The organism is Bradyrhizobium oligotrophicum S58 (genome assembly GCF_000344805.1).
In the GTDB taxonomy this organism is placed as follows: domain Bacteria; phylum Pseudomonadota; class Alphaproteobacteria; order Rhizobiales; family Xanthobacteraceae; genus Bradyrhizobium; species Bradyrhizobium oligotrophicum.
In genome coordinates, this window is sequence record NC_020453.1 from 1 (window position 1) to 56,363 (window position 56,363).

At 65.9% G+C, this 56,363-nt stretch carries 53 protein-coding genes and 1 pseudogene; 40 read left to right on the top strand and 14 right to left on the bottom strand.

From position 1 onward, the window contains the following. The first annotated feature begins 680 nt into the window (after nt 1-680). From S58_RS39270 to S58_RS00060, 12 genes are all read left to right on the top strand, one after another. On the top strand, nt 681-815 hold the full coding sequence (locus S58_RS39270; RefSeq protein WP_277996602.1) for a hypothetical protein: 135 nt from the start codon (nt 681-683) through the stop codon (nt 813-815). Nucleotides 816-995: 180 nt separating this feature from the next. Next, nucleotides 996-2,429: a chromosomal replication initiator protein DnaA gene (gene dnaA / locus S58_RS00010; protein WP_042338450.1), complete on the top strand. Its 1,434-nt coding sequence runs from the start codon at nt 996-998 to the stop codon at nt 2,427-2,429. Nucleotides 2,430-2,724: 295 nt separating this feature from the next. Next, nucleotides 2,725-3,843: a DNA polymerase III subunit beta gene (dnaN, locus tag S58_RS00015; protein ID WP_042338453.1), complete on the top strand. Its 1,119-nt coding sequence runs from the start codon at nt 2,725-2,727 to the stop codon at nt 3,841-3,843. 227 nt (nt 3,844-4,070) lie between these two features. Beyond that, nucleotides 4,071-5,207 carry a DNA replication/repair protein RecF gene (gene recF, locus S58_RS00020; protein WP_015663168.1) on the top strand — a complete coding sequence of 379 codons (1,137 nt, stop codon included), beginning with the start codon at nt 4,071-4,073 and terminating at the stop codon, nt 5,205-5,207. Nucleotides 5,208-5,341: 134 nt separating this feature from the next. Next, on the top strand, nt 5,342-7,495 hold the full coding sequence (locus S58_RS00025) for a hypothetical protein (protein ID WP_015663169.1): 2,154 nt from the start codon (nt 5,342-5,344) through the stop codon (nt 7,493-7,495). A gap of 327 nt (nt 7,496-7,822) precedes the next feature. After that, nucleotides 7,823-10,258, top strand: a complete 2,436-nt coding sequence (gyrB, locus tag S58_RS00030; RefSeq protein WP_015663170.1) for a DNA topoisomerase (ATP-hydrolyzing) subunit B — start codon at nt 7,823-7,825, stop codon at nt 10,256-10,258. Between the two features lie 89 nt (nt 10,259-10,347). Next, entirely contained in the window at nt 10,348-10,602 is a 255-nt protein-coding gene (locus tag S58_RS00035) for a FitA-like ribbon-helix-helix domain-containing protein (protein ID WP_015663171.1), read from the top strand. Then, complete coding sequence (locus tag S58_RS00040; RefSeq protein WP_015663172.1) at nt 10,599-11,021, top strand: type II toxin-antitoxin system VapC family toxin; 423 nt, start codon at nt 10,599-10,601, stop codon at nt 11,019-11,021. Before S58_RS00035 ends, S58_RS00040 begins: the two co-directional genes overlap by 4 nt. A gap of 108 nt (nt 11,022-11,129) precedes the next feature. Beyond that, the gene (gene murA / locus S58_RS00045) at nt 11,130-12,425 is read left to right on the top strand and encodes a UDP-N-acetylglucosamine 1-carboxyvinyltransferase (RefSeq protein ID WP_015663173.1); all 1,296 of its coding nucleotides are present in this window, start codon (nt 11,130-11,132) and stop codon (nt 12,423-12,425) included. A 162-nt stretch (nt 12,426-12,587) separates the two neighbouring features. Then, on the top strand, nt 12,588-13,097 hold the full coding sequence (locus S58_RS00050; RefSeq protein ID WP_015663174.1) for a hypothetical protein: 510 nt from the start codon (nt 12,588-12,590) through the stop codon (nt 13,095-13,097). Between the two features lie 203 nt (nt 13,098-13,300). After that, complete coding sequence (locus S58_RS00055) at nt 13,301-13,780, top strand: DUF2867 domain-containing protein (protein WP_015663175.1); 480 nt, start codon at nt 13,301-13,303, stop codon at nt 13,778-13,780. 805 nt (nt 13,781-14,585) lie between these two features. Then, the gene (locus S58_RS00060) at nt 14,586-15,971 is read left to right on the top strand and encodes an MATE family efflux transporter (protein ID WP_015663176.1); all 1,386 of its coding nucleotides are present in this window, start codon (nt 14,586-14,588) and stop codon (nt 15,969-15,971) included. Between the two features lie 5 nt (nt 15,972-15,976). Here the strand turns inward: S58_RS00060 and S58_RS00065 are convergent, their stop codons facing one another. Beyond that, nucleotides 15,977-17,119: an FUSC family protein gene (locus S58_RS00065; RefSeq protein WP_015663177.1), complete on the bottom strand. Its 1,143-nt coding sequence runs from the start codon at nt 17,117-17,119 to the stop codon at nt 15,977-15,979. 118 nt (nt 17,120-17,237) lie between these two features. Between S58_RS00065 and S58_RS00070 the strand changes: the two genes are divergently transcribed. Continuing rightward, the gene (locus S58_RS00070) at nt 17,238-18,608 is read left to right on the top strand and encodes an MmgE/PrpD family protein (protein ID WP_015663178.1); all 1,371 of its coding nucleotides are present in this window, start codon (nt 17,238-17,240) and stop codon (nt 18,606-18,608) included. Between the two features lie 8 nt (nt 18,609-18,616). Here the strand turns inward: S58_RS00070 and S58_RS00075 are convergent, their stop codons facing one another. Both S58_RS00075 and S58_RS00080 read right to left on the bottom strand, forming a co-directional pair. Next, the gene (locus tag S58_RS00075) at nt 18,617-20,044 is read right to left on the bottom strand and encodes a serine hydrolase domain-containing protein (RefSeq protein WP_015663179.1); all 1,428 of its coding nucleotides are present in this window, start codon (nt 20,042-20,044) and stop codon (nt 18,617-18,619) included. Between the two features lie 141 nt (nt 20,045-20,185). After that, complete coding sequence (locus S58_RS00080; protein WP_015663180.1) at nt 20,186-21,238, bottom strand: helix-turn-helix domain-containing protein; 1,053 nt, start codon at nt 21,236-21,238, stop codon at nt 20,186-20,188. Nucleotides 21,239-21,381: 143 nt separating this feature from the next. Here S58_RS00080 and S58_RS00085 point away from each other — a divergent pair, with 143 nt between their 5' ends. Both S58_RS00085 and S58_RS00090 read left to right on the top strand, forming a co-directional pair. Continuing rightward, a complete protein-coding gene (locus S58_RS00085) occupies nt 21,382-22,299 on the top strand; it encodes a pirin family protein (protein WP_015663181.1) in 918 nt (305 codons plus the stop codon). Between the two features lie 42 nt (nt 22,300-22,341). Then, nucleotides 22,342-23,256 carry a phosphoribosylaminoimidazolesuccinocarboxamide synthase gene (locus tag S58_RS00090; protein WP_015663182.1) on the top strand — a complete coding sequence of 305 codons (915 nt, stop codon included), beginning with the start codon at nt 22,342-22,344 and terminating at the stop codon, nt 23,254-23,256. Nucleotides 23,257-24,122: 866 nt separating this feature from the next. Here S58_RS00090 and S58_RS00095 read toward each other — a convergent pair. Continuing rightward, complete coding sequence (locus S58_RS00095) at nt 24,123-24,515, bottom strand: nuclear transport factor 2 family protein (RefSeq protein WP_015663183.1); 393 nt, start codon at nt 24,513-24,515, stop codon at nt 24,123-24,125. A gap of 136 nt (nt 24,516-24,651) precedes the next feature. On the opposite strand from S58_RS00095, the gene S58_RS00100 reads away from it, so the two are divergent. Next, nucleotides 24,652-25,131, top strand: a complete 480-nt coding sequence (locus tag S58_RS00100) for an Lrp/AsnC family transcriptional regulator (RefSeq protein WP_015663184.1) — start codon at nt 24,652-24,654, stop codon at nt 25,129-25,131. 55 nt (nt 25,132-25,186) lie between these two features. Here the strand turns inward: S58_RS00100 and S58_RS00105 are convergent, their stop codons facing one another. Next, complete coding sequence (locus S58_RS00105; protein ID WP_015663185.1) at nt 25,187-26,107, bottom strand: LysR family transcriptional regulator; 921 nt, start codon at nt 26,105-26,107, stop codon at nt 25,187-25,189. Nucleotides 26,108-26,202: 95 nt separating this feature from the next. On the opposite strand from S58_RS00105, the gene S58_RS00110 reads away from it, so the two are divergent. The 4 genes from S58_RS00110 to S58_RS00125 all read left to right on the top strand — a co-directional run bounded on the left by S58_RS00110 (nt 26,203) and on the right by S58_RS00125 (nt 28,726). Continuing rightward, the gene (locus tag S58_RS00110; RefSeq protein ID WP_015663186.1) at nt 26,203-26,958 is read left to right on the top strand and encodes an SDR family NAD(P)-dependent oxidoreductase; all 756 of its coding nucleotides are present in this window, start codon (nt 26,203-26,205) and stop codon (nt 26,956-26,958) included. Between the two features lie 119 nt (nt 26,959-27,077). After that, the gene (locus tag S58_RS00115; RefSeq protein WP_015663187.1) at nt 27,078-27,518 is read left to right on the top strand and encodes a nuclear transport factor 2 family protein; all 441 of its coding nucleotides are present in this window, start codon (nt 27,078-27,080) and stop codon (nt 27,516-27,518) included. 58 nt (nt 27,519-27,576) lie between these two features. Further along, a complete protein-coding gene (locus S58_RS00120; protein ID WP_015663188.1) occupies nt 27,577-27,951 on the top strand; it encodes a nuclear transport factor 2 family protein in 375 nt (124 codons plus the stop codon). Nucleotides 27,952-28,027: 76 nt separating this feature from the next. Then, on the top strand, nt 28,028-28,726 hold the full coding sequence (locus S58_RS00125) for an alpha/beta fold hydrolase (protein ID WP_015663189.1): 699 nt from the start codon (nt 28,028-28,030) through the stop codon (nt 28,724-28,726). Here the strand turns inward: S58_RS00125 and S58_RS00130 are convergent. Then, nucleotides 28,723-29,400, bottom strand: coding sequence for a nitroreductase (locus S58_RS00130; protein ID WP_015663190.1), 678 nt, complete (start codon nt 29,398-29,400; stop codon nt 28,723-28,725). The two genes, S58_RS00125 and S58_RS00130, sit on opposite strands and share 4 nt — an antisense overlap. Nucleotides 29,401-29,525: 125 nt before the next feature. Beyond that, the gene (locus S58_RS00135) at nt 29,526-30,191 is read right to left on the bottom strand and encodes an HAD hydrolase-like protein (RefSeq protein WP_015663191.1); all 666 of its coding nucleotides are present in this window, start codon (nt 30,189-30,191) and stop codon (nt 29,526-29,528) included. Between the two features lie 167 nt (nt 30,192-30,358). Here S58_RS00135 and S58_RS00140 point away from each other — a divergent pair, with 167 nt between their 5' ends. Beyond that, a complete protein-coding gene (locus S58_RS00140) occupies nt 30,359-31,447 on the top strand; it encodes a mandelate racemase/muconate lactonizing enzyme family protein (RefSeq protein WP_015663192.1) in 1,089 nt (362 codons plus the stop codon). Nucleotides 31,448-31,551: 104 nt separating this feature from the next. Then, the gene (locus tag S58_RS00145) at nt 31,552-31,950 is read left to right on the top strand and encodes a VOC family protein (RefSeq protein ID WP_015663193.1); all 399 of its coding nucleotides are present in this window, start codon (nt 31,552-31,554) and stop codon (nt 31,948-31,950) included. Between the two features lie 33 nt (nt 31,951-31,983). Here S58_RS00145 and S58_RS00150 read toward each other — a convergent pair whose 3' ends face one another. Both S58_RS00150 and S58_RS00155 read right to left on the bottom strand, forming a co-directional pair. Beyond that, complete coding sequence (locus S58_RS00150) at nt 31,984-32,613, bottom strand: glutathione S-transferase family protein (RefSeq protein WP_015663194.1); 630 nt, start codon at nt 32,611-32,613, stop codon at nt 31,984-31,986. A 147-nt stretch (nt 32,614-32,760) separates the two neighbouring features. Next, complete coding sequence (locus S58_RS00155; protein ID WP_015663195.1) at nt 32,761-33,450, bottom strand: phytanoyl-CoA dioxygenase family protein; 690 nt, start codon at nt 33,448-33,450, stop codon at nt 32,761-32,763. A 332-nt stretch (nt 33,451-33,782) separates the two neighbouring features. Here S58_RS00155 and S58_RS00165 point away from each other — a divergent pair, with 332 nt between their 5' ends. Next, nucleotides 33,783-34,385 (top strand): hypothetical protein, encoded by a 603-nt coding sequence (locus tag S58_RS00165; protein ID WP_015663196.1) that lies wholly within the window; start codon nt 33,783-33,785, stop codon nt 34,383-34,385. Nucleotides 34,386-34,398: 13 nt separating this feature from the next. Here the strand turns inward: S58_RS00165 and S58_RS00170 are convergent, their stop codons facing one another. Together S58_RS00170 and S58_RS00175 are read right to left on the bottom strand one after the other, a co-directional pair. Beyond that, entirely contained in the window at nt 34,399-35,895 is a 1,497-nt protein-coding gene (locus tag S58_RS00170; RefSeq protein ID WP_015663197.1) for an NAD-dependent succinate-semialdehyde dehydrogenase, read from the bottom strand. A gap of 165 nt (nt 35,896-36,060) precedes the next feature. Continuing rightward, the gene (locus S58_RS00175) at nt 36,061-36,381 is read right to left on the bottom strand and encodes a hypothetical protein (RefSeq protein WP_042338461.1); all 321 of its coding nucleotides are present in this window, start codon (nt 36,379-36,381) and stop codon (nt 36,061-36,063) included. A gap of 341 nt (nt 36,382-36,722) precedes the next feature. On the opposite strand from S58_RS00175, the gene S58_RS00180 reads away from it, so the two are divergent. After that, complete coding sequence (locus S58_RS00180) at nt 36,723-37,916, top strand: serine hydrolase domain-containing protein (protein WP_015663199.1); 1,194 nt, start codon at nt 36,723-36,725, stop codon at nt 37,914-37,916. A 357-nt stretch (nt 37,917-38,273) separates the two neighbouring features. Here S58_RS00180 and S58_RS00185 read toward each other — a convergent pair whose 3' ends face one another. Continuing rightward, complete coding sequence (locus S58_RS00185) at nt 38,274-39,275, bottom strand: adenosine kinase (RefSeq protein ID WP_015663200.1); 1,002 nt, start codon at nt 39,273-39,275, stop codon at nt 38,274-38,276. Nucleotides 39,276-39,344: 69 nt separating this feature from the next. Here S58_RS00185 and murJ point away from each other — a divergent pair, with 69 nt between their 5' ends. The 4 genes from murJ to S58_RS00205 all read left to right on the top strand — a co-directional run bounded on the left by murJ (nt 39,345) and on the right by S58_RS00205 (nt 43,300). Then, entirely contained in the window at nt 39,345-40,901 is a 1,557-nt protein-coding gene (gene murJ / locus S58_RS00190; RefSeq protein WP_042338462.1) for a murein biosynthesis integral membrane protein MurJ, read from the top strand. Between the two features lie 50 nt (nt 40,902-40,951). Continuing rightward, nucleotides 40,952-42,004 carry a tryptophan--tRNA ligase gene (trpS, locus tag S58_RS00195; protein WP_015663202.1) on the top strand — a complete coding sequence of 351 codons (1,053 nt, stop codon included), beginning with the start codon at nt 40,952-40,954 and terminating at the stop codon, nt 42,002-42,004. Nucleotides 42,005-42,127: 123 nt separating this feature from the next. After that, nucleotides 42,128-42,622 (top strand): universal stress protein, encoded by a 495-nt coding sequence (locus S58_RS00200; RefSeq protein WP_042340460.1) that lies wholly within the window; start codon nt 42,128-42,130, stop codon nt 42,620-42,622. Nucleotides 42,623-42,730: 108 nt separating this feature from the next. Next, the gene (locus tag S58_RS00205) at nt 42,731-43,300 is read left to right on the top strand and encodes a NifU family protein (protein WP_015663204.1); all 570 of its coding nucleotides are present in this window, start codon (nt 42,731-42,733) and stop codon (nt 43,298-43,300) included. A gap of 69 nt (nt 43,301-43,369) precedes the next feature. On the opposite strand, the pseudogene S58_RS00210 reads toward S58_RS00205, so the two are convergent. Beyond that, a pseudogene (locus S58_RS00210) lies at nt 43,370-43,591 on the bottom strand (histidine kinase); the annotation flags it as partial. Nucleotides 43,592-43,828: 237 nt separating this feature from the next. On the opposite strand from S58_RS00210, the gene tsaB reads away from it, so the two are divergent. The 12 genes from tsaB to S58_RS00270 all read left to right on the top strand — a co-directional run bounded on the left by tsaB (nt 43,829) and on the right by S58_RS00270 (nt 54,917). Beyond that, nucleotides 43,829-44,527, top strand: a complete 699-nt coding sequence (gene tsaB / locus S58_RS00215) for a tRNA (adenosine(37)-N6)-threonylcarbamoyltransferase complex dimerization subunit type 1 TsaB (protein WP_015663206.1) — start codon at nt 43,829-43,831, stop codon at nt 44,525-44,527. Beyond that, nucleotides 44,527-45,009 (top strand): ribosomal protein S18-alanine N-acetyltransferase, encoded by a 483-nt coding sequence (rimI, locus tag S58_RS00220; protein ID WP_015663207.1) that lies wholly within the window; start codon nt 44,527-44,529, stop codon nt 45,007-45,009. Before tsaB ends, rimI begins: the two co-directional genes overlap by 1 nt. 43 nt (nt 45,010-45,052) lie before the next feature. Then, nucleotides 45,053-45,505, top strand: coding sequence for a Fur family transcriptional regulator (locus S58_RS00225; RefSeq protein WP_015663208.1), 453 nt, complete (start codon nt 45,053-45,055; stop codon nt 45,503-45,505). Further along, nucleotides 45,498-46,214: an HAD family hydrolase gene (locus tag S58_RS00230; RefSeq protein WP_015663209.1), complete on the top strand. Its 717-nt coding sequence runs from the start codon at nt 45,498-45,500 to the stop codon at nt 46,212-46,214. The genes S58_RS00225 and S58_RS00230 overlap by 8 nt, the downstream gene beginning before the upstream one ends. Before the next feature lie 55 nt (nt 46,215-46,269). Next, a complete protein-coding gene (miaB, locus tag S58_RS00235) occupies nt 46,270-47,679 on the top strand; it encodes a tRNA (N6-isopentenyl adenosine(37)-C2)-methylthiotransferase MiaB (RefSeq protein ID WP_042340461.1) in 1,410 nt (469 codons plus the stop codon). A gap of 4 nt (nt 47,680-47,683) precedes the next feature. After that, nucleotides 47,684-48,721: a PhoH family protein gene (locus S58_RS00240; protein WP_015663211.1), complete on the top strand. Its 1,038-nt coding sequence runs from the start codon at nt 47,684-47,686 to the stop codon at nt 48,719-48,721. Between the two features lie 63 nt (nt 48,722-48,784). Next, a complete protein-coding gene (ybeY, locus tag S58_RS00245) occupies nt 48,785-49,294 on the top strand; it encodes an rRNA maturation RNase YbeY (RefSeq protein ID WP_015663212.1) in 510 nt (169 codons plus the stop codon). A 2-nt stretch (nt 49,295-49,296) separates the two neighbouring features. Then, on the top strand, nt 49,297-50,454 hold the full coding sequence (locus S58_RS00250; RefSeq protein WP_015663213.1) for a hemolysin family protein: 1,158 nt from the start codon (nt 49,297-49,299) through the stop codon (nt 50,452-50,454). An 11-nt stretch (nt 50,455-50,465) separates the two neighbouring features. Continuing rightward, on the top strand, nt 50,466-52,061 hold the full coding sequence (lnt, locus tag S58_RS00255; protein ID WP_173424449.1) for an apolipoprotein N-acyltransferase: 1,596 nt from the start codon (nt 50,466-50,468) through the stop codon (nt 52,059-52,061). A 232-nt stretch (nt 52,062-52,293) separates the two neighbouring features. Continuing rightward, nucleotides 52,294-52,710, top strand: a complete 417-nt coding sequence (locus S58_RS00260; protein ID WP_015663215.1) for a helix-turn-helix domain-containing protein — start codon at nt 52,294-52,296, stop codon at nt 52,708-52,710. A gap of 345 nt (nt 52,711-53,055) precedes the next feature. Beyond that, a complete protein-coding gene (locus S58_RS00265; RefSeq protein ID WP_015663216.1) occupies nt 53,056-54,186 on the top strand; it encodes a M20 family metallopeptidase in 1,131 nt (376 codons plus the stop codon). Then, entirely contained in the window at nt 54,183-54,917 is a 735-nt protein-coding gene (locus S58_RS00270) for a tRNA (guanine(46)-N(7))-methyltransferase TrmB (RefSeq protein WP_015663217.1), read from the top strand. The genes S58_RS00265 and S58_RS00270 overlap by 4 nt, the downstream gene beginning before the upstream one ends. Before the next feature lie 21 nt (nt 54,918-54,938). Here the strand turns inward: S58_RS00270 and S58_RS00275 are convergent, their stop codons facing one another. Further along, on the bottom strand, nt 54,939-56,015 hold the full coding sequence (locus tag S58_RS00275) for a DUF2336 domain-containing protein (RefSeq protein WP_015663218.1): 1,077 nt from the start codon (nt 56,013-56,015) through the stop codon (nt 54,939-54,941). Nucleotides 56,016-56,363: the final 348 nt, after the last annotated feature.

Sequence of the window (56,363 nt, forward strand, 5' to 3'; positions counted from 1 at the left end):
CGAAAAACATCGGCTCGAAAATGACTTAAGCGCATAGTGCGCTCAAGTGATTGGAAAAGTCGCCGCGCTCGGCCCGAACGTAAAAAAATTATGAAGAAATTTTGGGCAGACGATGTTGTTTGTCACATCCGAGATTCCTCGCGATGATTCAAAACGTTGCTTTCTTAACGCGCAACACCTCGTGGCAAGCGGCGCGAAGACTCGTCGCGCGTGCTCCGATCAAATGGATTGCGAGTCCCGGCGCATCGTGTATTTCTTAAATCCACTCGCGGCGCCCACGATCTTGAGACCAGCGCGGTTTTAGAAACGGGGCGGACGTGCAAATCGGCGGCGGTGTGCGCGTTGGCGACGCTTTCAATAGCGATAGCCGGATTGGTACCCATAGCAATATGGGGAACGACTGAACTTTGTCGAAATTTCTCGGGCGTGACATCATCGTTGCGCCGCTTTGAACAAGAGAAATACGACATCGGTCGACCCGGCTCGAGCTTGCGTCGGCTTCGCTCAGCGAGCGGACAAGTTGGACGGGATGTACGGCGTAGCGGCTGAATCTTGGGGTTCAGGCGCGGCTGCATTGGGATGACAACTTGCCGTGAGCAATCGCGGCAGGGCGGGGAGGTTGCATGTTTTACGGACACATTGCGGGCACACACGATAGGCTAGTTCCGGATCACGCACCCTTGGCGGTCGACCTGACAGTCGACTTGTCGGTCAACCTGGCGGTCAACACTGAAGTGATCGACATCTCCAGCCCGGCCATCGCCAGCACGGCAATCGGCCCTCCCGCGTCCATCGCGCATCTGAGTATGCGCTGACCTCGCGGAGAAGCTTCTTCCACCAGCATTGATGGCCCGACGGCGTCCGCGCCGAACGGTGAGCCATGTCTGGAGTTGAGCCTCCGCTCGAGGTCTCGCTGCGGCATACGCGTCCCTCCACGGAGCGTCTGCCTGGCGATCACACGACACCATCACTCAATTCGAAAAGTTGCGACTGCCATGACAAATTCGGAACAGGATCGCTGGTCTCGCGTGAAGGGTCGGCTGCGCTCGACCGTCGGCGAGGACGTCTATACGAGCTGGTTTGCCCGCATGGACCTCGAAGCCGTTCAGGACGAGAGCGTCCATCTGTCGGTGCCAACGCGGTTCCTGAAGAGCTGGATCCAGGCCCATTATGCCGAGCGCGTGTTGTCGTGCTGGCAGGCCGAGATGCCCGAGGTGCATCGGATCGATCTGTCGGTGCGCTCGGCGATGCGATGCGCCGCGCCTGCCAAGGAAGCGCCGGTCGCCGTCGAGGCGCGCCGCACTGAGCGCAGCGACGTCAGGCCGATGAACAACGAGAGCCGCGCTCCGGGCACGGCGTCGCTGGCAACCAGCCATGACGCGCTCGGCGGCTCGCCGCTCGACCCGCGCCTGACCTTCGCGAGCTTCGTCGTCGGCCGCGCCAACACGCTGGCCCATGCGGCTGCGCGCCAGGTCGCCGACGGCCGCCGCGGCGACCCCGTGATGTTCAACCCGCTCTACATCCATGCCGGTGTCGGCCTCGGCAAGACGCACCTGCTGCAGGCCGTGACCTGGGCCGGCAATGCCGGCGGCGAGCGCAAGGTGCTGTATTTGACGGCCGAGAAATTCATGTACGGCTTCGTCGCAGCGTTGAAATCGCAGACCGCACTGGCGTTCAAGGAAGCGTTGCGCGGCATCGACGTGCTGGTGATCGACGACCTGCAGTTCCTGCAGGGCAAATCCACCCAGGCGGAGTTCTGCCACACGCTGAATGCGCTGATCGATGCGGGACGCCAGGTGGTCATCGCAGCCGACCGGCCGCCGTCCGACCTCGAAAGCCTCGACGACCGCGTCCGCTCGCGGCTCGCCGGTGGTCTCGTCGTCGAGATGGCTGCGCTCGGCGAGGATCTGCGCCTCGGCATTCTCAAGTCGCGCGTCGCGGCGGCCCGCGCGCATCATGCGAGCTTCGACGTGCCGGAGCCGGTGCTGGACTATCTCGCCCGCTCCATCACCCATAATGGCCGCGACCTCGAAGGCGCCATCAACCGCCTGCTGGCGCACTCCAAGCTCAACAACCAGCCGGTCACGCTCGACATGGCCGAGCGCGAGGTGCGCGACCTCGTCCGGCCGCAGGAGCCGAAGCGGATCAAGATCGAGGACATCCAGCGCGTCGTCGCGCGGCAATACAATGTCAGCCGCTCCGACCTGTTGTCGTCGCGCCGCACCGCCAATGTCGTCCGCCCGCGCCAGGTCGCGATGTACCTCGCCAAGACCCTGACCCTGCGCTCCCTGCCCGAAATCGGCCGCCGCTTCGGCGGACGCGACCACACCACCGTGCTGCACGCCGTGCGCAAGATCGAGGCGCTGGTCGGCAAGGACATTGCGCTGAACGACGAGGTCGAGTCGCTCAAGCGCCAGTTGCAGGATTGAACTTGTAGCACGGCCCCGGGGAGCGGACAGAAGGTCCGCCCCCAGCCGCGCTTGTTCCGCCCCTCGGACGCTGCCCTCGGAGCGCGCCGCCGGATCGCGGAAACGCCTGCGGAAACATGGGAAATCGCCCCCGCATCCCTTGCACTCGGGCCCCATCCGCGCCACTTTACGCCTCCCCCTCACGCTCCTGGACGCTGGCAAAGCGCCGTTCGGGCGCGAGGTGCCATCGGCCGCGGCGCTGCTCAGCCCGCCGGCATTCCAGGACGAGCTCAGTTGGGAACGGGCGGGTAGTGCAATGAAGGTGACCGTCGAACGCGCGCAGCTCTTGAAGTCGCTGGGCCACGTCCATCGCGTGGTCGAGCGGCGCAACACCATCCCGATCCTGGGCAATGTGCTGGTCCGCGCCGAGAATGCCCGGCTGTCGCTGCGGGCGACCGATCTCGATCTCGAAGTGACGGAAACCCTCGCCGCCGAGACCGCCACCGCGGGCTCCACCACGGTTCCCGCGCACATGTTCTACGACATCGTGCGCAAGCTGCCGGACGGCTCGCAGATCGTGCTGGAGAGTGACGGCGAGCGCGCGGTGCTCGCGATCCGCGCCGGCCGTTCCAAATTCACCCTGCAGACCTTGCCGGAGAGCGACTTCCCGGATCTGGCCGCGGGCGAAATGACGCATGCGTTCGGGGTTCCCGCCAAGGACATCAAGAGCCTGATCGACCGCACCCAGTTCGCGATCTCCACCGAGGAGACGCGTTATTACCTCAACGGCATCTATCTGCATGCCGGCGGCAACGCCAAGCAGCCGACCTTGCGCGCCGTCGCCACCGACGGCCACCGCCTCGCCCAGGTCGACCTGCCGCAGCCGGCCGGCGCCGCCGAGATGCCCGGCGTCATCGTGCCGCGCAAGACCGTCGGCGAGGTGCAGCGGCTGATCGAGGACAATGACAGCGAGATCAGGATCGAGCTGTCGCAGGGCAAGATCCGCTTCACGCTCGGACAGGTGGTGCTGACCTCGAAGCTGATCGACGGCACCTTCCCGGATTATGGCCGCGTCATCCCGCAGAACAACGACAAGGAGCTGGTCGTCGACAAGGCCGACTTCGCCGCCGCCGTCGATCGCGTCTCCACCATCTCCTCGGAGCGCGGCCGCGCCGTGAAGCTGGCGCTCGCCCCCGGCAAGCTGGTGCTGTCGGTGACCAATCCGGACTCCGGCAGCGCGACCGAAGAGCTCGAGGTCGAATACGCCGCCGACGCGCTCGATATCGGCTTCAACTCGCGCTATCTGCTCGACATCGCCGCCCAGATCGAGGGCGAGGTCGCGGTGCTGCGCCTGGCCGATCCGGGCTCGCCGACCCTGATCCAGGACCGCGACAACAGGAACGCCCTGTACGTGCTGATGCCGATGCGAGTGTGAGCTGCAGCGACCATACGTAGGGTGGGCAAAGCAAAGCGTGCCCACCATCTCCAACTAACAGGCGGTGGGCACGGCGCTGCGCGCCTTTGCCTACCCTACGGGCTCTCTCCGTCATTGCGAGGAGCGGAGCGACGAAGCAATCCAGGCCCGGCGGGCCGCCGGTATCGAAGCAGCTCTGGATTGCTTCGCTTCGCTCGCAATGACGGAGCCCAACAGCTACAGCCTCGATGACCCCATCCCGCATCAATCGCCTCGCGCTGACGCATTTTCGCAGCTATCGCGCTGCGAGCGTCAGCGTGCAGGCGGACATGGTGGCGCTGGTGGGGGCCAACGGCGCCGGCAAGACCAATTGCCTGGAGGCCATCTCGTTCTTCGCGCCCGGCCGCGGCCTGCGCCGCGCCACATTGGAGGACGTCGCCGACAATCAGGGCGACGGCTCCTGGGCGGTCTCCGCGGAGGTCGAGGGCGCGTTGGGGCTGACGACCTTCGGCACCGGCATCGAGCCGCCGCGCAGCGATGCCAGCACCATCAGACGCTGCCGCATCGATCGCGAGCCGGTCGGCTCGGCGGCCGCGTTCGGCGACCACATCCGCATGGTGTGGCTGACACCGGCGATGGACGGCCTGTTCATGGGCGCGGCCTCCGAGCGGCGGCGCTTCTTCGACCGCCTGGTGCTGGCGATCGACAGCGAGCATTCGAGCCGCGTCTCGGCGCTGGAGCGGTCCTTGCGCTCGCGCAACCGGCTGCTCGAGGTGCGCAATTTCGACGACCATTGGTGTGATGCGATCGAGCGGGAGACCGCCGAGCTCGCAGTCGCCGTGGCTGCAAGCCGCGGCCAGACCGCGCTCAAGCTCGCTGCGATGCTGCGCCAGCGCGGCGCCGCCTCCGCCTTTCCTTCCGCCGAGATCGCGCTCGACGGCTGGATGGAGAATGCGCTGCTGACGGAGCCTGCGCTCGCCGTCGAGGATCGCTACCGCGCGATGCTGCGCGACAATCGCGCACGCGATGCCGCGGCGGGGCGCACGCTCGATGGTCCGCATCTCACCGATCTCCACGTCATCTACGCGCCGAAGAACATGCCGGCGCGCGACGCCTCGACCGGCGAGCAGAAGGCGCTGCTGATCGGCCTCATCCTCGCGCATGCGACGCTGGTCGCCGAGACCACCGGCATCGTGCCGATGCTGCTGCTCGATGAGATCGTCGCCCATCTCGACCCCGGCCGCCGCACTGCGTTGTTTGCCGAGCTGGGCACGCTCGGTGCCCAGGTATGGCTGACCGGTGCCGATCCCGCGGCGTTTGCCGAGCTGCGCGAGCTCGGCGAGATCTTCGACGTCGAGGCGGGACGTATCAGCGCGCGTCGGTAACTCAGTCCCCTCTTGAACCTTCCGGTTCCCCGCCCCGACTAGTTTGTCGTTGGATCGCATGCTGGTGCCGCCCGCCGCCCGTTGACAGGCAGATGCCAGGGCGCGCGCGTGCCCGAAAATACCGGAGATTCGAGATGTCAGAGCTATGGCAGCAGGCCATCGCCGCGCCGCGACCGCGGCTGTTTGCATGCGGAATGTTGCTGCTCGCCAGTTGCGCCGGGCCTGCGCGCGCCGACGACGCCATCGTCGACGTTCACGCGCTGCCGCGGATGGAGGGCGCGGTGGAGGACACATCGCGTCCTGATCAGTATCGCGTCGTGTATCGCATTCCGACGCCGGTCGCCGCGACCAACGCAGCCACCCAGCAGTTGCTCAGTGCCGACGGCTGGGTGCGCTATGTCAGGCCACTCGATGAGACCAGCACCCTGCTCACCTACAAGAAGGGCAGGCAGGGACTGACGGTGTTCTTCACCGGAAGCGCCGGCCGCCCCGGCTGGTCGGAAGTCACCTACTCGCCGCAACGGATCTACGCCGACCTCGCATTTCCCGACGGTGCCGCCGACATCGTGTTCGACGAGACGCGGCCCTATCTGTCGTGCATCGCGCCGATGGCGCTCGAGGCGACGCAGGCATTCTTCGCCAAAGAAATGGCCGTAACGGGCTGGCAGAAGCTGACGGCGGAAGCCGCCACGCGCTGGCCCAATGCCGATGTGAGCGAGGCCACGCCGGGCGGCGTGCGCGCCTTCTACGGCCGAGACGACAGCGCCGGCGGCCGCCGCCAGACCCCCGTCATGCTGACCCTGACCCGGCGCGACGACGGCCGGACCCATGTCGAGATCCGCGTCGCGCCGTTCGCGCTTCCCGCCGAGCTGGACGCCGATGACGATCGCGCCAGCCTGCCGATGCCGAAGCCGACGAAGTGGTCGCAGAGTCTCGGCGGGGCGAGTTTCCCGAGCCGCCAGGCCAAGGGCGCCGTGATCGCCGAACTACCGGCCGTGCTTGCCTTCTACACGCGCGAGATCCCGGCGCGCGGCTGGCGGATCGAGGCGGCGGGTCCGGGAACGCCGGACGAGGTCGCGCTCAAGGTCGTCGCGCCCGAGGAGACCGGGACCCTGAAGCTGTCCCGCAAGTACGACCTCACCATGGTCGAGCTGTCGATGCGCGCCACCGAAGCTGCGCTGGCCGCCCGCGCCAAGGCGAAGAAGACCGCCGACGACAGATTCATGGCCGATGCCGCCGCGATGGCCAAGCAGGTGATCGCAGCCGACGAGGCGCGCCGCGCCACCCAGGCCGCCACGCCGTCGGATACGCCGGTGAAGACGCTGGCCGACAATCCGGCGCCGATCCCGCTGCCGGAGACCGCCGAGGCGGTGCAGTTCGACGGCAGCGAGGGCCGGCTGGAGTTCAAGTCCACCTCGACCGTGAAGGCGCTCACCAGCTTCTACCGCGCGACCTTGAAGCCGGCCGGCTGGAGGGAGGCGCCGACCGTGATCGACAATCCGACCATGGCGCGGCTGGAGTTCTCCGCCAAAGGCAAGTCGGTCGCGTTCACGATCATGCAGATGGGGCCCAAGGTGAACGTGACGGCGGACGGCACCGGCCTGCTCGCCGCCACCAGGCCTGCGGCCGGCGCAAAGGCCGTGGCCGAGCCGGCGGCGGACGCGGCGCCGCTCGAAGCCGATCCGGACTCGGCGCTGCCCGTTCCGAAGCAGCGCAGCGCGACCTCGATGTCGAAATCCAAGGCGCCCGGCATGGACACGCCGCTGCGGCTCGAGCTGGAGGCCAGCGTGCCGGCCGAGCTGAGCGCCGTCATGGCGTTCTACCGCACCGAGCTGATCAAGCTCGGCTGGCGGGAGACATCCGACGGCGCGCAGCAAGGACCCGAGCGGGCCCGGCTCGCCTTCGCGTCTCCACAAGGGCCTGCGGTGCTGACGCTCGGCCGCGCCAAAGGCGAGACCTCGGTCAATCTGGTGCAGAAGAACGCGGACGCCGCGGCCAAGGCCGAGATCCTGCCGAAGCCCGGCCAGGCCAAGCTCATGCTCGGCAATGTCGGCGAGGCCGACGTCGTGCTGACGATCAACAAGCAGACGGTCAGGATCGCAGCCGGCACCGGCAGCCCGACGACGCCCAAGGGCCCGCTGCTCGATCTGCCGCCCGGCAAGTACCGCTACGAGGTGAAGATCGCGGGCCGCCGGCCGACGATCGATACCATCGTGCTCGGCGCCGGCGACGTCTGGGGCCTGATGGTGGGCCCGACCGGCCAGGCGCTGCCGCTGCCGCTGTACTGACCTCTGGAAGCGCCGTAGCGCCGGCGTTCTCGAGAGCAAACGCACATCCGAGGCCGCCCGCGACGGGCGGCCGATGGCGTTCAGCGCTCTCCGAATGGAGCTTTGCAGGCCCCTTTCGAGCGACCGCCGAAGCGCCTCCGAATCGCACTTTCGCGGCCTCCGAAAGAGGCCCTCGAACGGCTTGAAAAACCGTTAAAAAAACCTATCTCTTCAATATCTTAGGATGTGCCACTTTGCGCTAGGCGCGTGACGTCTTTCATGGCACAAATGGTTCTCTCAGCATCCCCTGCGCGGCACCGCCCTTCGGGATCCTTTCAAAGGCCTCACATGACCGAACCCGCCCGGCAAACCATCGCCGACAACGAGCCTGCCCCCGCGAACGAATACGGCGCAGAATCGATCCGGGTGTTGAAGGGCCTAGATGCCGTGCGCAAGCGCCCGGGCATGTATATCGGCGACACCGACGACGGCTCCGGCCTGCACCACATGGTCTACGAAGTCGTCGACAACGCGATCGACGAGGCGCTCGCCGGTCACGCCACGGCGGTCGAGGTGATGCTCAATCCGGACAACTCTGTCACCGTGCGCGACGACGGCCGCGGCATCCCGGTCGACATCCACAAGGGCGAAGGCGTGTCCGCAGCCGAGGTCATCATGACCCAGCTGCACGCCGGCGGAAAGTTCGACCAGAACTCCTACAAGGTTTCGGGCGGCCTGCACGGCGTCGGCGTCTCCGTCGTCAACGCGCTGTCGAGCAAGCTGCAGCTGCGCGTCTGGCGCGACGACAAGGAGCATCTCATCGAGTTCGCCCATGGCGACGCGGTGGCACCGCTGAAGGTCGTCGGCGAGGCCCAGGGCAAGCGCGGCACCGAGGTGACGTTCCTCGCCTCCCCGGACACCTTCAAGAACATCGAATATGACTATGCCACGCTCGAGCATCGGCTGCGCGAGCTCGCCTTCCTCAATTCCGGCGTCAACATCGTGCTGTCGGACATGCGTCACGCGGTCGAGAAACGCGAGGAGATGCGTTACGACGGCGGCGTCGAGGAGTTCGTCAAATATCTCGACCGCAACAAGAAGGCGATCGTGCCCGCGCCGATCATGGTGCGCGCGGAGGCCAACGGCATCACCGTCGAGGCGGCGCTGTGGTGGAACGACAGCTATCATGAGAACGTGCTGTGCTTCACCAACAACATTCCGCAGCGTGACGGCGGCACCCATCTCGCCGGCTTCCGCGGCGCGCTGACGCGCCAGGTCAACGGCTATGCCGAGTCGCACGCCAAGAAGGAAAAGATCGCACTGACCGGCGACGACTGCCGCGAGGGTCTCACCGCGGTTCTTTCCGTGAAGGTGCCGGATCCGAAGTTCTCGTCCCAGACCAAGGACAAGCTGGTGTCCTCGGAAGTGCGCCCCGTGGTCGAGAACGTGCTGAACGAGGCGCTCGCCGCCTGGTTCGAGGAGCACCCGGGCGAGGCCAAGACCATCGTCGGCAAGGTGATCCAGGCCGCGGCCGCGCGCGAGGCCGCGCGCAAGGCGCGTGAGCTGACCCGCAAGAGCCCGCTCAGCGTCTCGTCGCTGCCGGGCAAGCTCGCCGACTGCCAGGAAAAGGATCCGGCCAAGTCCGAATTGTTCATCGTCGAGGGTGACTCCGCAGGCGGCAGCGCCAAGCAGGGCCGCAACCGCGAGTTCCAGGCGGTGCTGCCGCTGCGCGGCAAGATCCTCAATGTCGAGCGCGTGCGCCCGGACAAGATGCTGTCGAGCGAGCAGATCGGCACCCTGATCACCGCGCTCGGCACCGGCATCAGCGACGAATTCGCGATCGACAAGCTGCGCTATCACAAGATCATCGTGATGACCGACGCCGACGTCGACGGCGCCCACATCCGCACCCTGCTGCTGACGTTCTTCTACCGCCAGATGCGCGAGATCATCGACCGCGGCCATCTCTACATCGCGCAGCCGCCGCTCTACAAAGTCACGCGTGGCAAGTCCGAGCAGTACCTGAAGGACGAGCGCGCGCTGGAGGACTATCTGATCGGCACCGGGCTCGACGACTGCGTGTTCAAGAGCGCCGAGGGCGAGGAGCGCAAGGGCCGCGACCTGCTCGGACTGGTCGAGGAGGCCCGCATCGTCCGCAACGTGCTGCGCAATCTGCACAGCCGCTACGACCGCAAGGTGATCGAGCAGGCCGCGATTGCGGGCGTGCTGCGGCCGGAGATCACCCGTGACATCGCGACCGCGGACGCCGCGGCCGAATATATTGCCAAGCGGCTCGACGTGCTGGCGGACGAGGTCGAGCGCGGCTGGGTCGGTCATTTCGTCGAGGGCCAGGGCTTCACCTTCGAGCGCACCGTGCGCGGCGTGAAGGACGTGGCCGTGCTCGACGACGCGCTGCTCGCCTCGGCCGACGCCCGCAAGCTCGACGACTATGCGGCGCGCCTGCAGGAGGCCTATGCCAAGCCCGGCGTCCTGCGCCGGGGCGAGGTCCCGACTGTCATTCACGGCCCGATCGACCTGTTCGAGGCGGTGACCGATGCCGGCCGCAAGGGCATCGCGATGCAGCGCTACAAAGGTCTCGGCGAGATGAACCCGCAGCAGCTCTGGGAGACCACGCTCGACACCGACGCGCGTACGCTTCTCCAGGTGAGGATCAAGGAGGTCGACGAGGCCGACGACATCTTCACCAAGCTGATGGGCGACGTCGTCGAGCCGCGCCGCGAATTCATCCAGGACAACTCGCTGTCGGCCAACGTGGACGTGTAGTCTTCTCTGAGCCGGGAGAAATGCTGCACCTAGACAATGATATCATTTTATGATAGTGATATCACTCCTTCTGTTGGGAACTTGCGGTCATGCCGGCGGTGACCATTCGCAACCTGTCCGACGAGACGCATCGAGCCTTGAAAGCGCGGGCGGCTCAGCACAATCGCAGCACAGAGGCGGAAATTCGCGCCATCCTCGAAGCCGCTGTCCAACCCGAGGGACGTGTGCGTCTCGGCACCGCATTGGCTGACATGAGCCGGAACATCGGACTCACCAATGCCGATGTCGAAGCCCTCGAACAGCATCGCACGAGCAAGCCCGCGGAACCGTTGCGCTTCAAATGATCCTGCTCGACACCAATGTCGTGTCGGAATCCATGAAGCCGGAGCCTTCACCCCAAGTGAAGGCATGGCTCGACCAGCAGATCGCGGAAACGCTCTATCTGTCGAGCGTGACAATTGCCGAGTTGATGTTCGGCATTGGCGCGCTTCCGAGCGGACGGCGCAAGGACCGGCTGACTTCCGCGCTCAATGGAGTCTTGGAGCTGTTCGGAACCAGAATCCTGTCTTTCGATACCAGCTCTGCCCGTCACTATGCTGAGCTCGCCGTCAAGGCCCGCGCCGCCGGCAAGGGGTTTCCGACGCCCGGTGGTTATATCGCAGCGATTGCCGCCAGCCATAGATTCACCGTTGCATCCCGCGATAGGAGCGCATTCACGGCTGCGGGTCTTGCGGTCGTCGATCCCTGGACCGTCGCGTCCTGAGCAGTGCCGCAGTGGCCTGCCCGCGCCTTCCGTGATAATTCCTGGGCGGACTGATGTGCCGCGTTCGCTGGCCCCAGCGTATCACCCCTCAAAACGGACCTTTCGCGCATGGCGCCCATTCAATACATCGTCGAGGGTGGTCACCGGCTCAAGGGCGCGATCGAGCCGTCCGGCAACAAGAACGCGGCGCTGCCGATCATCGCCGCCGCGCTGCTGACCGAGCATCCGGTGACGCTCGACAACGTACCGCGCATCCGCGACACCGAGACCCTGGTCGAGCTGATCCGCTCGGTCGGCGCCTCGGCCGAATGGCGCGGCCGCAACCGGCTCGCGATTCACGCCAAGGAGATCCGCGCCGCCGATCTCGATCCGGATCTGTGCATTCGCATCCGCGCCTCGATCCTGCTGGCCGGGCCCCTGCTCGCCCGCTGCGGCGAAGTGGCGCTGCCGCCGCCGGGCGGCGACGTGATTGGCCGCCGCCGCCTCGACACGCATTTCCTGGCCTTCGAGCAGCTCGGCGCCACCGTGACGGCGACCGACAAGATCGAGCTGCGCGCCTCCGGCCTGAAGGGCGCAGACGTCTTCCTCGACGAGCCCAGCGTCACCGCAACCGAGAACGCGCTGGTCGCGGCGGTCGCAGCCCACGGCACGACTTACCTGCGCAACGCGGCCTCGGAGCCGCACGTGCAGGACCTCGCGCATTTCCTGGTCGCGCTCGGCGCCAACATCGAGGGCATCGGCACCAACACCATGGTGATCCACGGCGCCAGCACGTTGGGCCAGGCGAGCTATTCGATCCAGCCCGATCACATCGAGGTCGGCTCGCTGATCGGGCTCGCCGCCGTGACACGCTCGCCCCTGCGCATCGTGCGTGCCGGCACCGAGCATCTGCGCTCGATCCGCATGGGCTTCGAGCGGCTCGGCATCGTCTGCGAGGTCGCCGGCGACGACTTGATCGTTCCGTCCGAGCAGACACTGAGGATCAAGGATGATTTCGGCGGCCACGTGCCGAAGCTGGAGGACCAGCCGTGGCCGGCCTTCCCCGCCGACCTGATGTCGATCGCGATCGTCACCGCCACGCAATGCGAGGGCGTGGTCCTGATGTTCGAGAAGATGTTCGAGTCGCGGATGTTCTTCGTCGACAAGCTGATCTCGATGGGCGCGCGCATCGTGCTGTGCGACCCGCACCGCGCCATCGTCGCCGGCCCCAGCCGGCTGCGCGGCGCCCGCGTGGTGTCTCCCGACATCCGCGCCGGCATGGCCATGCTGCTCGCCGCGCTCTGCGCCGAGGGCACATCAAAGATCGACAACGCCGACCAGATCGAACGCGGCTACGAACGCATCGACGAACGGCTGAATGCGTTGGGCGCCAAGATCACCCGCGTGCCGGAGCGCGGACGGTAGACATGGTCGGTCCGGCTATTCCCCCCGGCGTCATTGCGAGCACAGCGAAGCAATCCGGGAGCGTCGATGGGACTCTGGATTGCTTCGCTGCGCTCGCAATGACGAACTGATAAATCGTACGGTGGCACGGCGCGAGCGGCATAGCGTACGAATTGAGATGGGATGGCGCGCCTTTGCCCACCCTACGCAGTCAACGCCAGCGGCGCAAAGCAAATGGGGTTGATACGCAGATGGCTCTCCGGCCTCGTGCGCAGGCCATTGGAGCTGGACGACGTCTTCTTCGGGCGCCTCGTCTCGATGGGATCTTACTGGGAAGCGAGGCGGCCGTTTTCGCCCACACGAACCGAAATCGAGCTCTTCATCGATGCGCCCGGCGAACGGCAGCCTCCCAATCAACGACAGCGCGAATTCTTCGCGTGGGTCGAGCGCGACTACGCCGACATCATCAGGAATGTCGATCAGGTCGCGCGCCCCATCCGTGAACGGTGGTTCCGAAAGCCGACCGAAGGCCCCTTCGAGGCGGAGTTCATCCTGAGCAGCTTTTCGATTCCGCTTCCGAGGGACGGCGCAGCCGGGTGGGAGATGTCTTTCGACTCGCGGACCGATCCTAATCACATCTTGGTCGTGGAGCTTCGTGGCGCAGAAGCCCTCGTCGCCCGCATGGATGGGTGACACCTCGCAACGATGGCCGAGAAAACCTCAGGATCGGCAAAGGCACGCCGGCACCGTCCCGACTGATGCACGATGGTTCTCGCGTCGCGCCCATCGCGCTGCGCGCGACGGCCAACGGCGGACACGCGCTGGCTTCGCGGACGCGCGCGTGCGATGATGCTTCGCAGGATGGGGACATCCATGACATGTGAGGCTCACTGCTCATGATCATCAGCGAGATCACTCCCGACGTCGACCGCAACAAATGGCTCGCTGGCGCGGACTTTGCCGATGCCTTCCGCATCACGATCGACGGCCCGGCCGTCGATGCCCGCACGGCGGCCGAGCGCATGCTTGGTCACGCGCCCTGGTGGATGACCGCGCTGCTGACGCTCCGGAATCTGCTGGTCAGGCCTTTCGGGCTGAAGACATCGGGCGCGGACGCACGAGACCCGCGTCCCCTGATCGGAGTCTTTCCGATCATCGACGAAACGCCGCCACGGATCGTGCTCGGCTTTGACGACAAGCATCTCGACTTCCGGGTCCTCGTCGACGCCTCGTCCCATGGCAGAACATCGCAGGTCACAGCAACAACCCTGGTGCAGACCCACAATGCGCTCGGCCGCGTCTATCTCACCGTCATCACGCCGTTTCATCGCCTCGTCGTCAAGGCGATGCTCCGGCAGATCGCGGCGGCCGCCTGATCACGCCCAAGCCTTTCGCTCTCCCCTCACGCGGTCACTGCACGCGCAGCGAAGCAATCCGGCGCTCCGCCGCGGAGACGATGGCGCGTGCTTCGCTGCGCTCGCGTTGAACCGCGGATCTATCTGGGCCCGGCCATCTTTTCGGGCTGATGTTTTTCCGAACTTTTCGCTTGCTTTTATTCCGAAAGTCAGAAATACTGCCGCCATCCCGTCCTCATGAGAGGGGCGCTTCGCGGTCGTCACGGACGTTGAGGGCGGGGATGCGGTGGGCGCGGCGCTCACAGCGTGCACTCGGTTCACCGAGGCTGGCGCGTGGACGAATGAGCTGCCGCGTACGGCGAAAGCGTATGGTCCTGACCTCCCGACGCTGAGGTCAAGCCGGCGGGGATGATGATCCGCAGGCGACGGGGGCAAGAAAGCCCGGTCCCCGGGGAGAGTACGTATAAGTCGTTCCAACCATCGCGCGGGGAATGCCGGGATGTCTCGGCTGAACCTGTGGTTCCTGCCGCCAGCATTTTTTTCAGCTGGCGGGCCATGGGTGCGGCCAGCGCCCGGCATTCCCCGCGCCCTCTCTATTCCATGAGGGCCACGACGATGCATCCCTCGGGCGCGCCTGCGCCGCGAGAATGCGAGCCGATGCCGGCAATCGTTCAACATGGCTGAGAGCTGATGACGATCGTCGTCATCGCGATCGGACGCATCGGCGACACCGCTGCGCTGCGCCGATCGTGGTGCGCGCAGCGCGACTGCCTCGATGAGGGGGCGTGATGTGCACGACGCAACGAGGACTGCTATAGCCTCGCTCATGACCTCCACAGCCGGAACCAACCACGCGCCGCGGCCGGTGACGCCGACGCCTCCCCTCGCGCTCGAGCTCTGGGACACGATCCGGCTCGCCGCGCCGATGGCGCTGACGCAGCTGTCGCAGATCGCGATGATGTCGACCGACCTCGCCTTCATCGGCCGGCTCGGCGGCGATGCCGTGGCGGCGGCCGCGTTGGCCGGCACAGTCTACTTCGTCGGCTCGACCTTCGGCATGGGCCTGATGTCCGCGGTGGCGCCGCTGGCCGCGCAGGCGTTCGGCGCCGCGGATGCTGCACTGGTGCGGCGCGCGCTCCGCGTTGGATTGTGGGCCGGTCTCCTCATCGCGCTGCCGATCATGCTGATCGCACTGAACGGCGAGACCATCCTGCTCGCGCTGGGACAGGCCCCGGGCGTGGCGCATCTCGCGCAACACTATCTGTCCGGCCTCGCCTGGGGCATCGCGCCGATGCTGTGGTTCCTGGCGCTGCGCAGCTTCATGGGCGCGGTCAACCGCCCCGAGCCGGTGCTCTGGATCACACTGATCGCGATCCCGCTCAACGCGCTGCTGGTCTATCCGCTGCTGTACGGCCATTGGGGGTTTCCGCGGCTGGGCCTGACCGGCGTCGGCCTCGCGACCTCGCTGGTCAATGCCGGCACGTTCCTCGCCGGGTTCGGGATCGCGACGTTCCGTCCACCATTTCGCGACTATCGGGTGCTGGCGCAGCTGGGACACGTCGACTGGCGATTGATGCGGCAGCTCCTCATCCTCGGCGCGCCGATCTCGCTGTCGTTCCTGCTCGAATACGGTCTGTTCTCGGCAGCCGCAATCCTGATGGGACTGATCAGCACGCCCGCGCTCGCCGCGCATCAGATCGCACTGCAGATCACGGCGATCCTGTTCATGGTGCCGTTCGGAATCAGCATGGCCGCGACCGTGCGCGTCGGCCACGCCGCCGGACGCAGTGACGCGACCGGCATTCGCCGCGCCGGCCTGATGGCGATGCTGCTCGGGCTCATCCTCGCGGTGCTGTTCACGCTCGGCATCGTCATTGCGCGCCACGACATCGTACAGCTGTTTCTCGGCGCCGGCATTTCCGACGCCGAAGCGACGGCGGCACTCGCCGCCACGCTGCTGCTCGTCGGCACCACTTTCTTCATCACCGACGCGCTGCAGACCATCGCGGTTGGCGCACTGCGCGGCATCAAGGACACACGGGTGCCGCTGCTGCTCGCCGTGCTCGGCTACTGGCTGATCGGCTTTCCCGCCTCTTATGTGCTCGGCCTGCACACCGCGCTCGGCGCGGTCGGGATCTGGATCGGCCTGTCGATCGGCACCACCATCTACGCCGCGCTTCTGGTGGTGCGCTTTCTGCGGCTGACCCGATGAAGAGCTCAGGCACCGGCCGTATCGGACGACTCTCCCGGCCCCGGCCGATGCGCCTTGCCGGGCGACGCACCGGCCCATTCGGCGACGACGCGCTCGAGATCGATCAGGTTCTGCCGCATCTGCTCGAGCGAGAAGCCGAGCGCGAAGAAGCGTTCGGCGGCGTCGCCCGGCAGGCCCCGCGTGAGGCCGTCGCTGCGGACAGTGGCGACCTCCTCGGCATAGGCTTTGACCGCAACATGGATCGGCCAGATCGGCGGCGGGCCGGAGCCGTTGCGAATGGCCGCGGCGCAGCCGCGCAGGTAGCTCGCGATCGCGTCGCTGACTCGCGTCACCGGTCCCGACAGACGCGCCTGCAGCTCGGAAGGCAGCGGCACCACGGAGGCACGGCCGATCATCACGACGTCGTGGCGCAGGCGCAGGATCGTCCGCAGCAGCGGTCCAGTGTCGGCGCCGGACGACAGCCGCGCCGAGCGCTCGCGCTCGGCCTCCGCACCGGTCGCGTTCAGCTCGGTCAGTGCGGTGCCGATGCCGTCCTGGATCCGATGCAGCGCGTCGTTGTCGCGGCCGCGCGACAGGCCCGCCAGGAGCTCGGTCATCGCCGCGGCGATCAGTTCGAGCAGGCGCCCCGCCGCGCTGCGCATCTGCACATGCGCGCGCGACGGCAGCACGATGAACGACACGGCAAGCCCGGTGAGCGCGCCAACTGCGACCTCGAACACGCGGTCGATCGCCGAGCCCAGCGGATCGAGATGACCCATGGTCGGCACCAGCAGCACGATGACCGCCGTCACCGTGGCCGCGTTCAAGCTGGGATTGAGGGCGGCGACGAAGGCGAGCGGCGTCACCGCCAGGATCAGCATGCCGAGCAGCTGCAGCTCGCCCGAATGCGGAATGAACACCGTGATGGCGCCGCCATAGATCGCGCCGCCGATGGTGCCGAACATGTAGTCGCGCGTCGCCTTCAGGGAGCGCCCGACGCTGCCTTGGGTCACGATCAGCGAGGTCAGCACCGCCCACAACGGCAGCTTCAGCTGGAGGGCCGTCGCGATGGCGAAGGCGAGCGTTGCAGCCACCGTGCCGCGGACCGCCAGCGACATCTGCGCCTTGCGGCCGCGCATCCGGCCGAACAGCTTCTTGAGCGACTCCATCGATCTCTCACCTCGAAAGCACCATCGCGGCCAGCATGGCAGCCTCCCACCGGGCCAGGCCGGCTTGAAAGGCGGAATCAGTCTGCCTACGCTGTTGTCAACAATGCGAGGAAACACGATGGCCCAGGAAACCGCAACGCTCGCCGCCTATGTCGCCGGGCTGAAATATGACGATATCCCGCCCGAGGTGCTCGACCGCGCCAAGGTGCTGACCCTCGACTTTCTCGGCAGCGCGATCCGCGCCCGGCGCGAAGCGGAATCGACGCCGTCGGTGGTGAAGATGCTGGCGGCGCTGAAGCTGGATTCGGCGGGCGAGGCGACCGTGTTCGGCGATTCCCGCACGTGGACGCCGGCGGTAGCGGCGCTGCTCAACGGCACCATGGGGCATTCGCTCGACTTCGACGATACCCACGCCGATTCCTCGCTGCATCCGAGTGCGCCGGTGGTGCCGGCCGCTTTCGCCATCGGCGAAATGGTCGGCGCCTCCGGCCGCGACGTGCTGACCGCTGTTGTCGCCGGCTACGAGGTGTGCTGCCGGCTCGGCAATGCGCTCGACCCGACCTCGCATTATGCCCGCGGTTTCCACCCGACCGCGACCGCCGGCACCTATGGCGCGGCGGCCGCCGCCGGAAAACTGTTCGGCCTGTCGGAGCAGCAGCTGATCTACGCCTTCGGCGTCTCCGGCAGCCAGGCCGCGGGCTCGCTGCAATTCCTGGTCAACGGCGCCTGGAACAAACGCTATCAGGTCGGGGCGTCCGCCATGAACGGCGTGATCGCGGCGACGCTCGCGAAGAACGATTTCGTCGGCGCGATCGAATCCGTCGAGGGCAAGCACGGCCTGCTGGTCGGCTACACCGACACGCCGCATCGGGACAAGGCGGTGGCGGGACTCGGCACCACCTATGAGACGATGAAGATCGGCGTGAAGCCGTATCCGAGCTGTCGCTACACGCATGCGGCGATCGACGCCATCGTGGCGCTGCGCCGGGAGCACAATCTGACGCCGGACCAGGTCAAGCGCGTCGAGATCGGCCTGCATCGCAACGGCATCACCTTGACCGGCGACGCCGCCACCAAGCGCCATCCGACCTCGATCGTCGGCGGCCAGTTCTCGATGTTCTTCACCGGCGCGCTGGCGCTCGACCAGGGCCGCTTCGGCTGGGACGACTACGTCAGGCTCGGCGACAAGGCGATCAATGCGCTCGCCGACAAGTTCGATGTCGTCCAGGACGACAAGCTGGAGGTGGGCCGCAGCCATCCGTTCGGCGCGCGCGTCACCATCACCACCGAAGACGGCGTGCATGAGCGGCTGCACGACGATCCCTCGGGCGAGCCGACCTCGTTCCCCTCGGCGCAGGCCATGAGCGACAAGTTCATCACCCTGGCGCGGCCGGTGCTGAGCAGCCGCGCGCAAGACTTTGCCGACGCGATCCTGTCGCTGGAGCGGTTCGAGCGTGTTGAACAGGCGACGGCCTTGGGGAGAGCATAGCGGATGCATCACTCGGAGCTGAGGGCCTCGATCTTTCCATGCGTCGCCCCCACGACGTCGCTGACGAGCTGCGCCACGCCATCGGCCTCCGGCGGCCAGTTCACGGTGCGGCCGAAGCGCGCGATGACGAGGCGCTCGGAGGGAATGACGATGACATACTGGCCGAGCGTGCCCTTGGCGAAGAAGGCGTCGCGTGGCCAACCGTGGGAGATGCGGTAATTGGCACCAAAGCTGTCGCCGCGATTGGTCCAGAAGCCGGCGCCGAGGCCGACGAAGGCGTTTGGTGTCGGCGTGGCGACGTAGTCCACCCAGCCGGCAGGCAGGATGCGCCGGCCGGCAATGACGCCGTCGTCGAGATAGAGCTGGCCGAGCCGGGCCCAGTCGCGTGCCGGCGCCAGCATCTGGCTGGATCCCTCGGGCGTTCCGGCGGCGTCGAACTCGAGGGTGACGTTACGCATGCCGAGCGGATCGAACAGCTCGCGATGCGCAAAGCGAAGGACATTCGCCGCACTGCCGCCGGCGGCGTCGCGGACGAGATGAGAGAGGATGATGGTGTTCCCGTCGTGATAGTTCGAGACTGTCCCAGGCGTGGTTTCGAGCGGCATGGATTCGGCGAAAGCCGCGCGATCGCGTTCGATGAATTTCATCCTGTTGACCGGCTCGAGCGCCGACAACAACGAGGCCTGCAGCGAGCTGCCGAGCGCGAGCCCCGCGGTGTGGCGCAGCAGCTGATCGATGGTGATGGCGTAGCGCGGATCGCTGTCGCTCTGCCACGCAGCGACCGGCGCAGGCGTGTGCAGTGACAGCCTGCCCTGGCGGACGAGAATGCCGATCAGTGTCGCGGTCGTCGACTTGGTCGCGGAGAAGCCGAGCAATGGCGTGTCGATGGAAATCCCTTCGGCATAGCGCTCGGCGATGACCTTGCCATCCTTCATCACCAGGATTGCATGGGTGCGCCGGAACGGCGGCGCCTCCGGCTCGGCAAAGGCGCGATCGAGCGCCGCGGCGAGCGCTGGCGTGGCCGGCGCAACGACGCGCGGCGGGGCGATGTCGGGCAGCAGGGCCGGCTGCGCCTGAGACGGCCGGACCGCCGGCCAATCCTCGCCCTCGCCATGCTCCATGTGGCAGCCGAGCTTGTCGCGATACACGGCACGGCTGCGGCCGAGCCCGAGCAGGGTGACGGTGACGTCCTTGGCCGCGCGATCCACCCGGACATCCATCGCCCAGCTCAGCAGGCCCGCGCCGGGCATCGCAGCCTGGGTCTCCGTCAGCACGCGGTCCGGGTCGAGCCCGGAGACGAAGGTCTCCGAGCACAGCACGCTGGCAATGAAGCCGGTGGCTACCTTCGGCACGTCGCGGGCGCGGGCGACGCCAAAGGCCAGGACGGTCAGCGCGGTGGTGGTGATGGAAACGAGCAGCAGGCGGCGGCGGGTCATGGGAAGCTCCGGCAGGGGGACCTGCCGGACCACACCGCGCGGACAGGCTCGCCGCTCGCCGATTTCGAAACGCGCACCAGCCCGAAGTCGCAGCGCCCTCGCCGATTTCGAAATTCCCCCGTGATTTCAATCTTCAGAACGTCACGCGGCGGACAACCTCAGCCGCCGGTACTCGGTCGGCGTCACCCCCGTCTCGGCCTTGAAGGCGCGGTTGAACGGGCCGAGCGACTGGAAGCCGGCGTCCATCGCGATGGTGATGACCGGCACCTCGGCCTGGGCGGGATCGGCGAGCGCGGCCTTGGCCTCCTCGATGCGGTGGTTGTTCAGGAAGGTATTGAAGTTGCGGTAGCCGAGTTCGCCATTGATCAGCCGCCGCAGCCGGTATTCCGGAATGGAGAGGCGGCTCGCCAGCATGCCGATGGTGACGTTCTCCTGGCGGTAGACCCGCTCGTCCGCCATCAGCCGCATCAGCGCCTCGACCAGCTTGCGATCCGCAGCCGGGGGTATGGCGACTTCGGGCACGACGGCTTGCGGTGGCTCGGGCGCGAATACGTCAACCGCCCCGACCCGAAGCAGCATCAGCGCGACGGTGCCGACGACGGCCAGGAACATCGCCGCGTTGATCACATTGGCGAGCCCCGATGCGCCGCTGCCGCTGGAGGCGATCTGCAGCAGCGCATTGACGCCGCCATAGGCCATCGCCGCGATTACAACGAAGGCGCGGACGTGCCGCCGCCCTTCGACCAGGTCCGCCGACCAGGAGCGGATCGTCTGCGCCAGAGTGAGGCCGAGGAAGCCGAGCGCCAGCAGATTGTTCGCAACGATCACGAGCCGCGCATGGCCCGCAGGCGCCAGCACGAGACAGCTGATCAGGCTGAAGCCGAACACCGCAAGCCAGATCAGGCCATGCGGCAGGCGGAGCACAAAGCCGTCGTCGAACAGTGCGCGGCAGAACAGCCAGAGCACAACGATATCTGCGGTCCCCAGCGCAATCAGCGGCGCCAACGCGAGCGACGGCGCGGCCGTGCCACCGATGTTGAAGGTCGCCGCATGCGCCGCCGAGCCGAGCGCCAGCGCGATCGCGAGCCGGCCGACCCGTTGCCTGCCAAGGTCGCGCCACAGCGATACGGCGAGCACCGCAAGCAGTGCGATGGCGGCGGCGCGGAGCGCGAGATCGAGGCTTTCGAGCGGCATCGTCACAGGTCCATTGTCAGCGGCGGAACTCTAGGCCGGAGCGCGGCTCCGTTCAAATCGCCCGGCCAACGCCGCGACCTCGTGCCCTGCCATCGCCTGATCAAAGCTGCTAGACTTGGGCGACCACATTTCAGGAGCGTCCCATGAGCTGGCAGCCATCGATCGATCCCGAGTTCGGCGATCCCGCGTCCTGCGATGCGCTGGAGCACGTGATCGTGCCGCGCACCCGCGATCTCGGCGACGGCTTTTCCGTGCGACGCGCGCTGCCGCATGGCCAGCGGCAGATGGTCGGCCCGTTCATCTTCTTCGATCATTTCGGGCCGGTGCAGTTCGTCTCCGGCAAGGGCATGGACGTACGGCCGCATCCGCATATCGGGCTTGCCACCGTCACCTACCTGTTCGACGGCGCCATCATGCATCGCGACAGCGAGGGCAATGTGCGGGAGATCCAGCCCGGCGCGATGAACCTGATGACCGCGGGCCGGGGCATCGCGCATTCCGAGCGCACGCCCGACCTGCAGCGACAGAACGGCCAGAAGATGCTGGGCCTGCAGAGCTGGATCGCGCTGCCTGTCGAATCCGAGGAGATCGCGCCGAGCTTCCAGCATTATGCCGCCGACGCGCTGCCGACCGTCAGCGACACCGGCTTCTCCGCGCGCATCATCGCCGGCAAGGCGTTCGGCGCGGCCTCGCCGGTGACGATGGTGTCGCCCTGGTTCTATGTCGAGGTGACGGCGCAGGCCGGCACGGTGGTGCCGCTCGATCCCGATCACGAGGAGCGCGCCATCTACATCGTCGACGGCGAGGTCGAGATCGCGCGCGAGCGCCACGAGGGGCCGCGGCTCCTGATCTTCCGTCCCGGCGACGCCATCAGCGTGCGCGCGGTGAAGCCGACGCGGATGATGTTCCTTGGCGGCGACGCGCTGGAAGGCCCGCGCCACGTCTGGTGGAATTTCGTCTCGTCCAGCAAGGAGCGCATCGAGCAGGCCAAGCAGGACTGGAAAACCGGCCGTTTCGCCGCCGTTCCGCAGGAGCACGAGTTCATTCCGCTGCCGGAATAGGCTATTGGGGGCGCAACGCCCCAGTTTCGAAGGCCCGATACGATGACCACGCTTCTCGCCAGCAATCTGCCGCTCCCGAAAATCGGCCGCGGCAAGGTCCGCGACATCTATGCCGTCGGCGACGACCGCGTGCTGCTGCTGACCACCGACCGCATCTCCGCCTTCGACGTCGTGATGAACGAGACCATCCCGATGAAGGGCGCGGTGCTGACGCAGATCTCGGCGTACTGGTTCAACGCGCTCGAAGGCGTCGTGCATCACCACATGATCTCGGCCGACACCGACGAGATCATCGCCGCGGTGCCGGAGTTGCAGCCGCATCGCGACGAGATTTTGGGACGTGCCATGCTGTGCAAGCGCACCACCGTGTTTCCGATCGAATGCGTGATCCGCGGCTACCTCTCCGGCTCGGCCTGGAAGGAATATGCCGCGAGCGGGACACTCGCCGGCGAGACGCTGCCGGCAGGCCTGGTCGAGAGCGAGAAGCTCGATCCCGCGATCTTCAGCCCGGCGACCAAGGCCGAGTCCGGCCATGACGAGAACATCACCATCGCCCGGATGCGCGAGGTGGTCGGCGACGACACCGCGTACACGCTGGAGAGCATGACGCGCGCGATCTATACGCTCGGCGAGACGCTCGCGCGCGAGCAGGGCATCATCATCGCCGACACCAAGTTCGAGTTCGGCCGCGACAAGGACGGAAACATCATCCTGATCGACGAGGTGATGACGCCGGACAGCTCGCGCTTCTGGGCGGTCGATGCCTATCAGCCGGGCCGGCCGCAGCCGAGCTTCGACAAGCAGCCGCTGCGCGACTATCTCGACACAGAGCGCAAGGCCGGCCGCTGGAACGGCGAGGCCCCGCCGCCGCCCCTGCCGCAGAGCGTGGTGGATGCGACGAGCCAGCGCTATCTCGAGGCGTTCCGGCGTGTGACGGGGCGTGAGCTGAAGATCTGAGTAGCTAAACTCACTCACTATCGCCGAGACTGAGGACAGCTGCAGACCTCGTGGGTTGTGATACGAACTTTCGCTGCGCCGGCAGTCGCTCCCTCGCCCCGTTCTTACGGGGCCGCGACGAGCTTCGCTCGCGCTGAGAGGGCTGGGGTGAGGGGCAGACGCACGGGAAGTGTTCGTGGAGAGACCTGTACCCCCCTCACCCGGATTGCATCTAACGATGCAATCCGACCTCTCCCCGCAAGCGGGGCGAGGTAAGCACCGAGCAAGCTGCGAGGTGCCTGCTCACCTTGGTCGAAATTGCACATTTCATGCGGGCTCATTAGAACTCATCGGCGATCAGACGCACAACACCGTTCTCGCGGCCTGATGGCCCGAGCTTTGCTGATCGATCTCGCCCTTGCAAATGCCGAGGGCGCAGGGAAGGCCGGACCTCGACTGAGGCCCGTGGCCCGCCTGCGAACAAAATGCAGGCGGCAGGTACCACAGGTCAGCCGGATGACCCGGCCCTCCCTGCGCGATAGTCTTAACGGCTGCTCCGCGCTCTCCCCGGGGACCGGGCTTGTTTGCCCCCGTCGCCAGCGCGACACGTCATGTCACGCCAACTTGGCGCCAGCATCGGGGCGCCAGGACCACACGGCTTGACCGTCCGCGAGCTGCCAATCGTCCAGCGCAAAAGCACCTGACAGGCTCGCGGCTACCGCTCCCCGCCTCAACGTATCGTGACGACGCGTACGCCCCTCTGCATGAGGACGGGATGCAGGGATAAAACCATGATTTCGGAAAATTAGCAAGCAGAAACTTCACAGCTGAATAGCCCGACGGGCAGTTTGCAGACAGGCTGATATGCGGCGAGGCCGGGAGAGCGATCAGCCACCGTCGGCAAAGCGCCGCTCGACATGGAACGACTTGGCCGTCACCAGCCACTCACCGTCAATCAGGTGAAAACAGAGATAATCGAGATAGAGGATCAGATCGATCCTGACGCGTACCTTGGCGAGCGCTTGAGACGGTGAGGCAAAGTCGATCAACAGAATTTCCTGTTGGCGCGGCGCCGCTTTCGACTGCGGAGACGGATTGGTCGCGAGCAGATGGCGATACTCGGCCGCGGTCAGCATCCGCAGGCCTTGATCGCGCAGGCCGTGCAGTTGAGCGGTCGGCGCGAACACGCGGTCGAACCGGTCGATATCGGAATCGAACATCAAGTCGAAATATCGCTCGACGGCAGCAAGCAATGTCTGGTGCGCGGCCATGTCGGTCATATCCAGGATCTCCGGGTCGGGTGTTGATATCACCGCATCTTCGCCCCGGACCGGCACGCATGTCCTTGCGAACCGTGCTATCGTTCCGGCCCGCTACGCACTAAACCCGCTGTTCTCGGTTGCGATTGTCAGAGATATGCCAAAAGCCAAGCTGGATGCGATCGACCAACGGATCATCGGAGAGCTGCAGGCCGATGCGCGGCTCAGCAATGTCGAGTTGGCCGACCGGGTCGGCCTGTCACCTTCACCCTGTCTTCGTCGTGTGAAGCGGCTGGAGCAGGAGGGCATCATCCAGGGTTATCGCGCCGTCCTGAATCGCGACGGCGTCGGCCTCGGCTTTTCGGCGTTCCTCGCGATCAAGATCGAAGGGCATGCGAACGAGCACGCCGTGGCCTTCGAGGACACCGTGTGCGCCATGCCGGAGGTCCTCGCCTGCCATCTGGTCTCAGGCGATTCGGACTACCTGCTCGAAGTGGTGACTGCCGATTTGGAGCACTACCGCCAGTTCCTGGTCGAACGGCTGCTGAACCTGCCGATCGTCCGCGAGGTCAAGAGCAACATCGCGATCCAGACACGGAAGGCCGCGGCCGCGTTGCCGTTGACGCACGCTCCCTGATCCCGCCGGCGGAAGCAGGAAACTGCGCGGTACCGGCGCAGCCGTGCTGCCACAGCTACGCGCGATGATCGCGCGGGCGAGACAGGTGCTTCGCCAGGAACTCACCCAGGACCTCAACCCGCGCAGGCCGCGCGCGGACCGTCGGCGTCATGAAATACAATCCGCCACCGGGGAGCCGCCAATCAGGCAGCAGAATTTCGAGCCGGCGCTCGGCAAGGTGGGGCTCCGCGACGAAGCACGGCAGCTCGGCGATGCCTATGCCGTCCAGCAGGGCCGGGAGCAGCGCATCGATGTTGGTCACTGACAGCGGGCCGGTCGGCGTCACCGCGGCTTCGCTGCCGTCCTTGTGCGTGAGATGCCAGGTGCTGGTCCGCGCACGATAGGCGTAGCCGAGACAATGGTGGACGTTCAGCTCTGCCGGGGACTGCGGTCGTCCGTAGCGGGCGATGTAGGCCGGCGAGGCGACGAGGAAGCGGCTGAGCGGGCGCAGCTGTCTTGCGACCAGCGAAGAATCCGGCAGCGCCGCGATCCGCAGCGCGGCGTCGAAGCCGTCGCCGATCAGGTCGACGGTGGCGTCACTGAGATGCAGGTTGAGCGTGATCTCGGGATATTCACGCACGAAGGCGGGAAGCAGCGGACTGACCTCGCGCAAGCCGAACGACATCGGCACCGCGAGATTGATCGTGCCGCGCGGCCGGCTCGACAATTCGCGCGCGGCGCTTTCGGCCTCCTCGGCTTCCAGCAGCATGCGCGCGCCGCGCTCCGCCAGCCGGCGGCCGAAGTCGGTCAGCGCCACCTTGCGCGATGTCCTGTTGAACACCCTCGCACCAAGCCGGTCCTCGAGACGGCTGATGCCCCGCGAGACTGTCGCCACAGACAGGTTCAGCGCGCGCGCGGCGCCGGCGAAGGAGCGCTCCTCGGCAACCCTGGCCAGCAGCGCGAGCCCTTCGAAGTCGGGCAATCTGGAGGACGACATCGACAATTCCGCAATGATGAATTTCGATCATTGCTATACTGAAATATCGCAGCGTGCGCCATCTTCTGTTCATCAACGCAACAGGAGAGATCACCATGTCCCAGAAGCTCAACGGAAAGATCGCCGTCGTCACCGGCGGCACCAGTGGAATCGGACTGGCAACGGCCAAGCGCTTCGCCGCCGAGGGCGCCCAGGTCTACGTCACCGGCCGCCGCAAGCCGGAACTCGAGGCCGCCGTCACCGCGATCGGGAAAGGCGCGAGAGGTGTTCAGAGCGATGCCGCGAAGCTCGCCGACCTCGATCTGCTCTATCAGCAGGTCAAGCAGGAGGCCGGCCGCATCGACGTGCTGTTCGTCAACGCTGGCGGCGGGTCGATGCTGCCGCTCGGCCAGATCACCGAGCAGCAGTATGACGAGACGTTCGACCGCAACGTGAAGGGCGTCCTGTTCACCGTACAGAAGGCGCTGCCGCTGCTCCGGGACGGCGCCTCGGTGATCCTGACCGGTTCGACCGCCGGAACCGAGGGCACGCCCGCGTTCAGCGTCTACGGCGCCTCGAAGGCCGCGGTCCGCGCGTTTGCACGCAACTGGATTCTCGACCTCAAGGACCGGCGCATTCGCGTGAACACGCTTAGTCCCGGCGCCACCAAGACGCCGGGCCTGGTCGAACTCGCCGGACCCGACGCCGCTCAGCAACAGGGGCTGCTCGACTATCTCGCCTCGCGCATTCCTCTCGGCCGAGTCGGCGATCCCGACGAGATCGCAAAGGCCGCCGTGTTTCTCGCCTCGGACGACGCAAGCTTCGTCAACGGCACCGAGCTGTTCGTGGATGGCGGGCAGGCCCAGATCTGAAACCGCCGTGGCGCGGGCCCCCGGCCCGACCTTTCGATTGCTCTCCACGCCCTGCACGTCGCAATCCTCGCGAGCTCTCGCTCTCGAGAGCTCCTCCGTCCAACTCATGCGAGACAGAAATGACCGAGAACGAACGCATCATCCGCAAGCTCTACGAGGTCGCCGAGATCCAGGACTCGCGCGCCTTCACCGCAATGTTCGCTGAGGACGGCTATTTCTGGGATGTGTCGGCCGGCAAGCGCTATTCAGGCGCCGACATCGGCAAGACCGTCGATATCTACGCGGAAGCATTTCCGGACATGCACCGCGCGCTCGATCTGATCTACGTCGCGGGTGACGTGGTGGTGGTCGAACTTTCGCTCAACGGCACGCACAAGGGGGCGCTGGCGCTGCCCCTCGGCACCATCCCTGCCACAGGGCGTGAGATTCACGCGCCGTGCTGTGACGTCTTCCATCTCGAGAATGGCAAGGTGAAATCGTTTCACTGCTATACCGCCGCCACCATCATGATGGGCCAGCTCGGCCTGTTGGACAGTCTTCAGGGTGCGGCGGGCCAATAACGCACCACGACGACCAAACGGCCCGTGCGGCAGGCACAAAAAATCAAAGGACCGGGACATGTCGGATGCAGTCACAGACTACGACCATCTTCTTCGATCGAACCTCAACCGTGTCTTCAACGAACGCGATCCGGCCAAGCGGGAGGCGGCAATCGCCGAGCTGTTCGTCGAAACACCCGTGATGTTCGAGCCAACCGACATCGTTCAGGGACGGGACGCGATTTCGCAGGTCGCAGGACAGCTTCTTCAGAAGTTCGGAGCTGATTTCGCTTTCGTGCCGATCGCGACGGCGGTCGGGCACCATGGCCTGGCACGTCTCGCCTGGCAGGCGGGCCCGAGAGGTGGCCCTGTCGCGGTGACCGGCGCCGACGTTGCCGAGATCGTCGATGGCCGCATCGCGCGGCTTTGGGTGCTGCTCGATCCTCCAACATAGGCGGTCAAACTTCCGCATATGTCGTCCAAAGGGGACGGTAAGCGCTCGGTCTCACGCGGCGTGCTAAGCTAACCGCATGAGCCAATCCGCGAAGACCTCTATTGTCCTCTTGCCCGGCATGGACGGAACGGGAGAGCTGCTGCGACCTTTGGCCGAACGGTTATCGGCGTATGGTCCCGTTCGCATCATTGCCTACCCGGCCGATCGCGACCTCGACTATAACCAGCTCACGGCGTTCGTTCGAGAACGACTGCCGGCAGATCGGTTCGTCATTCTGGGCGAATCATTTTCCGGACCGATCGCGATCGAGATCGCAGCGTCGAGCAGGCAGGTCGCAGGACTCATCCTTGCCTCCAGCTTCGCGCGCCATCGGCTGCCGAAATGGCTGTCCCGGTTCACGTGGCTGCTCGACCCGAGATGGGTACCGACGAAGCTCATCATTGCGGTCCTCATGGGCTCTGCAGCAACTCCGTCGCTCCGGCGACAATTGCGAGACGTCTTGGATTGCCTGCCGCATGCCGTCCTTCGAGCGCGGGCAGGAAATGCGCTTCGGGTCGACAAGCGCGACCGCCTGCGCGCGACTACATGCCCGATGCTTTGCTTGCATGGGACCTCGGATTGGCTGATCCTGCAGAAGCAGATTGCCGCAATCCTTGCCGCCAGACCGGACTGCGAGCTGCACCGGATGAATGCTCCGCACATGCTGCTCGCAACCCATGCCGACGCCGCGGCGGCCGTGATCGGCGATTTCTGCAAACGCCTGGAAGGCGCCTAGTCCTCGAACCCCACGAACACCGTCGCTTCCTTCACCGGCTTGCGCTCCGACACCACGGCGTTGGCCGGGAAATCGTGATCGGGCCAGCCGAGCGCGATGCTCTTCATGATGACCTGATCGTCGGCGATGCCGGCGTGCTCTCGGACCACGGGCGACTGCATGATGCCCTGGCTGTTGATCACGGCGCCCAGCCCGCGCGACCAGGCGGCGTTGACGAGCGCGGTGGTGACGGCGCCGCAATCGAACGGCGTGTCGTCGCTGCCGTCGAGCGCGCGATCATAGGTCACGATGATGCAGACCGGCGCATCGAACTGGCGAAAGCCGCGCAGCACCCAGTCCTGGCGCTTGTCCTTGTCGTCGCGCGCGATGCCCATCGCGGAGAACAATTGCTTGGCGACGCCGATCTGGCGCTCGCGATGCGCGCCATCGAACGGCTGGCCGATGCGAAACTCGCGCGACTGCGGCACGCCCGCGAGCATCCTCTCGGTGTTGCCGGCACGGATGCGATTGAGCGGCTCGCCGGTGATGACGTAGAAATTCCAAGGCTGGGTGTTCATCGACGACGGCGCGCGCATCGCCAGAGCGAGGATTTCCTCGATCAGCGCCCGCGGCACCGGATCGGGCTTGTAGCCGCGGATGCTGCGGCGGCCGAGGATGACGTCGTCGAACTTCATGTGTGTGGTATTCCCGGGATGATGGCTCAGTTAGCCGGGATATTCGCGGCTTTCCGGTTCCGGTGCAAGATTGACGACGCAAACGGCGAGGCGCTGCAAGTCCCGTGGGCCCGACAGGCGCCGAGCTATCGCTTCAGCATCGACAGAACCGTGCGCGCGAGGTCCGCAGGCCGTGCCACCAACTGATCTGCGCCGGTCGTTTCGAGCTCGTCCCGACTGCCATAGCCCCAGAGCACGCCGAGGCTGCGCATCCTGACGGCCTGGGCGCCGACAATGTCGTGGCGACGGTCGCCGACCATGATCGCGTCGGGCGCAGCGATATTCCGCTCGGTGAGAATATGCGCGAGCAGCTCCGGCTTGTGGTCCAGCTCACCAGACGGCACCGAGCCGTGGATCGCGTCGAAATACGGCGCCAGCTGCAGATGCTCCAGAATGCGCCGCGCGAACACCTCGCGCTTCGATGTCGCCAGATAGATTCGTAACCCGGCACCGTGCATCTCCCGCAGCGCGTCGCTGATGCCCGGATAGAGCTCGCTGCCGAACAGGCCGCTGTCACCATAGTGCTGGCGATAAGCGGCGACGGCTTCGTCAACGCGGTCGTCGCCATAGGCCCGCAACAGCACCCGCAACATGTCCTGCAGCGGCGGCCCGATCACGCTGCGGATGTCGAGCGCGTCGTCCGGCGCGTGCCCGAGCGCACGCAAGGTCGCCAACGTGCTCGCGGCGATGCCGGGCTGCGAATCGATCAGGGTGCCGTCGAGGTCGAGCAGGACTGAATGAGTTGGAGCCATGTCCGACCATAGCGATGAGCACAAGGGGCGTAAACGCCCGCTATGTCCTGCGCCCACATGCGCATCAGTTCCGTCGCTCAGACGGCATCAGGCCGACGTCATGAGCAATTGCCCGGTGCTCGCCATCAGCCTAACCTGTACAAAAATCCGGGGAAGGAACCACGCCGATGGCGCTGATCGCGACGATCGAAACCGGTCTCTATCGCATTCCGCTCGGCATCACGCTGTCTGACAGCACGCATGGCGAGATGACGGCGTTCGAGCTGATCACCTGCCGCGTCCGCGATGCAGATGGCGCCGAGGGCATCGGCTACACCTACACGGTCGGCCGCAACGGCGGCGCGGTCGCGGACGTTCTCAAGCGTGAGATCCCGGACCTGGTCGCGGGCCGCGAGGCCGACGACACCGAGGCGATCTGGCATCGGGTCTGGTGGGGCCTGCATTATGGCGGACGCGGCGGGCCCGTCGTGCTCGCATTGTCGGCGCTCGACATTGCGCTGTGGGACCTGAAGGCGCAGCGCGCCGAGCTGCCGCTGTTCCGCCTGCTCGGCGGCTTCGATGCCCGCGTGCCCTGCTACGCTGGCGGCATCGACCTCGATCTTTCTGTCGACGCGCTGTTGCAGCAGACCGACGACAATCTTGCCAAGGGTTTTCGCGCCATCAAGATGAAGGTCGGCCGCCCCGATCTCGGCGCCGACGTCGCGCGTGTCCGGGCGATGCGCAAGCATCTCGGCGACGGCTTTCCGCTGATGGCGGACGCCAACATGAAGTGGACGGTCGAGGAGGCCATCCGCGCCGCCCGCGCGTTGCAGCCGTTCGATCTCACCTGGCTCGAGGAGCCGACCATTCCCGACGACGTTGCGGGACATGCCCGCATTCTCAGCGCCGGCGGCGTGCCGATCGCGGCCGGCGAGAATCTGCGCTCGCTGTGGGATTTCAAGGCCTACATCGCCGCGGGCGCGGTGTCCTATCCCGAGCCGGATGTCACCAATTGCGGCGGCGTCACCTCGTTCATGAAGATCGCGCGGCTGGCGGAGGCATTCAACCTGCCCGTCACCAGCCACGGCGCGCATGACATCACCGTGCACATGCTCGCCGCCTGCCCCAACCGCTCGTTTCTCGAAGCGCATGGCTTCGGGCTCGACAATTATATCGAGCACCCGCTCGTGCTGGAGGACGGCCTGGCGCTGGCCGCAACGCGGCCCGGCCACGGCATCAATTTCGATTGGGAGGGGCTGGCAGGGCTCACGGCATGACGGCGGCGTTGCCAAGCCGGTGATCGCTGCTGACACACCCTTGTCAGCAGCCCTGCCGTACGGGTGAGGTGACCGATCGCACCAACCGCAAGGAAACAATGCTCATGAAGTTCGCATCGACCCGCCTCGTGGCCGCCGACATCAAGGCCCTGGTCAGCTTCTACGAAAAGGTCACCGAGCAGAAGGCGGATTGGCTGGCGCCGGCATTCGCGGAGATCGTCACGTCGCGCGCAACGCTTGCGATCGGCAGCGCCGACACCGTGGCGCTGTTCAAGGAGGGCAGCGCGGAGCCCGGCGCCAACCGCAGCGCCATTCTGGAGTTCGAGGTCAATGACGTGGATGGCGATTTCGCGCGGCTGAAGGACGAGGTCGAGGTGGTGCACCCACCGAAGACGATGCCCTGGGGCAATCGCGCCGCTCAGTTCCGAGACCCCGAAGGGACGATCGTGAGTCTGTATACGCCGGTCAGCGACGCCGCCAAGCAGCGCTTCGGATCACGCTAAGGAGACTTGTCGCGCAACCCGCCGCGCATCTGGCTAGGCCTTCGCGCTCGGACGGCTTGAAACGGCGTTGTACCATCGCCTGAGATGATGGAGATGATCCGGCGGATCGAGCTTGGCGCGGGCCGCAAAATCGACTGCCACCATGGCGCTGATGTCGGCGATGCTGAAATCGGTGCCGCAGACGAAGGCTTGATCGGCCAGCCGCGCATCCAGCCATGCGAAGTAATGCGCGACACGCAGACGGCCGCGCTCCGCCAGCGCCGGGATCTGGTCGAGCGGCAGCGGACCCGGCAATGCCCGACGCTCCAGTCCTGGGAGGCTGTTGCGAAAGGCTTCCTGGATGGCGTAGATGCCATCCCATTCGATCCGCCGCAGCCAGCATTCGATGAGCGCCCGCTCTTCCGCGTCCCGGCCCATCAGATGCGGGATGGGATGCAGTTCCTCGAGATAGCGGCAGATCGCGATGACGTCGGTGATGGCGGCGCCACTGTCGAGCACCAGCACCGGAACGGTGCACTGCGGATTCAGCGCGCGAAACTCCGGCTTGAACTGCTCGCCGGCGCGCAGATCGAGCTGCACGGTTGGAATGGCGAGGCCTTTCTCGGCAAGGAAGATCCGCACGCGACGCGGGCTTGGAGCGGTTGCGGCATCGTACAACTTCATGAGCGTTCTCTCTGTCTGACGAGGCAAAGGCGCGTGACGTCGGAACGAGTAGGCGCGGTTAGTTCTGCTGCGTCACGACCAACGTCATTCGACGTTCCAGGCCTGCGGCCTTGCCGCGGAATGACGGTGGTTGTGACGCTGCGGGGGTCAGTCAGCCCCGAAAATCTCGTCCTGATCCATGCGCACTGCGCGCAATTCGCGCGTCTTGCGCCAGTCCTCCTGCTGCGCCGAGATGGCGTAGGTGATCAGCAGCGAGCGGCGGCGTGCGCCGCTGCGATTGCGCGTGGCGCCATGCAGCAGATTGACGTCGAACAGCAGGACGTCGCCAGCCTCGCCCGCCGTGACGAACGCCGATGACGACGCCTGCACACCATCCGCGGCGCGACGATGCGTGCCCGGCGCCACCTGCGTGGCGCCGTTGTCCGGGCCGAAGCGATCGAGAAAGGCCAGCGCCGACACCGCGTCGGTGCGCCAGAGCTCGACGCTGTCGCGATGCAGCGGCTGCGCGCCGCCATCCGCGCGCGGCTCGCGCCCTTCGACCTGGCCGAGGAAGAACGGCGCTTGCAGGATATGATGGACGGCGGCGAGCAACATCGGCAGGCGGCTGACCTGCTGCACCGTCGGATCGAGATCGACCATCGCGTGACGCCAGTCGCGGCCACGCGGAACGGGCCATTGCTCCGACGGCACCGTGCCGGCCTCGAACGCCGCACGCAGCGGCCCGATCCACGCCGCCGGGATCGCGCCTCGCAGCAGCAGATAGCCGTCCTCATCGAGTCGCCGCGCATCTGCTTCGGGCAACCGGCCGACGCGGGTGCGCGTTGGTGCCGCAGTCATGGTTGGGCTCGTAGATTCGAGGGTGAGTCTTACGTCATGACATGGTCGACGATCGAGCGCCGCTCTGCAAGCGGCTCGCTCGCATCAATATTGCCGGAGCCTCTTGCCCTTGCGGTCAGGGATCGTGGCCGGGAGCGACCAGCGGCGCCGAGCGATCGAGCCTCGGCAACCGGACCATTTGCGATGCTGAGGCGATCGGTCGCGGCGCGCCGCGGTGCGACCAGGCCAACGATTAATCGATCGTTAACTCTGCCCGCTTACGTCTTTGCTGAAACAGTCTGTAACGATCTGAAACATCACGACAAGAGCGTTCGAGCTCTTTTGGAGTGCACATGGCGGTCGTGCAAAGCACCAACCAGATCTCTCCCGCGATGGAGCGGGTCTATCACCAGAGCAATCTGCTCGGTGAATGGAAGGGCTCGTGGACGGCAAACAATCAGGCCGTGAGCTTCAAGGTCGTGAACATCCGCGGCGCGGCGGCCACGGTCGAATACACGCATAACGGCCGGACCGAGCGCGGCATCGGCCAGGTCAACGGCTCGACCATCGACTTCGGGGCGGTCACACTCGGCACCAAGAACGGCAAGAGCGCCGTGCTGCTGTTCTCGGCTGGCGGCGGCAAGGCCACGGCGATGCTCGAGAAGCAGGCCCCTCCGGCCAGTGAGAGCAACCTGGTCGGTAGCTGGGCCGGCTATTCCGGCGAGAACGGCATGAGCGCGAGCTTTCGCGTGCTGTCCGTCAACGGCAAGGAAGCGCAGGTCAGCGTGATGGCCAACGGCATCACGCGCCAGGGCACCGGGATCGTCTACAAGAACGTCATCATGTTCGAGCAGACGCAGATCTCGACCGACGACGGCAAGAGCGGGAAAGTCATCTACCAGGTCGGCAACAAGTCCTACATGGTGCCGGTGGACAAGCTGCCCAAGACGGCCTGAAGACGGCCTGCCCCTACACCCCCGCCATCATCACATATTTGATCTCGAGATATTCCTCGATGCCATGATGCGAGCCCTCGCGTCCGAGGCCGCTCTCCTTGACGCCGCCGAACGGCGCGACCTCCGTCGTGATCAGGCCGGTGTTGACGCCCACCATCCCCGATTCCAGCGCCTCGGCGACGCGCCAAACGCGGCCGAGATCGCGGGCGTAGAAGTAGGATGCAAGACCGAACGGCGAGGCGTTGCACATCGCGATGATTTCGGCCTCATCCTGGAAACGGATCACCGGCGCGAGCGGGCCGAACGTCTCCTCATGCGCGACCAGCGCGTCGGCCTTCACGTCGGACAGCACGGTCGGCTCGAAGAAGGTGCGGCCGAGCGCATGGCGCTTGCCGCCGGTGACGATCCTGGCGCCGCCCTTGATGGCATCGGCAATGTGCCGCTCGACCTTCTCGACCGCTTCCTCGTTGATCAGCGGCCCCTGCGTGACGCCGGCCTCGGTACCGTCGCCGATCTTCATCGCCGCGACCTTGGCGGCGAGCTTGTGCACGAACTGATCGTAGATGCCGTCCTGCGCATAGAGGCGGTTGGCGCAGACGCAGGTCTGGCCCATGTTGCGATATTTCGACACCATCGCGCCCTCGACGGCCGCATCGATATCGGCATCGTCGAACACCACGAACGGCGCGTTGCCGCCGAGCTCGAGCCCGAGCTTCTTCACCGTGCCGGCCGACTGGCGATAGAGGATCTTGCCGACCTCGGTCGAACCGGTGAAGCCGACGAAGCGCACCGACGGATGCTCGCACAGCACCTTGCCGATCGCAGGCGCATCGCCAGTGATGATGTTGAGCACGCCCTTCGGGATGCCGGCGCGCTCGGCGAGCACGGCGAGCGCCAGTGCCGACAGCGGCGTCTCGTTGGCCGGCTTCAGCACCACAGTGCAGCCGGCGGCCAGCGCCGGCGACACCTTGCGGGTGATCATCGAGTTCGGGAAATTCCACGGCGTGATCGCACCGCAGACGCCGATCGGCTGTTTCAGCGCCAGCAGGCGCGCATCGGGCTTCTGTGTCGGGATGGTCTCGCCATAGACGCGACGCGCCTCCTCGGCGAAGAACTCGATATAGGCGGCGCCGATGTCGACCTCGCCGAGCGCCTCGCTGAGCGGCTTGCCCTGTTCCGAGGTCAGGATCAGCGCGAGGTCCTCGCGGTTGGCCGTGATCAGCTCGAACCATTTGCGCAGAATGTTGGAGCGCTGCTTGGCGGTCAGCTTGGCCCAGGCCGGAAAGGCGCGCGCGGCGGCCTCGACGGCTTGCGTGGTCTCCGCGGCGCCGAGTTGCGCGATCTTGGCGAGTTCGGCGCCGGTTGCGGGATTGTTGACCGGCAGCACCGGCGTACCGACCCAGGCGCCCTCGATGTAGCACTGCTCGCGCAGCAGCGCGGCGTCCTTCAGGCGTTCGCGCAAGGCGGTGGTCGCGGATGGCGTGGAGCGGGCAGCGGCGGTCGGTGTCATCGGCAACTCCTCGAGAGCGAGCGGTATTTCGCTTCGAATATAGCCACGACACGGCAGCGGCGCACGGCTCGTGCGGCTCACGAACGGTAGATTCGACCGGGTGATGCGTACCTTTACAGCACCAAATGCCGTGCGGAGAGCGACGGCGCCGCGCCGGGCGTGGCGTCAGGCCGCGCCGCTCATATAGGTCTCGCGACGGCCGATCATGCGCTCCGCCGCCGCCTTGGCGTCGGCCTTGGTCGAGGTTGCGCAGGTGCGGTATTCGAGATCCGGCAAGCTGGCGGGATCGCGGCGCCCGAACCACGATTTGTGGCCGACGGGCAGAAGCGCCAGCGCCTGCGCCACGTTATCGACAGCTCCGAACGAATACAGCGCGCCGGTCGCAGCGATGCGGACCTCGTAGATCCCCGGAGTGATCGGTGCCTCGATATTGTCACCGCGGCCCGGCCGCGGATACCGTTTCCACTCGCTCCACGTCGAAATCATATCGCCCCCAACGGCGGACAGTGCCGCCAAAAACACGTCTTCGGCCGGAAAAAGCCGGTTGTTGAACCCTTTAAGGCAGAAATGGTTGCAACTCACAACAGTCGCAAGCCCGTGGCGGGAACATGGCGGCCATGTGCGGGACCTGCGGCTCCATGGAACTAATCATGATTCTCTGAGGATTTTGAAGGGCTGTGACTTCGCGTGCGCCGTTCTCCCCCACTGCGTCGTTCGCATCGCATCATCACGACATCGCGACCGGTGCGGCAGCCTGCGGTCCTTGCCGGTCGCGCAGGCTCGGAGAACAATCCTGTACCGTCAACAAGAACGGAACGGAGGAGACCATGCAGAACAAGTCGGACATTGATCACGGGCTGCGGCAGAAGGCAGAGGCCGGCGACATTCCCGGCGTCGTCGCGGTCGCGGCGGACAGCAACGGCGTCATCTACGAAGGCGCGTTCGGCAAGCGCGACCTCGGCCGTGCCGACCCGATGACATCAGACAGCGTGTTCTGGATCGCCTCGATGACCAAGGCGATCACCTGCGCCGCCGGCATGCAGCTGGTCGAGCAGGGCCGGTTGTCGCTGGATGCCCCGATCGGAACCGTGTTGCCCGACCTCGCCGCGCCCAAGGTGCTCGACGGCTTCGATGCGAACGGCGAGCCGATCCTGCGGCCGGCGAAGACCGCGATCACCTTGCGCCATCTGATGACCCACACCGCCGGCTTCTGCTACGACATGTGGAACGGCGACATGGCGAGCTACGTGCAGAAGGCCGGCACGCCCGGCATCATCACCTGCAAGAACGACGCGCTCACGCTGCCGCTCGCCTCCGATCCCGGCACGCGCTGGGAATATGGCATCAACATCGATTTCGTCGGCAAGGCGGTCGAGGCCGCCAGCGGGATGAAGCTGGACGCCTATCTGCGCGACCATCTGTTCGCGCCGCTCGGCATGGACGACACCGGCTTCAAGCTCGGCCCGTCGCAGCGCGAACGTCTGGTCGGCATGCATGCCCGCGGCGAGGATGGCACCCTGGCGCCGATCCCGTTCGAACTCGAGCAGGAGCCTGAATTCCACATGGGCGGCGGCGGGCTCTATGGCACGGCCGGCGACTACATCCGCTTCACCCGGATGATCCTCAACAATGGCCGCGGCAACGGCAACCAGGTGCTTAAGCCCGAGACGGTCGCTTCGATGCGCGACAACCACATCGGAGAACTCGAGATGACGAAGATGGCCGCGGCGGTGCCCGGCGTGACCAACGACGTCGATCTCTATCCCGACATCGTCAAGAAATGGGGCCTCAGCTTCATGATCACGACGGCGCAGACGGCCGAAGGCCGCAGCGCCGGCAGCCTCGCCTGGGCCGGCCTCGCCAACACCTATTATTGGATCGACCCCGCGCGCGACGTCACCGGCGTGATCCTGATGCAGCTGCTGCCGTTCGCCGACCCGCTGTGCCTGGAGACATTTGCCGGATTCGAGCGCGGCGTCTATGCCGGGCTGGATGCAGCCGGCGGGCAGAAGGCGGCGTAGTGAAGTGAGACGGCGCGGAGGCGGATGATCGGTGAGACCGCTGCCTCCGCGCAGCGCTTTTGTCCCAACTAATAAGTTTTCTGCCCTGAATGAAGGCGCCAACAATCAGCTCGAGTATTTGGCAGATAGGAATATTTGGCAGAAAGAGACGAGCCGTTGCCGCACGAACGGCGCGCCCCCTCGCCCCGTTCTTACGAGGCCGCGACGAGCTTCGTTCGCGCTGAGAGGCAGACGCACGGGTGGTGCTGATAGTGAGTCCTGTACCCCCTCATCGGATCGCATCTAACGATGCGATCCGACCTCTCCCCCGCAAGCGGGGAGAGGTAAGAGACACCGAGCAAGCCGCGAGATGCGGGCTTACACCTTCAACCCGTTCTGCGCTGCCAGGTCCTTCAGCGACACCTGCGGCCTGGCGCCGATGTGCTGGATCACCTCGGCGGCGGCGAGGCCGCCGAGGCGGCCGGCGATCTCGTAGCCGGTCTTGCGCACCAGGCCGAACAGGAAGCCGGCAGCGAACAGGTCGCCCGCGCCCGTCGTGTCGACCAGCGTCTCGATCGGATGCGCCGGCACCGCGATCACGCCGTCGTTCGACACCACCATGCAGCCCTTGTCGCTGCGGGTGACGATGCCGAGCGTGGCGTCCTCGCGCAGCTGCTTCAGCGCGCCGTCGAAATCGGAGGTCTGATACAGCGAATGCAGCTCGGCCTCGTTGGCGAACACGACGTCGGCGGTGCCGCCGCGCAACAGGTCGAGAAATTCCTCGCGATAGCGGTCGACGCAGAACGAATCCGACAAGGTCAGCGCGACCTCGCGGCCCGCATCATGGGCGATCGTCGCCGCCTTCACAAACGCGTCCTTGGCGTCCTTCGGGTCCCACAGATAACCTTCGAGATAGACGATGCGCGCGGCTGCAATCTGCGCGGGATCGATGTCGGCTGAGGTGAGGTTCTGCGCCGCGCCGAGATAGGTGTTCATGGTGCGCTCGCCGTCGGGCGTCACCAGAATGTAGCAGCAGCCTGTGGCCGGACCATCGGCGGCAGCCGCGGTGTCGAAGGCGACGCCCGCCGCGCGGATGTCATGCGTGTACATCCGGCCGATCTGGTCATCCCTGACCTTGCCCACATAGGCAGCACGCGCGCCGAGGCTCGCGAGGCCGACGATAGTATTGGCCCCAGAACCGCCCGACATCTCGGTGGCCGGGCCCATGTCGCGGTAAATCGCGGCGGCGCGCGCCTCCTCGATCAGCGCCATGCTACCCTTGGTCATGCCGTGCCTGGCGAGAAAGGCTTCATCGGCCTGCACCAACACGTCGAAAATCGCGTTGCCGATGCCGAGAACATCGTATTTCGCGTCAGTCATCCACTGGCCCCGTTTACGGCGTTTGCAAACGCTGCGGCCTATCACAAGCAGCGCTGCTATAGAAGCCTCATGATCCGATCATTCGTGACCGTGTTGTCAGGAACACTAGCCTCGCGCCTGCTCGGCTTCGGCAGAGACGCGCTGATCGCCGCGCTGCTCGGCGCCGGGCCGGTTGCGGACGCGTTTCTCGCCGCGTTTCAGCTCGTCAACGTGGTCCGGCGCCTGCTGACGGAAGGCGCGCTCAATGCAGCGCTGGTGCCGGCCTGGTTGCGGATATACCAGCAGGCCGGCGCAACAAAGGCGGCAGCTTTTGCCGGCCGCGTGCTCGGCACCGTCAGCACCGGCGTGTTTGCAGCCACTTTCGCGCTGGCCCTGCTGATGCCGTTCGCGATGACGGTGCTCGCACCCGGCTTCGCCGGTGAAGAGACGCTCACCTTGGCAGTCACCGACGCTCGGCTGATGCTGCCCTATCTCGCCTTCGCCGGTCCCTCGACCGTGCTGCTTGCACTCTCCAGTGCACAAGGCCGCTTCGCCCTGGCGGCCTTCGCACCGCTGCTCTTCAACGTCGCGATGATCGCCACGACCGTGGTGTTGCTGACGCGACATCAGGATCCGTCGGAGGCTGCCATGCTGCTTGCGGCGACGATCGGCCTTGCGGGGCTGCTGCAGCTCGCGATGCTCGCGCAGCGCCGGCGGGGCCGCAATCCGGCCTCGCCCGTGCGCGTCGTCGTCGATGCCGAGATGCGCGGCTTCTTCGCCAAGGCGCTGCCGGGCATGATCGCGAGCGCGGGCCCGCAACTGCTCGCGGTCGGCGGCGCCATCATCGCCTCGACCACGCCCTCGGCGGTGTCATGGCTCTATTTCGCCAATCGTCTGATCGAACTACCTCTCGGCCTCGTCGGCGTCGCGATGGGCACGGTGCTGGTGCCGGAGCTGGCGCGCGCCCTGCATGCCGGCAATGAGGATGCGCTGTCGGAGGTTCAATCGCGCGGTCTCGAGCTGACGATGGGCCTCGCCCTGCCGGCGACGCTCGGACTGATGATTCTGAACGAGCCGATCGTTCGTTTGCTGTTCGAACACGGCGCGTTCAACGCGGAGGACACAGCCGCGACGGCGCGGGTGCTGACCTGGCTTGCCGCCGCACTGCCGGCGCAGGTGCTGACCAAGGCGCTGCAACCCGCATTCTTCGCCCGCGAGGACACGCAGACGCCGTTGCGCGCGACCCTGATCGGATTCAGCGCGGCGGTCGCGCTGTCGTTCCTGCTCGGCCACGCCTTCGGCGCCGGCGGGATTGCCGCTGGACTTGCGCTCGGGGCCTGGGCCAATGCCGCGGTCCTGCTCCGGCGCGGCGCCGCGCGCTTCGGCTTCAACCTTCAGCCGGCGTCGCGACGCCGGCTGCCGCGCATCGCGCTCGCTGCAGCCGTGATGGCCGCCTTGCTCTGGAGCGCTTCAACGCGGATCCCTGGTACCTTCGACGGTCACGGCCTTGGCGCGGCCATGCTGCTGGCGCTGATCGCGGTCGCCGTCATCCTTTATACCGTGCTTCTTCTCGCCCTCGGCGCCATCAGCTGGGGTGAGACGGTCCGTGCGCTCCGGCAAAGGCCTGCCCGCGACTTGCACCTTTGAGGCGCTCGTGCCAAACGACGCAGCAAATCCATCATCTGGAACAAGCGACCATGGCCTTCGTGGAACGAGTTTTCTCGGGCGTCCAGCCGACCGGCAACCTGCATCTCGGCAATTATCTCGGCGCGATCGTCAACTTCGTGAAGATGCAGGAGACGCACAACTGCATCTATTGCGTCGTCGACATGCACGCGATCACCATGCCGATCGACGTCTGGGGCGGCCCCGCCGAACTCGCGCGCAACACCCGCGAGGTCACGGCTGCGTTCATTGCGGCCGGCATCGATCCGAAGAAGCACATCGTGTTCAACCAGAGCCAGGTCTCCGGCCATGCCGAGCTGGCGTGGATCTTCAACTGCGTCGCGCGCATCGGCTGGCTGAACCGGATGACCCAGTTCAAGGAGAAGGCCGGCAAGGACCGCGAGAATGCATCGGTCGGTCTCTACGACTACCCGGTGCTGATGGCCGCCGACATCCTGCTCTACCGCGCCACCCATGTTCCGGTCGGCGAGGATCAGAAGCAGCATCTCGAGCTTTCGCGCGACATCGCCCAGAAGTTCAACAATGATTACGGCGACTCGATCCGCAGCCACGGCTTCGGCGACGGCCTGTTCTTCCCGCTGCCGGAACCCTTCATCACCGGTCCGGCGACGCGCGTGATGTCGCTGCGCGACGGCACCAAGAAGATGTCGAAGTCCGATGCCTCGGACTACTCGCGCATCAACCTGACGGACGATGCCGATACGATCGCGCAGAAGGTCCGCAAGGCCAAGACCGATCCGGAGCCACTGCCGACCGAGGAGAAGGGGCTGGACGCACGTCCCGAGGCCGACAACCTCGTCGGCATCTATGCCGCGCTGTCGGATCGCAGCAAGGCCGACGTGCTCCGGGATTTCGGCGGCGGCCAGTTCTCCAGCTTCAAGAACGCGCTGGTCGAGCTGTGCGTCACCAAGCTCGGGCCGATCGCAGCCGAGATGAAGCGCCTGACAGCCGATCCCGGCTATGTCGAATCCGTCCTGGTCGACGGCGCCGACCGCGCCCAGGCCATCGCCGCGGAGACGATGAAGACCGCCAAGGACATTGTCGGCTTCATCCGCAAGCCCTGACGGGACGGCGCGGCTCGCGCGGCGCGTCGCCTAAGGCAATTGGAACCGGCGGCCCTCTCCCCAACGGAGATGGGCTGTGGCAGCATCGTTTTGTTCGACTTGCAGCAACAGGCGGGACACGCGATGGCGGTGCAGCGGCAGAGCTACCAGTCCGGCCATGCGCCAAAATGCCTGGTCGTGGTCGACGACAGCGAGGAATGGGACCGCGCGATCCGCTATGCCGGGCGCTGGGCGCTCCGCGCCAGCGGCCGCATCGTGATGCTGCACGTCATCGAGACCGAGGATCAGAACCAGCAATGGCTGGGGGTCGCGGATCTGATGCGCGCGGAGGCGCAGGAGCAGGCGAATGCCGAGCTCGACCAGGCCGCGGTGCTGCTGGCCGCGATCGGCGTCACCGCCCCGGAACGGGTCATCCGCGAGGGCGAGCCGACGGCGCAGATCCTGGCGACCATCGAGCACGACAGCGATATCGCGCTCCTGGTGCTCGCAGCCCATTCCGGCCCCGAGGGCCCAGGGCCGCTGGTGACCCATGTCACCAAGACGATCGGCGCCTTCCCGATCCCGCTGGTAATCGTCCCGGGCGACCTCAGGGATGCCGATATCGACGCTCTTTCATAGGTTTAGGCGGGAAACGCCGGCCCTTCCCTCTTGATCGTGCGCGCGCCCTTGCCATCTGCTAAGAGAAGCTCACAGGCCGGCCTTGAACCGGCTCTGCCGGAGAAAACCATGTTCATCCAGACCGAAGCCACCCCCAATCCCGCCACCCTGAAATTCATTCCCGGACGCGTCGTACTGCCCACCGGCACGATGGAGTTCGGCAGCCGCGACGCCGCCGCGCGCTCCCCGCTCGCCGAGCGCCTGTTCGCCGTCGACGGCGTCACGGGCGTGTTCTACGGGGCCGATTTCATCACCGTGACCAAGAGCGACGGTGAATGGCAGCACCTCAAGCCGGCGATCCTCGGCGCGATCATGGAGCACTACATGTCGGGCGCGCCGCTGCTCGCCGATGGCAGCGCCGCCAATGACGAGTCCGCCGACGAGGACGACGAGTTCTACGACGAGGCCGACACCGAGACGGTCGGCATGATCAAGGACCTGATCGAGACGCGCGTCCGCCCGGCGGTGGCCAATGACGGCGGCGACATCACCTTCCGCGGCTTCAAGGAAGGCATCGTCTATCTGAACATGAAGGGCGCCTGCTCCGGCTGCCCGTCGTCGACCGCGACCCTGCAGCACGGCATCCAGAACCTGCTGAAGCACTTCGTGCCCGAAGTGGTCGAAGTCCGGCCGATGTAAGAAGTGGAGAGCGGCGAGTAGCGAATAAGTGCATTCGCTTCTCGCAACTCCTTGTTTTCCGTTCGCCCTCTACGCCGCCTTCCCAATAGAAGCCGCCTCCGCTGCCGCTTGGCGCATGCTCCCCGAGATCTCGCTGGTCACGGCGCTCTGCTCGCCGACGGCCTGCGCCGTCGATGACACGTAGTCATTGACGCTCTCGATGGCGGTCTTGATGGCATCGAGGGCGCCGACGACGTCGGATGAGATGCCATTGAGATTGCCGATCTCGCTGCCGATGCGATCGGTGGCCTGATGAGACGGGGGTGGCGATCCGCCGACGGACGGCGCGCACATCCCTGAAAATAGCGAGCGGATAATTCCCACAGGCGCGGAAAGATCTGCTTAAATAGCCGCTAATTCAGTAGCTTAGCGTGTCAGTAGTTGCGCCTTGATGCGTTTTTCCCGATGAGGATGTAAGAAGGTGGTCACTGACTTTATCAAGGTACCACAATAGGTATTTGGCGCTCTCTTCAATGCGAACCTGACCGGATGCTGATACTCGCCATCGATACTGCCCTCGACCATTGCGCCGCCGCCGTTCTGGACACTGATTCGGCCACGATGCGTGCGCACGAAACGCTGCCGATGAAGCGCGGTCATGCAGAAGCTTTGATGCCGCTCCTGGCGCGGGTCATGCAGCAATCCGGCGCCGGCTTCCCCGATCTCGACCGGATCGCGGTGACGACCGGTCCTGGAAGTTTTACCGGATTGAGGGTCGGGCTTTCTGCCGCGCGCGGGATCGCGCTGGCGGCGCACAAGCCGGTCGTCGGCGTCACCACGCTCTCCGCCTATGCGGCTCCGGTCGTCAGCGAGGACGGCGCAAGTCCGGTCATCTCGGCGATCGATGCGCGGCATGATCAGGTCTACTATCAGGTCGTGAGCGGCAGCGGCGACGAGCTGGTCGCGCCGCGGGTCGCCCTCGTCGACGACATGCTGACCGTCGCGCGCTTCGGCGCTCCGCATCTGGTCGGCAATGCCGCGTCCATCCTCGCCGCGCGATGGCCCGCGGATGCGGCCGCTCCGGTGGCCGTCGACACGCAGGCCGGTCCCGACATCGCCTGGGTCGCTTGGCTCGGAGCTGCCGCCGACCCGGCCCATGCGCCGGCGCGCCCCTTCTATCTGCGCGCGCCCGACGTGAAGCCGCCGGCCAACCCGGCGCGCGAGCCGGCGCAGACGGCCGCCCGCTGATGAACATGTTCTTCCGGTGGTTCGGCCGCCACAAGCCCTCGATCGAGGCCGCCTCGCCGCGTGACGCCGGACGGCTCGCCCAGATCCACGCCGCCTCGTTTCACCGCGGCTGGGGCGAGGGCGAATTCGAAGCGATGTTGACCGAGCGCAACACGATGATCCATCGCCTGCGGCTCGGGCGGAAGCTGGTCGGCTTCATCGTCTCGCGAATCGGGGCGGACGAGGCCGAAATTTTGTCGGTTGCGCTTGACCCAAATCAGCGCGGACGCGGATTTTCTCGTGATCTGTTGCTGCAGCATCTCGGGCATCTGGCAGGCCGCGGGGTCCGGACGGTGTTTCTCGAGGTCGAGGAAAACAACCAGCCGGCCCGGCGACTCTATGAACGTGCCGGATTTGCGACCGTCGGCCGTCGGGAACGCTATTACCTTCAGCCGGGTGGGGAACAGTTGAATGCGCTTCTGATGCGCCGGGACTTGTCGTAACATGCGCTTGGTGGCAGAAAGCGCATCCTTGAGGCGAGACACAATGACCTCCTTGAAAACCACGCCTGCGCTCAACTCCTCCGGGATTGAAGCGCGTTGCGCCGCCACCGGCATGCGCATGACCGAGCAACGCCGGGTGATCGCCCGCGTGCTCGCGGAAGCCTGCGACCATCCCGACGTCGAAGAACTGTATCGGCGCTGCGTCGCGGTCGACGACAAGATCTCGATCTCCACCGTCTATCGGACGGTGAAGCTGTTCGAGGATGCCGGCATCATCGAGCGCCACGATTTCCGTGAAGGCCGCGCCCGCTACGAGCAGATGCGCGACAGCCACCATGATCACCTGATCAACCTGCGCGACGGCAAGGTGATCGAGTTCACCTCCGAGGAAATCGAGAAGCTGCAGGCGGAGATCGCCCGCAAGCTCGGCTACAAGCTGGTCGACCACCGGCTCGAGCTGTATTGCGTGCCTCTCGACGAAGAGTCGAATGGCTGACGCAGCGGCTTCGAACCTCGATCTCGTCATTTTCGATTGCGACGGCGTGCTGGTCGACAGTGAGGTGATCTCCTGTCAGGCTCATGCCGACGTGCTCAGCCTGTGCGGCTATCCGATCACGGCGGATCAGGTGTTCGAGCGCTTCCTCGGCCGCTCCTCGAAACAGGCGACGCTGGAGGTCGAGGCCGAGCTTGGCTGCAGCCTGCCCGCCGATTTCAACGCCAGGCTGCAAGAGCGCCTGTTCCGCGCGTTCGAGCAGGACCTGCACCCGGTCGCCGGCATCACCGATACGCTCGACGCGATCGACGTGCCGGTCTGCGTCGCTTCCTCCGGCTCGCACCAGCGCATGCGCGTCAGCCTCGGCGCCACCCGCCTCTACGACCGGCTCTCCCCGCACATCTTCTCATCCTCCCAGGTGGAGAACGGCAAGCCTGCTCCGGATCTGTTCCTGTTCGCGGCGGCACAGATGAAGGCGCGTCCTGCGGCCTGCGTCGTGGTCGAGGACAGCCTTGCCGGTATCCGGGGCGGAGTCGCCGCCGGTATGACCGTGCTCGGGTTCCACGGTGGCAGTCATTGCCGAACGGGCCATGCGGACAACCTGCGGGCAGCCGGCGCCACGCTGGTTTTCGACGATATGCGGCAATTGCCGGCCATTCTGAGCCGGCTGGGCCAGAAAACGGGCTCGCTCGCTGGATTTTCAGCCGCCTAGCCTATATCTGAGCCCCGCGCCGAATGGGCGCGCCCCCGACCGTATGCAAGGGTTCATGACGCCGCCGCGCAAGCTGCACATCAAGTCCTATGGCTGCCAGATGAATGTCTACGATGCCCAGCGCATGGTGGACACGCTGGGGGCTGAGGGCTTCGTCGAGACCACTGAGGCCGGCGACGCCGATCTCGTGATCCTCAACACCTGCCACATCCGCGAGAAGGCCTCTGAAAAGGTCTATTCGGAGCTCGGGCGGCTGCGGGTGGCGAAGGAGGACGCCGCGAGGGCGGGCCGCGCGATACAGATCGCCGTGGCCGGCTGCGTGGCCCAGGCGGAGGGCGCCGAGATCATCGCCCGCGCCCCCACCGTCGACGTCGTGGTCGGGCCGCAGAGCTACCACCATCTCCCGGAGCTGCTGGCCCGCGCCGGACGCGGCGAGCCGGCGATCGAGACCGAATTCCCGGCCGAGGACAAGTTCAGCTTGCTGGCCAAGCCGAGCCGCGACGCCATTCGCGCCCGCGGCGTGTCGGCCTTCGTCACCGTGCAGGAGGGTTGCGACAAGTTCTGCACCTTCTGCGTGGTGCCGTATACGCGCGGCAGCGAGATGTCGCGGCCAGTGGAACGCATTGTCGACGATGTCAGGCAGCTGACCGACAACGGCGTCCGCGAGATCACGCTGATCGGCCAGAACGTCAACGCCTATCATGGCGACGGCCCTGACGGCCGCCCCTGGACGCTGGGACGGCTGCTCTATCGGATCGCCGAAATCCCGGGCGTGGCGCGGATCCGCTATTCGACCAGCCACCCCAACGACGTCGACGACAGCCTGATTGCGGCGCATCGCGATCTCCGAGCGGTGATGCCGTTCGTCCATCTGCCGGTGCAGTCCGGTTCCGACCGCATCCTCGGCCTGATGAACCGTAAACACGGCGCGTCCGATTATCTGAAAGTCGTCGACCGTTTCCGTGCAGTGCGCCCGGATATTGCATTCTCTTCGGACTTCATCGTCGGGTTCCCGGGCGAGACCGAGGAAGATTTTCGTGCCACCCTCGCGCTGATCGATCAAATCGGCTACGCTGCGGCGTATTCGTTCAAGTATTCGCCGCGCCCCGGCACGCCGGCGGCGGACCTGCAGGAGATGGTGTCGGCCCCCGAGATGGACGAGCGATTGGAGCGGCTCCAGGCCTTGATCGACAGTCAGCAATCCGCCTTCAACAAGGCCGCGATCGGCACCGTCGTCGACGTGCTGTTCGAGCGCGCAGCCCGCAAGCCGGGCCAGCTGGTCGGACGAACCGCCTATCTGCAGCCGGCGCATGTCATGGCGTCGCACGATATCGTCGGACAGGTGCTCCCGGTGCGGATCGACAGTCTCGAACGCTACAGCCTGCTCGGCGAGCTCGTCACGGCGCCGGCAGCCAACTCTCGCGCGCCCATCTCCCCCGCGCCCTTCCTGTCCATCGGAGGCTGAGCACTTGCCCAAGAGCGCTTCGGATTCCTCTTCCCTCGCTCCCAGCCGCAAGTTCGACCGCGACATGGCCATGCCCCCCGAGACCCAGGTCGTCATCGATTTCGACGACAACCGTGCCGCTTCCGCCCTGGTCGGCCCCTACGGCCAGAACCTGGCGCTGGTCGAGCGCAGGCTCGGCATCGTCGTCGATTCCCGCGGCAACCACATCACCATCAGCGGCTCCCGCGACGGCTGCGACGCGGCGCGGCGGGTGCTGGAATCGCTTTATGCCCAGGCAGTGAAAGGCCAGGATCTGGCCCAGGGCGACGTCGAAGGCGCGATCCGCGCCGTGGTCGCGCAAGGCTCGTTGTTCGAATTCGACGCCAAGAATGCCAAGAACGCATTCGAGAGCATCAACCTGCGCAAGCGCCCGGTGCGCGCCCGCACCGCCGCGCAGGATTCCTACATCCGCGCGCTGAAGCGCCATGAGCTGGTGTTCGGCATCGGCCCGGCCGGCACCGGCAAGACCTGGCTCGCGGTTGCGCAAGCCGCGCAACTGTTCGAGCGCAAGGAAGTCGATCGCATCATCCTGTCGCGCCCGGCGGTGGAGGCCGGCGAGCGGCTCGGCTTCCTGCCAGGCGATCTCAGGGAGAAGGTCGATCCCTATCTGCGCCCGATCTACGACGCGCTGTACGATCTGATGGATGCGCGCGTCGTCGAGCGCGCGCTGCAGGCCGGCGAGATCGAGATCGCGCCGCTCGCCTTCATGCGCGGGCGGACGCTCACCAACGCCGCGATCATTCTCGATGAGGCGCAGAACACGACATCGATGCAGATGAAGATGTTCCTGACCCGTCTCGGCGAGAACAGCCGCATGATCATCACCGGCGATCCGTCGCAGGTCGACCTGCCCAACGGCCAGACGTCGGGCCTCGCCGAGGCTGCGCGCCTGCTCGACGGCATCGATGGTATCGCACAGGTCCGATTCACCGGCGAGGATGTCATTCGCCACGAATTGGTGGCGCGCATCGTTGCGGCCTATGAGGGCCCTAAGGCCCGCTGACCTCAAAGCAAGCTCGCCGATCGGCGCGTGATTTCAGCGCCATCCGCACAGAACTCGATCAGGATGCCACAAAGTCCCATTCCAACCACCGAGGTGATCGTCGCCGCCGACTGCTGGCAGGACCAGCCCGACGCCGAGGACGTCATACATCGCGCCATCGCCGCCGCCGCCGAGATGGTCGACGCCGATGTCGGCGACGCCGAGATCGCGGTCATGCTGACGGACGACCAGGGCATCCGCACCTTGAACAGCAATTGGCGCGGCATCGACAAGGCGACCAACGTGCTGTCGTTTCCGGCGCTGCAGCCGACCGGCCCGCGCGGCGACGACGACGCGCCGCGCATGCTCGGCGATATCGCCATCGCCTATGAGACGATGCGGCGCGAGGCCGACGAAGAGCAGAAGCCGTTCGATCACCATCTCAGCCATCTCACGGTGCACGGCTTCCTGCACCTGATCGGCTACGACCATGAGACCGACGACGAGGCCGAGGAGATGGAAGCGCTCGAGCGCGAGATCCTGGCCCATCTCGGCATCGCCGATCCCTATGCCGACCGGGAGCGGATGAATTGATCATGGCCGATTCCGAGCCCATCCACGACAATCCGCGCAACACGCGCAACCTGCCGGCCGTGGTGCCGCCCTCCGAACTCGGCCGCTCGCCGAGCGAGAGCTGGCTATTGCGCGCGCTGCGCAATCTGTTCGGCTGGAAGGGCGGCGGATCGGTGCGCGACGATCTGCAGGTCGTGCTCGACGCCTCCACGCCGGACGACATCGGCTTCTCCGCGGTCGAGCGCACGCTGTTGCGCAACATCCTCGACCTGCACGAGCGGCGGATCGCCGATGTGATGGTGCATCGCGCTGACATCGTCGCTGTCAGGCGCGACATCACGCTCGGCGAACTGATGAGCCTGTTCGAGAGTGCCTCGCATTCGCGGCTCGTCGTCTACAACGATACGCTCGACGACCCCGAAGGCATGGTGCACATCCGCGACCTGCTCGCCTACACGACCGCACAGGCGCGCGTGTCCGATGAGGTGAAGGCGCGGCGCAAGAAGCCGCTGCCGGCCGGTCTCGACCTCAAGGCGGTCGATCTGTCGATGCCGCTGTTCGAGGCCAACATCATCCGCAAGCTGCTCTACGTGCCGCCATCGATGCGCGCGATCGACCTGTTGGCGCAGATGCAGGCCTCGCGCATCCATCTGGCTCTGGTGGTCGACGAATATGGCGGCACCGACGGGCTGGTTTCGATGGAGGACATCGTCGAGCAGATCGTCGGCGAGATCGACGACGAGCACGACAGCGACGAGCCGCCGGCGATCATGCGGCAGGCCGACAACGCCTTCATCGCGGATGCCCGCGCCAGCCTCGACGACGTCCGCCGGGTGATCGGCGAAGATTTCGTGACCGGAGAGGCCGGCGAGGGCGTCGAGACCCTGGGCGGCTATCTCGTCAACCATGTCGGCCGGCTGCCGGTGCGCGGCGAGCTGATCTCCGGCCCAGGCAATTTCGAGGTCGAGGTGCTCGACGCCGACCCGCGCCGGGTCAAGCGCCTGCGCATTGCACCGCGCAAGGAGCGGCCGATCCCGCGCCCGCCGCGCGAGAGCCGGCGCCGCGAGACCGCGCCGGAGATCGGCGGGCAAACCGAGGCGCCGCGGTCTGTGGGGGTCGACCCGGCCGCAAACGGCGAGGACAACAACCCGCCACAAGGCGACGGAGCGAGCTCGCAGTGATCCGCCCCATGATGATCCGCGGCCTCGCCCTCGGCGTCGTTCTGGCCTGGGGCTGGAAGCGCGCTGCGATCGCGCTCGCCGCAGGCGCCTTGTCATCGCTGGCGATGGCCCCGTTCAATGCGTGGCCGGTGCTCGCGATCAGCTTCCCGGTGCTGGTCTGGCTGATCGATGGCGCGGCGGCTGGACGACGACGCGGCATCCCCGCCGCAGCCTTCGCCGGCTTCTGCTTCGGCCTCGGCTATTTCGTGCCCGGCCTGTACTGGATCGGCAACGCATTCCTGGTCGATGCCGATACGTTCGCCTGGCTGATGCCGTTCGCGGTGCTCGGGCTGCCGGCCTATCTCGCGCTGTTCCCTGCGCTTGGCTTCGCCTTGGCCCGGTTAATCTGGACGCGCGATGCAACCCGCATCCTGGCGCTGGCGGCGTGCCTGACCGCCAGCGAATGGCTGCGCGGCCATGCCCTGACCGGCTTCCCCTGGAACAGCTTCGGCTACGCCCTCTCCCAGCCGCTCGCATTGGCGCAATCCGCCTCGCTGATCGGGTTGTGGGGGATGACGTTCCTGACGATCGCGATCTTCGCCAGCCCCGCGGTGCTGATCGACGGCAAGACGTGGCGCGCCGCCTGGCGGGCGCCAGCTGCAGCCGCCGCGCTGCTGGTTCTTATGGGCGTGTTCGGCGCCGTCCGGCTCGGCCTGCATCCGACGGCCTTCGTCGCCGATCTGAAGCTGCGGATCATGCAGCCCAACCTGCAGCAGGACGTGAAATTCAATTACGGCGCCAAGGCCGAGGTGATGCGCCGCTATCTGGCGCTGTCCGACCGCGCCGCAGGCCCGAAAGCCACCGGCGTTCGCGACACCAACATCCTGATCTGGCCGGAATCCGCGTTCCCGTTCTTCCTGACCCGCGAGGCGGACGCGATGGGCCAGATTGCCGACCTGCTGTCGCCGGGCACCGTGCTGATCACAGGTTCGGTCCGCGCCCCCGACGGCCCGCGCAACGTGCCAATCACTCGGGCCTACAACTCGATCTATGTCATCGATCATGACGGCACCGTGCTGTCGGTCTACGACAAGCTCCATCTGGTCCCGTTCGGCGAGTTCCTGCCGTTCCAGAATCTGATGGAGCGGATCGGGCTGGAGCAGCTGACCCGGGTTCAGGGCGGTTTCATACCCGGTACCGCGCGACGCAACCTGGACGTGCCACACGCACCGCGTGTTCTTCCTTTGATCTGCTACGAAGCGATCTTTCCGAGCGACAGCGTTCCTGCGGACGAACGACCCGGCTGGATCGTCAACCTAACAAACGATGGCTGGTTCGGCATTTCGACCGGTCCTCATCAGCATCTACAGCAGGCGCAGTGGCGCGCCATCGAACAAGGCCTGCCATTAGTTCGATCTGCGAACACTGGAATCTCCGCAGTGATCGATCCTGTCGGCCGTATTGTCGCGCAATTAACCCTTGGTGCAGAAGGCGTGCTCGATTCCACGCTGCCTGTTGCGCTGCAGCCCACTGTTTACGCGAGGCTCGGCGACATTCCGGCCGCGATCCTGTTAGTGCTCGCCCTGAGCACCGTAGTTCGCAGACGTGTTGCTCAAAAGCTTCCCTGACGACAGCAAGATCTCGATTCTTTCCGGGTCCGTAAGATTTTTTTTGACAAGCAAAACTCCAAGTGTTGACAGATAGCTGCTGCAATTCGCATTCTCGCGCGGCAGCATGAGCCGTCCAGTTGGTTGCTCGACCATCTTTCGTTAGTACACATGCGAGCAGAAATTGACGGTGTGAGCGCCTGAGGCATACTGCGACCGCCTCGTTCCGAGGCCCATTCTAAGGAGTTGAGAGATGTCGACGAAAGCGCCCAACCCTGTTGACAAGCACGTCGGCAGCCGGGTGCGGATGCGCCGTATCATGTTGGGCATGAGCCAGGAAAAACTCGGTGAGGCTCTCGGACTCACGTTCCAGCAGATACAGAAGTACGAAAAAGGCACCAATCGAGTCGGCGCCAGCCGGATCCAGCAGATCTCCGAAGTTCTGCAGATCCCTGTCTCCTTCCTGTTCGAAGGGGTCCCGAGTGGCGGGACCAACGGTGAAGCTTTCGGCGAAGGCGCCTCTCCGGCCTATGTGTCTGATTTTCTGGCAACCTCCGAAGGACTGGCGTTGACCCGCGCGTTCACGCGGATCCACGATTCCAAGCTCCGTCGCAGCATCGTCGACCTGGTCGAGCAGATTGCTGATCGCGAGGCGCCGGAAGAGGGCTAACAGAGCCAGCTGATGCGCTGGCGCTGACATTCCTATCGCGGATCTCTCATATGAATGTCTCTCATATGAATGTCAGCGCCTCGGGGGGCCATGAGCTGGGCGAGCTTTGCGGACGCACCACCGGTCGCGTTCCGCGAGGCCAATGAGCGATAGACAGGCTCGATCACGACCGATAGAGCGCGATGGCTCCCCTCTGGGAAACGCTGTCGCGCTCTAAATCATTTTGTGCGCATGTGGCCCCTGGAACCAGGCAGCGCGCCGGCGACGGGGCTCGCGAAAACGCGCGGCCAGCGCCACCCTCCACCGCTACCATTCAGTAACCATCAAGAACTGCTCGCAAAACGCATGATCGTCAGCAACAATCCGTTCGATAGTCGCACAATCCTCGAAGGCATCCGCCAATGGGTGGAGATCGAGACGCCCACCGAGGCGCCCGATCAGGTCAACCGGCTGGCCTCTCTGGTCGCAGACGGCTATCGCGGGCTCGATGCCGTGATCGAGCGGATCGCCGGTCGCGACGGTTGCGGGGACCATCTGCTCGTGCGCTCGTCGTGGGGACAGGATGAGCCGGGCATCCTGGTCCTCAGCCATCTCGACACAGTGCATCCGCTCGGCTTCATCCAGCGCCTGCCGTTCTCGATCGACGGCGACGTCGCATTCGGCCCCGGGATCTACGACATGAAGGGCGGCGCGTATCTCGCCTATCACGCCTTCCGCCAGCTCTGCGCCGCGGGCGAGCGATCACCGCTCGGCATTACTCATTTGTTCGTCTCGGACGAAGAGATCGGAAGCCCGACTTCGCGCGCGCTGATCGAGGAGGAAGGCCGCAAGGCCAAATATGTTCTGGTGACGGAGCCGGCGCGCGACGGCGGCAAGATCGTCACCGGGCGCAAGGGCGTGGCGCGCTTCGATGTTGCGATCCGCGGCGTGCCCGCTCATGCCGGCGCCCGCCCGCAGGACGGCCGCAGTGCGATCCGCGAACTCGCCAACGTCATTCACACGCTGGAGGCGCTCAACGATCCCGCGCGCGGCATCACGGTGAATGTCGGCGTGGTCCGCGGCGGCACGCGCCCCAACGTGATTGCTGAAGAAGCCCATGCAGAGGTCGATGCACGGCTGCCGACGCCTGCGGACGCCGACGAAATCGTGCCCAAGATTCTCGGCCTCACGTCGCGCAGCGAGGGTGTCACCGTCGCCGTCACAGGCGAAGTCAACAGGCCGCCTTACGTGAAGGGCAATGCCGGCGCTGCGCTGTTCGAGCATGCGAGGTCGCTCGCCGAGGAGATCGGCTTCGAGCTCGCCGACACCTATACGGGCGGGGGCTCCGACGGCAATTTCACCGCACCGTTCACGGCGACGCTCGATGGACTCGGCGTCGACGGCAAGGGCGCGCATACGCATTACGAGCAGATGTACATCTCGTCCATCGAGCCGCGGACGCGGCTGCTCCACCGTCTCTATCAGACCCTGCGATGAGCGCCGCGATCACCATGCCCGTCGATGACGATCCCACCGATCCTGAGGCCGCGCATCGTCAGGGCTCGTTCTTCGGCCGGCGCAAGGGCCACAAGCTGCGCGCGCATCAGGCCGACCTGGTCGAGAACCTGCTGCCGCACCTGGCGCTCGATCTCACCTCTCCGGCTGATGCCGTGCTGCCTTCGCTTTACGATCCGCCGGCGGAGGCGCTGCGGCTCGAGATCGGATTCGGCGGCGGCGAACACCTCGCGGCCGAAGCCAAGGCGTTTCCGACGACCGGCTTCATCGGCTGCGAGCCCTATGTCAACGGCATGGCCAAGATCCTCGCCGCGATCGAGGCCGACAACATCAGCAATGTGAGACTGCTTGCGGGCGATGCTGCCGAGCTGCTCGCCTGGCTGCCGCCGCAGTCGCTGCAGCGGGTCGACCTGATCCATCCCGATCCCTGGCCGAAACGGCGCCACTGGAAACGCCGCTTCGTACAGGACGCCACGATCGTCGCGATGGCGCGCGCGATCAAACCCGGCGGCGAATTCCGCTTCGTCAGCGATATCGCCGACTATTGCGCCTGGACCCTGTGGCATCTGCTGCGCTCGCCCGACTTCGTGTGGACGGCCGAACGCGCCGACGACTGGCGCCTGCCGTGGCCAGGCTACACGATGACACGCTATGGCCGGAAAGCCACGCGCGAAGGCCGCGTTGCCAACTACCTGATCTTCCGGCGACGCTGACGCGGCGTCGATGCCGAACGGTCAGTGCCGTGTCTTCCAGAACGCAACGACGCGCTCGGCCGTCGACGACAGCAGGCGCGCGTAGCTGACACGAATGGCGTCGATGTCACGCTGCGCCGGCACGCGCTTCGGCCCGAGGCGCAGCACGATCAGCGCATGCACGGTGTTCCAGTCGAGCCCGATCGTGCGCCCGAGAATCAGAAGCGGATCGTGGCGATCGCCCGACACCAGCCGGTCGAGCGTCGCGATCTTCAATCCCGTCATCGGGGCCAGGGCCGCGATGACTTCCTCGTATTTGTGCTCGCGCGCGAAGCCGAGCAGCACAGCCTCGTTCAGCGCTCCCGCTTCATAGAGCGATAGAATGGTCCGCTGCGCCGGCACGAAATTGCGCCTGCTGCCAGCCGCGCTCGCCGCATCGGTGAGCTCGGTCATGGCCTGTCGGATCTTGACCTGTTTCTCCGGTCCGACCACGTCGAACAGCCGCCGCTTGACGACGTCGAGCGCGCCGGCCAGCAACCGCTTCAGCTGATCGTCCGAGAGATCGTCGCGCTTGCCGACGGTCAACGTCAGTACACCGTCGAATCCGGCGCGGTTGATCAGCTCGGAGTAGCCCCGCGGGGAAAATGCAGCACCATCGTTCGCGGCCGTCTGTCGCACCACGTCGCGATCGCCGCGGCGTACCAGCACGTCGGTCATGTCGGCCGAGAGCCGCGACCGCTCCGCCATCGCCAACAGATGACCTTGGCTCTTGCCTTGCGCGATCGCGATGAGAGCGCCGTCGTCGAGCACGGCAGACCGACGCAGCAGCGGTCCGGCGACCGCAAGCTCGTCGTCACGCGCGAGCTGGCCGACGACCGCGCGGGGCGCTTTGTCGAGGCGCGACAGGCGCTCCGCCAAATCGATCCGTGTCGATCGATCCGCCAGCGGCACCAGATCGATCAGCAGGCCGTCGAACAGATTGATGTGCTCCGGGCGGAGCTTCGTCACACCTTCGAAGAACAGGTCGGCGATACGGCGCGTCGCCTCGACGCAGCGCTCGGCGTCGCCCTGCCTGACGATCCCGTCGAGTCCGGGGATCAGCGCGGTAGCGGGGGTCATGAGGTCTACTCGGTACGCAACGCGACACATTTCCGTGCCCGTCCGCCCCGGGACGGCAAGGCTTCGGAGCAGCGCACGCAAACTCGCTTCATTTTTACGCGATCTTGGTGAATGAACGGTTATGTGCCCGCAAGATCCGGTCGGCCATCACGCGGGCACCGCGACCAAAAGACCGGCGGAAGAGCCGCGATTTTGAAGTTCCGGGCTCTGTTTGGGCCGAGACGGCTCTTGCCGTGAGGCGGCAAAGCGGCTATATCGGCGCCATCAGACATCATCTCATATACGATCGCGTAGTGAGAGTGGGCCCTTCCGGACCCGCTCTTTTTTGTTACCTGGATCGCTCCGCCG

Bases quoted from the DNA above. Each gene is read 5' to 3' on its own strand.
- S58_RS00200 (WP_042340460.1), top strand. From the start codon at position 42,128: ATGGCGGTGCAGCGGCAGAGCTACCAGTCCGGCCATGCGCCAAAATGC.
- S58_RS00130 (WP_015663190.1), bottom strand. From the start codon at position 29,400: ATGAAGTTCGACGACGTCATCCTCGGCCGCCGCAGCATCCGCGGCTAC.
- S58_RS00230 (WP_015663209.1), top strand. From the start codon at position 45,498: ATGGCTGACGCAGCGGCTTCGAACCTCGATCTCGTCATTTTCGATTGC.
- dnaA (WP_042338450.1), top strand. From the start codon at position 996: ATGACAAATTCGGAACAGGATCGCTGGTCTCGCGTGAAGGGTCGGCTG.
- S58_RS00155 (WP_015663195.1), bottom strand. From the start codon at position 33,450: ATGACTGCGGCACCAACGCGCACCCGCGTCGGCCGGTTGCCCGAAGCA.
- S58_RS00135 (WP_015663191.1), bottom strand. From the start codon at position 30,191: ATGGCTCCAACTCATTCAGTCCTGCTCGACCTCGACGGCACCCTGATC.
- S58_RS00275 (WP_015663218.1), bottom strand. From the start codon at position 56,015: ATGACCCCCGCTACCGCGCTGATCCCCGGACTCGACGGGATCGTCAGG.
- ybeY (WP_015663212.1), top strand. From the start codon at position 48,785: ATGCCACAAAGTCCCATTCCAACCACCGAGGTGATCGTCGCCGCCGAC.
- S58_RS00025 (WP_015663169.1), top strand. From the start codon at position 5,342: ATGTCAGAGCTATGGCAGCAGGCCATCGCCGCGCCGCGACCGCGGCTG.
- S58_RS00270 (WP_015663217.1), top strand. From the start codon at position 54,183: ATGAGCGCCGCGATCACCATGCCCGTCGATGACGATCCCACCGATCCT.
- S58_RS00140 (WP_015663192.1), top strand. From the start codon at position 30,359: ATGGCGCTGATCGCGACGATCGAAACCGGTCTCTATCGCATTCCGCTC.
- trpS (WP_015663202.1), top strand. From the start codon at position 40,952: ATGGCCTTCGTGGAACGAGTTTTCTCGGGCGTCCAGCCGACCGGCAAC.
- S58_RS00080 (WP_015663180.1), bottom strand. From the start codon at position 21,238: ATGCCGCTCGAAAGCCTCGATCTCGCGCTCCGCGCCGCCGCCATCGCA.
- S58_RS00165 (WP_015663196.1), top strand. From the start codon at position 33,783: ATGGCGGTCGTGCAAAGCACCAACCAGATCTCTCCCGCGATGGAGCGG.
- S58_RS00185 (WP_015663200.1), bottom strand. From the start codon at position 39,275: ATGACTGACGCGAAATACGATGTTCTCGGCATCGGCAACGCGATTTTC.
- S58_RS00150 (WP_015663194.1), bottom strand. From the start codon at position 32,613: ATGAAGTTGTACGATGCCGCAACCGCTCCAAGCCCGCGTCGCGTGCGG.
- lnt (WP_173424449.1), top strand. From the start codon at position 50,466: ATGATCCGCGGCCTCGCCCTCGGCGTCGTTCTGGCCTGGGGCTGGAAG.
- S58_RS00055 (WP_015663175.1), top strand. From the start codon at position 13,301: ATGATCATCAGCGAGATCACTCCCGACGTCGACCGCAACAAATGGCTC.
- S58_RS00095 (WP_015663183.1), bottom strand. From the start codon at position 24,515: ATGACCGACATGGCCGCGCACCAGACATTGCTTGCTGCCGTCGAGCGA.
- S58_RS00105 (WP_015663185.1), bottom strand. From the start codon at position 26,107: ATGTCGTCCTCCAGATTGCCCGACTTCGAAGGGCTCGCGCTGCTGGCC.
- dnaN (WP_042338453.1), top strand. From the start codon at position 2,725: ATGAAGGTGACCGTCGAACGCGCGCAGCTCTTGAAGTCGCTGGGCCAC.
- recF (WP_015663168.1), top strand. From the start codon at position 4,071: ATGACCCCATCCCGCATCAATCGCCTCGCGCTGACGCATTTTCGCAGC.
- S58_RS00225 (WP_015663208.1), top strand. From the start codon at position 45,053: ATGACCTCCTTGAAAACCACGCCTGCGCTCAACTCCTCCGGGATTGAA.
- S58_RS00125 (WP_015663189.1), top strand. From the start codon at position 28,028: ATGAGCCAATCCGCGAAGACCTCTATTGTCCTCTTGCCCGGCATGGAC.
- S58_RS00205 (WP_015663204.1), top strand. From the start codon at position 42,731: ATGTTCATCCAGACCGAAGCCACCCCCAATCCCGCCACCCTGAAATTC.
- S58_RS00265 (WP_015663216.1), top strand. From the start codon at position 53,056: ATGATCGTCAGCAACAATCCGTTCGATAGTCGCACAATCCTCGAAGGC.
- S58_RS00180 (WP_015663199.1), top strand. From the start codon at position 36,723: ATGCAGAACAAGTCGGACATTGATCACGGGCTGCGGCAGAAGGCAGAG.
- S58_RS00175 (WP_042338461.1), bottom strand. From the start codon at position 36,381: ATGATTTCGACGTGGAGCGAGTGGAAACGGTATCCGCGGCCGGGCCGC.
- murJ (WP_042338462.1), top strand. From the start codon at position 39,345: ATGATCCGATCATTCGTGACCGTGTTGTCAGGAACACTAGCCTCGCGC.
- tsaB (WP_015663206.1), top strand. From the start codon at position 43,829: ATGCTGATACTCGCCATCGATACTGCCCTCGACCATTGCGCCGCCGCC.
- S58_RS00050 (WP_015663174.1), top strand. From the start codon at position 12,588: ATGGCGCGCCTTTGCCCACCCTACGCAGTCAACGCCAGCGGCGCAAAG.
- S58_RS00260 (WP_015663215.1), top strand. From the start codon at position 52,294: ATGTCGACGAAAGCGCCCAACCCTGTTGACAAGCACGTCGGCAGCCGG.
- S58_RS00250 (WP_015663213.1), top strand. From the start codon at position 49,297: ATGGCCGATTCCGAGCCCATCCACGACAATCCGCGCAACACGCGCAAC.
- S58_RS00120 (WP_015663188.1), top strand. From the start codon at position 27,577: ATGTCGGATGCAGTCACAGACTACGACCATCTTCTTCGATCGAACCTC.
- S58_RS00110 (WP_015663186.1), top strand. From the start codon at position 26,203: ATGTCCCAGAAGCTCAACGGAAAGATCGCCGTCGTCACCGGCGGCACC.
- S58_RS00075 (WP_015663179.1), bottom strand. From the start codon at position 20,044: ATGACCCGCCGCCGCCTGCTGCTCGTTTCCATCACCACCACCGCGCTG.
- murA (WP_015663173.1), top strand. From the start codon at position 11,130: ATGGCGCCCATTCAATACATCGTCGAGGGTGGTCACCGGCTCAAGGGC.
- S58_RS00115 (WP_015663187.1), top strand. From the start codon at position 27,078: ATGACCGAGAACGAACGCATCATCCGCAAGCTCTACGAGGTCGCCGAG.
- gyrB (WP_015663170.1), top strand. From the start codon at position 7,823: ATGACCGAACCCGCCCGGCAAACCATCGCCGACAACGAGCCTGCCCCC.
- S58_RS00040 (WP_015663172.1), top strand. From the start codon at position 10,599: ATGATCCTGCTCGACACCAATGTCGTGTCGGAATCCATGAAGCCGGAG.
- S58_RS00065 (WP_015663177.1), bottom strand. From the start codon at position 17,119: ATGGAGTCGCTCAAGAAGCTGTTCGGCCGGATGCGCGGCCGCAAGGCG.
- S58_RS00145 (WP_015663193.1), top strand. From the start codon at position 31,552: ATGAAGTTCGCATCGACCCGCCTCGTGGCCGCCGACATCAAGGCCCTG.
- S58_RS00170 (WP_015663197.1), bottom strand. From the start codon at position 35,895: ATGACACCGACCGCCGCTGCCCGCTCCACGCCATCCGCGACCACCGCC.
- S58_RS00100 (WP_015663184.1), top strand. From the start codon at position 24,652: ATGCCAAAAGCCAAGCTGGATGCGATCGACCAACGGATCATCGGAGAG.
- miaB (WP_042340461.1), top strand. From the start codon at position 46,270: ATGACGCCGCCGCGCAAGCTGCACATCAAGTCCTATGGCTGCCAGATG.
- S58_RS00035 (WP_015663171.1), top strand. From the start codon at position 10,348: ATGCCGGCGGTGACCATTCGCAACCTGTCCGACGAGACGCATCGAGCC.
- S58_RS00090 (WP_015663182.1), top strand. From the start codon at position 22,342: ATGACCACGCTTCTCGCCAGCAATCTGCCGCTCCCGAAAATCGGCCGC.
- S58_RS00085 (WP_015663181.1), top strand. From the start codon at position 21,382: ATGAGCTGGCAGCCATCGATCGATCCCGAGTTCGGCGATCCCGCGTCC.
- rimI (WP_015663207.1), top strand. From the start codon at position 44,527: ATGAACATGTTCTTCCGGTGGTTCGGCCGCCACAAGCCCTCGATCGAG.
- S58_RS00060 (WP_015663176.1), top strand. From the start codon at position 14,586: ATGACCTCCACAGCCGGAACCAACCACGCGCCGCGGCCGGTGACGCCG.
- S58_RS00070 (WP_015663178.1), top strand. From the start codon at position 17,238: ATGGCCCAGGAAACCGCAACGCTCGCCGCCTATGTCGCCGGGCTGAAA.